Origin of the sequence: Massilia sp. BKSP1R2A-1 (genome assembly GCF_050586525.1) — a bacterium.
Lineage (GTDB): Bacteria > Pseudomonadota > Gammaproteobacteria > Burkholderiales > Burkholderiaceae_D > Telluria.
This window is the reverse complement of sequence record NZ_JBOBRE010000014.1, coordinates 109,958-162,052: the sequence shown is the minus strand read 5'-3', so window position 1 is coordinate 162,052 and position 52,095 is coordinate 109,958. Positions and strand designations below refer to the sequence as shown.

At 67.1% G+C, this 52,095-nt stretch carries 47 protein-coding genes (1 of these 47 running past the window's edge); 27 read left to right on the top strand and 20 right to left on the bottom strand.

Features of this window, described 5'->3' with window-relative positions; genetic code table 11:
• The coding region (locus ACQ7JA_RS20240) for a hypothetical protein (protein WP_430901034.1) at positions 1-897 on the bottom strand (897 nt) is incomplete at its 3' end.
• 333 nt (positions 898-1,230) lie between these two features.
• Here ACQ7JA_RS20240 and ACQ7JA_RS20235 point away from each other — a divergent pair.
• The 11 genes from ACQ7JA_RS20235 to ACQ7JA_RS20185 all read left to right on the top strand — a co-directional run bounded on the left by ACQ7JA_RS20235 (position 1,231) and on the right by ACQ7JA_RS20185 (position 14,348).
• Positions 1,231-2,844, top strand: coding sequence for an ABC-F family ATP-binding cassette domain-containing protein (locus ACQ7JA_RS20235; protein ID WP_430901032.1), 1,614 nt, complete (start codon positions 1,231-1,233; stop codon positions 2,842-2,844).
• A gap of 55 nt (positions 2,845-2,899) precedes the next feature.
• A complete protein-coding gene (gene waaF / locus ACQ7JA_RS20230) occupies positions 2,900-3,922 on the top strand; it encodes a lipopolysaccharide heptosyltransferase II (RefSeq protein WP_430901030.1) in 1,023 nt (340 codons plus the stop codon).
• A 23-nt stretch (positions 3,923-3,945) separates the two neighbouring features.
• On the top strand, positions 3,946-4,941 hold the full coding sequence (rfaD, locus tag ACQ7JA_RS20225) for an ADP-glyceromanno-heptose 6-epimerase (protein ID WP_430901028.1): 996 nt from the start codon (positions 3,946-3,948) through the stop codon (positions 4,939-4,941).
• A 217-nt stretch (positions 4,942-5,158) separates the two neighbouring features.
• Positions 5,159-5,884 carry a TorF family putative porin gene (locus ACQ7JA_RS20220; RefSeq protein ID WP_430901026.1) on the top strand — a complete coding sequence of 242 codons (726 nt, stop codon included), beginning with the start codon at positions 5,159-5,161 and terminating at the stop codon, positions 5,882-5,884.
• A 199-nt stretch (positions 5,885-6,083) separates the two neighbouring features.
• The gene (kdpF, locus tag ACQ7JA_RS20215) at positions 6,084-6,173 is read left to right on the top strand and encodes a K(+)-transporting ATPase subunit F (protein ID WP_430901024.1); all 90 of its coding nucleotides are present in this window, start codon (positions 6,084-6,086) and stop codon (positions 6,171-6,173) included.
• Positions 6,174-6,175: 2 nt separating this feature from the next.
• Positions 6,176-7,885 carry a potassium-transporting ATPase subunit KdpA gene (gene kdpA, locus ACQ7JA_RS20210; RefSeq protein WP_430901023.1) on the top strand — a complete coding sequence of 570 codons (1,710 nt, stop codon included), beginning with the start codon at positions 6,176-6,178 and terminating at the stop codon, positions 7,883-7,885.
• A gap of 2 nt (positions 7,886-7,887) precedes the next feature.
• On the top strand, positions 7,888-9,996 hold the full coding sequence (gene kdpB, locus ACQ7JA_RS20205; RefSeq protein ID WP_430901021.1) for a potassium-transporting ATPase subunit KdpB: 2,109 nt from the start codon (positions 7,888-7,890) through the stop codon (positions 9,994-9,996).
• A gap of 10 nt (positions 9,997-10,006) precedes the next feature.
• Positions 10,007-10,591: a potassium-transporting ATPase subunit KdpC gene (gene kdpC / locus ACQ7JA_RS20200; RefSeq protein WP_430901019.1), complete on the top strand. Its 585-nt coding sequence runs from the start codon at positions 10,007-10,009 to the stop codon at positions 10,589-10,591.
• Between the two features lie 3 nt (positions 10,592-10,594).
• A complete protein-coding gene (locus ACQ7JA_RS20195; protein ID WP_430901017.1) occupies positions 10,595-13,291 on the top strand; it encodes a DUF4118 domain-containing protein in 2,697 nt (898 codons plus the stop codon).
• The gene (gene kdpE, locus ACQ7JA_RS20190) at positions 13,284-13,979 is read left to right on the top strand and encodes a two-component system response regulator KdpE (protein WP_430901015.1); all 696 of its coding nucleotides are present in this window, start codon (positions 13,284-13,286) and stop codon (positions 13,977-13,979) included. The genes ACQ7JA_RS20195 and kdpE overlap by 8 nt, the downstream gene beginning before the upstream one ends.
• 90 nt (positions 13,980-14,069) lie before the next feature.
• On the top strand, positions 14,070-14,348 hold the full coding sequence (locus tag ACQ7JA_RS20185) for a hypothetical protein (RefSeq protein WP_430901013.1): 279 nt from the start codon (positions 14,070-14,072) through the stop codon (positions 14,346-14,348).
• Positions 14,349-14,352: 4 nt separating this feature from the next.
• On the opposite strand, the gene ACQ7JA_RS20180 is transcribed toward ACQ7JA_RS20185, so the two are convergent.
• Positions 14,353-14,745, bottom strand: a complete 393-nt coding sequence (locus tag ACQ7JA_RS20180) for a putative quinol monooxygenase (RefSeq protein WP_430901011.1) — start codon at positions 14,743-14,745, stop codon at positions 14,353-14,355.
• Between the two features lie 128 nt (positions 14,746-14,873).
• Between ACQ7JA_RS20180 and ACQ7JA_RS20175 the strand changes: the two genes are divergently transcribed.
• Positions 14,874-16,508 carry a M28 family peptidase gene (locus ACQ7JA_RS20175; protein WP_430901009.1) on the top strand — a complete coding sequence of 545 codons (1,635 nt, stop codon included), beginning with the start codon at positions 14,874-14,876 and terminating at the stop codon, positions 16,506-16,508.
• A 132-nt stretch (positions 16,509-16,640) separates the two neighbouring features.
• On the opposite strand, the gene ACQ7JA_RS20170 is transcribed toward ACQ7JA_RS20175, so the two are convergent.
• The 3 genes from ACQ7JA_RS20170 to ACQ7JA_RS20160 form a co-directional block, all read right to left on the bottom strand.
• Positions 16,641-19,190 (bottom strand): ATP-binding protein, encoded by a 2,550-nt coding sequence (locus ACQ7JA_RS20170; protein ID WP_430901007.1) that lies wholly within the window; start codon positions 19,188-19,190, stop codon positions 16,641-16,643.
• Positions 19,191-19,307: 117 nt separating this feature from the next.
• A complete protein-coding gene (locus ACQ7JA_RS20165) occupies positions 19,308-19,796 on the bottom strand; it encodes an urease accessory protein UreE (protein WP_430901005.1) in 489 nt (162 codons plus the stop codon).
• Complete coding sequence (locus ACQ7JA_RS20160) at positions 19,793-20,326, bottom strand: GNAT family N-acetyltransferase (protein WP_430901003.1); 534 nt, start codon at positions 20,324-20,326, stop codon at positions 19,793-19,795. Before ACQ7JA_RS20160 ends, ACQ7JA_RS20165 begins: the two co-directional genes overlap by 4 nt.
• Positions 20,327-20,566: 240 nt before the next feature.
• Between ACQ7JA_RS20160 and ACQ7JA_RS20155 the strand changes: the two genes are divergently transcribed.
• Both ACQ7JA_RS20155 and ACQ7JA_RS20150 read left to right on the top strand, forming a co-directional pair.
• On the top strand, positions 20,567-21,046 hold the full coding sequence (locus tag ACQ7JA_RS20155; RefSeq protein ID WP_430901001.1) for a chemotaxis protein CheW: 480 nt from the start codon (positions 20,567-20,569) through the stop codon (positions 21,044-21,046).
• Positions 21,047-21,091: 45 nt separating this feature from the next.
• Complete coding sequence (locus ACQ7JA_RS20150; RefSeq protein WP_430900999.1) at positions 21,092-22,705, top strand: methyl-accepting chemotaxis protein; 1,614 nt, start codon at positions 21,092-21,094, stop codon at positions 22,703-22,705.
• Positions 22,706-22,783: 78 nt separating this feature from the next.
• Here ACQ7JA_RS20150 and ACQ7JA_RS20145 read toward each other — a convergent pair whose 3' ends face one another.
• On the bottom strand, positions 22,784-23,800 hold the full coding sequence (locus ACQ7JA_RS20145) for a porin (protein ID WP_430900997.1): 1,017 nt from the start codon (positions 23,798-23,800) through the stop codon (positions 22,784-22,786).
• 340 nt (positions 23,801-24,140) lie between these two features.
• Between ACQ7JA_RS20145 and ACQ7JA_RS20140 the strand changes: the two genes are divergently transcribed.
• From ACQ7JA_RS20140 to ACQ7JA_RS20125, 4 genes are all read left to right on the top strand, one after another.
• Positions 24,141-25,190 carry an aldose epimerase family protein gene (locus ACQ7JA_RS20140; RefSeq protein ID WP_430900995.1) on the top strand — a complete coding sequence of 350 codons (1,050 nt, stop codon included), beginning with the start codon at positions 24,141-24,143 and terminating at the stop codon, positions 25,188-25,190.
• On the top strand, positions 25,190-26,074 hold the full coding sequence (locus tag ACQ7JA_RS20135) for an SMP-30/gluconolactonase/LRE family protein (RefSeq protein WP_430900993.1): 885 nt from the start codon (positions 25,190-25,192) through the stop codon (positions 26,072-26,074). Before ACQ7JA_RS20140 ends, ACQ7JA_RS20135 begins: the two co-directional genes overlap by 1 nt.
• Before the next feature lie 164 nt (positions 26,075-26,238).
• Complete coding sequence (locus ACQ7JA_RS20130) at positions 26,239-28,923, top strand: GAF domain-containing protein (protein WP_430900991.1); 2,685 nt, start codon at positions 26,239-26,241, stop codon at positions 28,921-28,923.
• A gap of 52 nt (positions 28,924-28,975) precedes the next feature.
• Entirely contained in the window at positions 28,976-29,665 is a 690-nt protein-coding gene (locus ACQ7JA_RS20125) for a fumarylacetoacetate hydrolase family protein (protein WP_430900989.1), read from the top strand.
• 122 nt (positions 29,666-29,787) lie between these two features.
• On the opposite strand, the gene ACQ7JA_RS20120 is transcribed toward ACQ7JA_RS20125, so the two are convergent.
• A complete protein-coding gene (locus ACQ7JA_RS20120; RefSeq protein ID WP_430900987.1) occupies positions 29,788-30,564 on the bottom strand; it encodes a hypothetical protein in 777 nt (258 codons plus the stop codon).
• Positions 30,565-30,701: 137 nt separating this feature from the next.
• Between ACQ7JA_RS20120 and ACQ7JA_RS20115 the strand changes: the two genes are divergently transcribed.
• Positions 30,702-31,559: a hypothetical protein gene (locus ACQ7JA_RS20115; protein WP_430900985.1), complete on the top strand. Its 858-nt coding sequence runs from the start codon at positions 30,702-30,704 to the stop codon at positions 31,557-31,559.
• Here the strand turns inward: ACQ7JA_RS20115 and ACQ7JA_RS20110 are convergent.
• Complete coding sequence (locus tag ACQ7JA_RS20110; protein WP_430900983.1) at positions 31,556-32,587, bottom strand: asparaginase; 1,032 nt, start codon at positions 32,585-32,587, stop codon at positions 31,556-31,558. The two genes, ACQ7JA_RS20115 and ACQ7JA_RS20110, sit on opposite strands and share 4 nt — an antisense overlap.
• A gap of 300 nt (positions 32,588-32,887) precedes the next feature.
• Here ACQ7JA_RS20110 and ACQ7JA_RS20105 point away from each other — a divergent pair, with 300 nt between their 5' ends.
• Positions 32,888-33,259, top strand: a complete 372-nt coding sequence (locus tag ACQ7JA_RS20105) for a hypothetical protein (RefSeq protein ID WP_430900981.1) — start codon at positions 32,888-32,890, stop codon at positions 33,257-33,259.
• Positions 33,260-33,265: 6 nt separating this feature from the next.
• Here ACQ7JA_RS20105 and ACQ7JA_RS20100 read toward each other — a convergent pair whose 3' ends face one another.
• Entirely contained in the window at positions 33,266-34,132 is an 867-nt protein-coding gene (locus ACQ7JA_RS20100; RefSeq protein WP_430900979.1) for a pirin family protein, read from the bottom strand.
• A gap of 119 nt (positions 34,133-34,251) precedes the next feature.
• On the opposite strand from ACQ7JA_RS20100, the gene ACQ7JA_RS20095 reads away from it, so the two are divergent.
• From ACQ7JA_RS20095 to ACQ7JA_RS20075, 5 genes are all read left to right on the top strand, one after another.
• Positions 34,252-35,793, top strand: coding sequence for a dipeptidase (locus tag ACQ7JA_RS20095; RefSeq protein WP_430900977.1), 1,542 nt, complete (start codon positions 34,252-34,254; stop codon positions 35,791-35,793).
• A gap of 390 nt (positions 35,794-36,183) precedes the next feature.
• Positions 36,184-37,278, top strand: a complete 1,095-nt coding sequence (gene galT / locus ACQ7JA_RS20090) for a galactose-1-phosphate uridylyltransferase (RefSeq protein ID WP_430900975.1) — start codon at positions 36,184-36,186, stop codon at positions 37,276-37,278.
• Positions 37,275-38,390, top strand: coding sequence for a M24 family metallopeptidase (locus tag ACQ7JA_RS20085; RefSeq protein ID WP_430900973.1), 1,116 nt, complete (start codon positions 37,275-37,277; stop codon positions 38,388-38,390). Before galT ends, ACQ7JA_RS20085 begins: the two co-directional genes overlap by 4 nt.
• The gene (gene galK, locus ACQ7JA_RS20080; protein ID WP_430900971.1) at positions 38,384-39,478 is read left to right on the top strand and encodes a galactokinase; all 1,095 of its coding nucleotides are present in this window, start codon (positions 38,384-38,386) and stop codon (positions 39,476-39,478) included. The genes ACQ7JA_RS20085 and galK overlap by 7 nt, the downstream gene beginning before the upstream one ends.
• A complete protein-coding gene (locus ACQ7JA_RS20075; RefSeq protein WP_430900969.1) occupies positions 39,475-41,301 on the top strand; it encodes a glycoside hydrolase family 2 protein in 1,827 nt (608 codons plus the stop codon). Before galK ends, ACQ7JA_RS20075 begins: the two co-directional genes overlap by 4 nt.
• A gap of 136 nt (positions 41,302-41,437) precedes the next feature.
• Here the strand turns inward: ACQ7JA_RS20075 and ACQ7JA_RS20070 are convergent, their stop codons facing one another.
• The 9 genes from ACQ7JA_RS20070 to ACQ7JA_RS20030 all read right to left on the bottom strand — a co-directional run bounded on the left by ACQ7JA_RS20070 (position 41,438) and on the right by ACQ7JA_RS20030 (position 48,107).
• Positions 41,438-42,061: a hypothetical protein gene (locus tag ACQ7JA_RS20070; RefSeq protein WP_430900967.1), complete on the bottom strand. Its 624-nt coding sequence runs from the start codon at positions 42,059-42,061 to the stop codon at positions 41,438-41,440.
• Between the two features lie 161 nt (positions 42,062-42,222).
• Positions 42,223-42,624, bottom strand: a complete 402-nt coding sequence (locus ACQ7JA_RS20065; RefSeq protein ID WP_430900965.1) for a VanZ family protein — start codon at positions 42,622-42,624, stop codon at positions 42,223-42,225.
• A 69-nt stretch (positions 42,625-42,693) separates the two neighbouring features.
• Positions 42,694-43,011 carry a hypothetical protein gene (locus ACQ7JA_RS20060; RefSeq protein WP_430900963.1) on the bottom strand — a complete coding sequence of 106 codons (318 nt, stop codon included), beginning with the start codon at positions 43,009-43,011 and terminating at the stop codon, positions 42,694-42,696.
• A gap of 588 nt (positions 43,012-43,599) precedes the next feature.
• Entirely contained in the window at positions 43,600-44,364 is a 765-nt protein-coding gene (locus ACQ7JA_RS20055) for an SDR family NAD(P)-dependent oxidoreductase (RefSeq protein ID WP_430900961.1), read from the bottom strand.
• Between the two features lie 83 nt (positions 44,365-44,447).
• The gene (locus tag ACQ7JA_RS20050; RefSeq protein WP_430900959.1) at positions 44,448-44,795 is read right to left on the bottom strand and encodes a hypothetical protein; all 348 of its coding nucleotides are present in this window, start codon (positions 44,793-44,795) and stop codon (positions 44,448-44,450) included.
• Positions 44,796-44,888: 93 nt separating this feature from the next.
• On the bottom strand, positions 44,889-46,034 hold the full coding sequence (locus tag ACQ7JA_RS20045; RefSeq protein WP_430900957.1) for a glycerophosphodiester phosphodiesterase: 1,146 nt from the start codon (positions 46,032-46,034) through the stop codon (positions 44,889-44,891).
• A gap of 91 nt (positions 46,035-46,125) precedes the next feature.
• Positions 46,126-46,635 carry a TPM domain-containing protein gene (locus ACQ7JA_RS20040; protein ID WP_430900955.1) on the bottom strand — a complete coding sequence of 170 codons (510 nt, stop codon included), beginning with the start codon at positions 46,633-46,635 and terminating at the stop codon, positions 46,126-46,128.
• A complete protein-coding gene (locus ACQ7JA_RS20035) occupies positions 46,635-47,492 on the bottom strand; it encodes a TPM domain-containing protein (protein WP_430900953.1) in 858 nt (285 codons plus the stop codon). Before ACQ7JA_RS20035 ends, ACQ7JA_RS20040 begins: the two co-directional genes overlap by 1 nt.
• 3 nt (positions 47,493-47,495) lie before the next feature.
• The gene (locus ACQ7JA_RS20030) at positions 47,496-48,107 is read right to left on the bottom strand and encodes a LemA family protein (RefSeq protein WP_430900951.1); all 612 of its coding nucleotides are present in this window, start codon (positions 48,105-48,107) and stop codon (positions 47,496-47,498) included.
• Between the two features lie 147 nt (positions 48,108-48,254).
• On the opposite strand from ACQ7JA_RS20030, the gene pyrF reads away from it, so the two are divergent.
• A complete protein-coding gene (gene pyrF / locus ACQ7JA_RS20025) occupies positions 48,255-49,079 on the top strand; it encodes an orotidine-5'-phosphate decarboxylase (protein WP_430900949.1) in 825 nt (274 codons plus the stop codon).
• Positions 49,080-49,203: 124 nt separating this feature from the next.
• Positions 49,204-49,359 carry a hypothetical protein gene (locus ACQ7JA_RS20020; protein ID WP_430900947.1) on the top strand — a complete coding sequence of 52 codons (156 nt, stop codon included), beginning with the start codon at positions 49,204-49,206 and terminating at the stop codon, positions 49,357-49,359.
• Positions 49,360-49,373: 14 nt separating this feature from the next.
• Here ACQ7JA_RS20020 and sbcB read toward each other — a convergent pair whose 3' ends face one another.
• Positions 49,374-50,822 carry an exodeoxyribonuclease I gene (gene sbcB / locus ACQ7JA_RS20015; RefSeq protein ID WP_430900945.1) on the bottom strand — a complete coding sequence of 483 codons (1,449 nt, stop codon included), beginning with the start codon at positions 50,820-50,822 and terminating at the stop codon, positions 49,374-49,376.
• 180 nt (positions 50,823-51,002) lie between these two features.
• On the bottom strand, positions 51,003-52,095 hold the 3' portion of the coding sequence (locus tag ACQ7JA_RS20010) for a sensor histidine kinase (RefSeq protein WP_430900943.1). Its footprint extends 629 nt past the window's final position; only the last 1,093 of its 1,722 coding nucleotides appear in the window; its start codon lies off the right edge, out of view; the stop codon is at positions 51,003-51,005.

Genomic DNA, 52,095 nt, shown 5'->3' with positions numbered 1-52,095 from the left:
ACCTGCCGAGATATTGGTCGAGCCGGTCCAGACCGCGATTGGCTCGCCTTCTTCGAGCAAGATGATGAACTTGTTGTGACGGATTCCTTCCGTGACCGTGCGGCCAGTCGCAATTTCCTGACGCAGCAGCCCAGCATCGCGCAGAGACGTTTCGTTTTCCTCCTTATATCCGCTTTCCGCGTCGTAGACGATTCTCACATCGGCCCCGGCATCTACAGCAGCGCGAAACGCTGTTGCAACTGGAGAGTAGTGAAATTCGTAGAACGCCGCGCGCAAACCGAATCGCTCGTCAGCCGCTTTGCCGATGAACGCGAGCAGTGCTTCATACAGACCACGCGATAGCCATTTCATTGGGGCGGAAGTAGGTGCATGCGGGTTCGGACGCTCGGTGCCAAACTTGCGTGCATACGCCTGAGATCCGATTACGCCTCGGTTTGAGAAAATGTCATGTCGCGGCTCGATACTTTGTTCATTTGCTTCTGCCTCGGTTTGCACCGCGATATAGACGCTGCCGTCCATATCCGCAGCGAGCAATTTAGGCTTTCCACGCATGGGGATGACGCGGTAGCCATACTTCACGCCTGGCTTTGCCGTGTAGTCAGCCCATTGGAACGTTTGAAGCGGATGCTCATCGAGCGGCACCAGAGCACCAGGCGGCAATCCTTCATCCTTGTAGCGGAAGCGCTTCATGCCGCGCATCATGTAGCGCTCTACCTGTTCGCCACCGGGAGAAAACTCTGTGCGTTCGATCGCAAACCCCGCCAGGTCGTACAACTGGTCGGGCAAGTCGTCTTCCAGGTCTTTCAAGTTGCTCGTGAAATCCCAGGCGAGGACAACGACATGCAAGCCGCAGATCGCCCTGACTTTCAATGATTCGTTGGAGTCAAAAAATCGCATGTCCTGCTCCTCTCAAGTCGGATATGCCCAACAGCCCATGGAATCGACGCGATGCCCTTACGGAATTTAAGTAATATCATTAAAGATGATTTAAATGAAATATAACTAAAGCATGTGTCAAAACAACGACAGCTCGACAGTGCATAGTCTTATTTCCTTAGCGGTCTCGATGGATGCTGTCCTGGTTCCGCTGAACCGCCCGTTTTGCTATCATTTCGGGACATTTACTTCCGGAGGGTTCGTCCAATGCGCCATTGATGCCGCCGTCTACTGACGGCCAGTTCTCCCATCTTCCCGCGAAAGCAGGGAGCACCCGGCATCCTTGGAGGTTTCATGACGCACCCATTTCTCGCGCTCGACAGCGCATTCTTCGATCTTCCCGGCGGCACGACGCTGCTCTCAAGCCTCACCGAGCAGTTCGACTCCCAACACACTGGCCTGGTCGGCCGCAACGGCATCGGCAAGAGCGTGCTCGCGCGCCTGCTGGCGGGTGAACTGCAGCCGACGGCCGGCCGCTGCATCCGCTCCGGCCCCGTGTTCTACCTCCCCCAGCAGGTCGACCGCCTCCCAGGCGAAACGGTCGCCTCGCTCGCCCGCGTCAAGCCCATCCTCGACGCACTCGCGCGCATCGATGCCGGCAGCGTCGACCCATTGGATTTCGATCTGGTCGCCGACCAATGGGACCTGCCCGCACGCCTGAAGCACGCGCTCGAACAGGCCGGCCTCGCTCACCTCGACGCCGCAACACCCGCCCAGCAACTCAGCGGCGGCGAAGCCATGCGCGTGGCGCTGCTGGGCGCCATGCTCTCCAGCGCCGACTTCCTGATCCTCGACGAACCCACCAACCACCTCGACGGCCGGTCGCGTCAGGCGCTGAGCGAACAACTCAGGCAATGGAAGCGCGGCCTGATCGTCGTCAGCCACGACCGCGCCCTGCTGGAGCAGATGGACCGCATCGTCGAACTCTCCTCGCACGGCCTGCGCAGCTACGGCGGCACCTACAGCTTCTACGCCGCCGCCCGCGCCGTAGAGCAGGACAGCGCCCAGCGCGACCTCGACCACGCCCGCCAGGCCCTGCAGCGCGAGGAACGCGCCATGCGCGAACAGCGCGAGCGCCAGCAGCGCCGCCAGGCGCAAGGAGCACGCGATGGCAAGACCGCCAACCAGGCAAAGATCCTGCTCGGACGCCAGAAGGAAAGAAGCGAAAACAGCGGCGGACGCCTGCAACAGCGGCTCGAGGAAACGCGCCAGCAGCACCGCGAACAGGTCCGCAGCGCCGCGGAGCAGCTGCGCGAGGAGGCGACGATCCGCCTGCAAGGCCCGCAGACCAGCGCGGCCGCCCAGCGCCGCGTGGTCCAGCTGGAAGACGTCGAGCTGCCTTTCGTACCACCAGCCCTGCGCCGGATCGACCTCGTCATCACCGGCCAGCAGCGCATCGGCATCACCGGCCCGAACGGCAGCGGCAAATCGACGCTGTTGAAAGTCATCGCCGGCCAGATTGAACCCTTGGCCGGACAGGCAAGCCGTGACCCCGCCTTCGCCTGGCTCGACCAGCGCCTGGCCACGCTCGACCCGGAAAGCAGCGCCATCGAGCAGCTCCTGGCCGCCAACCGCACGGTCGCACCGGACCGCCTGCGCACCTATCTCGCCCAGATCGGCCTCGACGCCCGCAAGGGCTCGCTCCCGACAAGCCTGCTGAGCGGCGGCGAACGCCTCAAGGCCGCGCTGGCCTGCGCCATCTACGCCGACCCGCCCGCGCGCCTGCTCCTGCTGGACGAGCCGGGCAACCACCTGGACCTGGCATCCGTCGAGGCCCTGGAGGCGATGCTGGCCCACTACGCGGGCGCGCTGGTGGTCGTGTCGCACGACGAAGTCTTCCTCGAACGCCTGAACCTGACCCATCGCTTGAAGGCAGGGGAGGGCGGATGGCGCCTGGAGGCTGCTTGAGGCGGCCCCGCGGTTGCTATAATCGCGGATCACCCGCCTGCTTCCAGAAGAACCCATGTTGCGCACCCTTGTCATTTCCCCAAACTGGATCGGCGACGCCGTGATGGCCCAGCCGCTGCTGCGCCGCCTGCGCGCGCTGCATCCCGACCGCCCGATCGACGTGCTCGCCCCGACCTGGGTGGCGCCGGTATGGCGCGCCATGCGCGAAGTGGACACGGTCATCGAGTCGCCTTTCAAGCACGGCTCGCTGCAGTGGAAGGAACGCAAGGAGTTCGCGAAGATGCTGAAAGCGCGCGGTTACGCAGACTCCTACGTGCTGCCGAACACGCTCAAGTTCGCCCTGATCCCCTGGCTGGCCGGTATCAAGCGCCGCGTCGGCTACAAGGGCGAGATGCGCTACGGCCTGGTCAACGTGATGCACCATGACGAGAAGGACGCGCCGCGTCCGATGGCCCAGTTCTACGCCGCGCTGGCCGACAAGCCGGTGCGCAGCCTGCCGCGCCCCGAAAAACTCCCCGAGCCGGAGATGACCGTCGATCCGAAGGAGGCCGACGCCGCCATCGCGCGCCTGAACCTGCCCGCAGGGACCTACGTCGCCTTCGCCCCGGGCGCCGAGTTCGGCCCCGCCAAGCGCTGGCCCGCCGCGTACTTCGCCGAGCTGGCGAAAACCATCCGCGCCAATCGCCCGGACGCGCAGATCCTGCTGCTCGGCTCCCCGAAAGACCGCGCCGTCTGCGACGAGATCACGGCCCTGGTACCGGAAGCGCACAACCTCGCCGGTTCCACCTCGCTGAGCGAAGCGATCGCCCTGATCTCGCGCGCCGCCGTGGTGGTCACCAACGACTCCGGCCTGATGCACATCGGCGCGGCGCTCCAGCGCCCCGTGGTGGCGATCTACGGCCCCACCGACCCGCGCCACACGCCGCCACTGTCCGAGCTGGCGAAGATCCTGTGGCTGCACATCGAGTGCTCGCCCTGCCAGCAGCGCGAGTGCCCGCTGGGCCACCAGAACTGCATGAAACAGATCCTGCCAAACGATGTCTGGCAACCGCTGCAGCCCATGCTGGCTGCTGCCTGAACGAACGAGAAAAGAGGTCCACAATGATTCTAGTTACTGGCGCAGCAGGCTTCATCGGAGCCAACCTGGTCCACGCGCTCTCCAGGCGCAAGCCATTCAGCGTGTTCGCCGTCGATAATATGTCGCGGCCGGACAAATTCCTGAACATCGTCGACGCCGAAGTGGCGGACTACGCGGACAAGGAAGACTTCCTGGTCCGCCTGAAGGCCGGCGAATTCGACGGAAAATTCAGTGCCGTCCTGCACCAGGGCGCCTGCTCCAACACCATGGAGACCGACGGCCGCTACATGATGCGGAATAACTACGAGTACACCATCGCGCTGTTCGAGTTCTGCCAGCGCGAGCGCATTCCCTTCATCTACGCCTCGTCGGCGGCCGTCTATGGCGGCGGCACCGTGTTCAAGGAAGCGCGCGAGCACGAGCGCCCGCTGAACGTCTACGGCTACTCGAAATTCCTGTTCGACCAGTACATGCGCCGCTACTGGCAGGACCATGGCATGCAGGCGGGTTCCCAGGTCGTCGGCCTGCGCTACTTCAACGTCTATGGTCCGCTGGAAGGCCACAAGGGCACGATGGCCTCGGTCCCCCTCCACCAGTTCCACCAGTTCCAGAAAGAGGGCAAGGTCAAGCTCTTCGGCGCGAATGACGGCTACGAGGCCGGCACCCAGATGCGCGACTTCATCTACGTCGAGGATGTCGTGAAGGTGAACCTGTTCTTCCTCGATAACCCGGACAAGCGCGGCATCTACAACCTCGGCACCGGCCGCGCCCAGCCCTTCAACGACCTGGCCGTCGCCACGGTCAACGCCCTGGTCAACGAGGGCAATCCGCCGCTGACGCTGGAACAGATCGTCGAGAAGGGCCTGCTCGAATACCTGCCGTTCCCCGACAAACTGAAGGGCAAATACCAGAGCTTCACCCAGGCCGACATCGGCGCGCTGCGCGCCGTGGGCTACACCGAGCCCTTCACGGACGTCGCTACCGGCGTCGCCAAGTACATGCAGTACCTGAAGGGCTGATCTCGTAGGGTGGGCAAGTTTCTTGCCCACGCGGTCAAATCACGTCACTTGGCCCGCTCCGTGGCTCTCAACCGTTCCTTGACCGCGTGGGCAGGAAGACCTGCCCACCCTACAAATGCTTTACAACTCCTTTACACCATCTCCACCAGCTTTTAGCCCGTTTTTACACCCGAAAATCTACGCTTTCACCTGCTCCAACAACAACACGCAGGACACCATGAAAGCACTGATCCACGCCGCCGCCCTGGCCGGCGCCATCCTCGCCACCAGCGCCCACGCGCAAACCACCTTCAACGCCGCCGTTACCAGCGACTACCGCTACCGCGGGATCTCGCAAACGCGCCTGCAACCCGCCCTGCAGGGCGGTCTTGACTACGTCCATCCGACCGGCTGGTATGCCGGCGCCTGGGCCTCGACCATCAAATGGATCGAAGATGCAGGCGGCGACGGCAAGGTCGAACTCGACCTCTACGCCGGCAAGCGCGGCGAGATCGCGCCGGGCCTCAGCTACGACGCCGGCATCCTGCGCTACCTCTACGCCGGCAATGAGCTGGGCAAGGTGAATGGCTTCGCCAACGCCGACACCACCGAGATCTACGGCCAGCTCGGCTACGGCCCGGCCTACATCAAGTATTCGCACGCCACCACGAACCTGTTCGGCTTCGTCGACAGCGAGAACAGCGGCTACCTCGACATCGGCGCCAGTATCGACGCCGGCCAGGGCTTCACAGTCCAGCTGCACGCCGGCCGCCAGCGCGTTGCGAACAACAGCGCCTCCAGCTACACCGACTGGAAGGTCGGCGCCAGCCGCCCCTTCGGCCCCGTCACCGCCACCCTGGCCGTAATCGGCAGCAATGCGCGTAAAAGCGCCTATGCCTCGCCCGCCAACGGCAAATTCCTCGGCAGGACCGCATTGCAGCTGACCGTCGGCGCCACCTTCTAGGGCAGCCGCGTTTACACGACGTTTACACGGCGCCGCGCGCTTTTTACGCCCCGTTTCGCGCGGCGCCTCTACCCTCGATCCAACAACAACAACGCTGAAAGCGATTGCGTATGGACTTCTTATTCCTCGGCGCCTTCCTCCTGTTCTTCGCCTTGACCTGGCTGCTGCTGGCCGGCTGCCACCGCTTGGGAGGCAAGCAATGAACACCTTTTATCTGGTCGGCGGCCTGGTCGCCGGCGGCTTGCTGGTCTACCTGCTGGTGGCCCTGTTCAGGGCGGAGGAGCTGTAACCATGATCTCCGACTTCCTGCCGCTGCTGGCGGTTTTCCTCCTGGCCCTGCTCCTGCTGGGCTACCCCCTGGGTCTCTACATGGCGCGCGTCGCCGACAGCGCCGCCGTTCCCGGCATGCGCTGGATGGGCAAGCTCGAAGCCTTGTTCTACCGCGCCGCCGGCGACGGTTCCACCGCCGCGCAAACCTGGAAAAGCTATGCGCTCGCCCTCGTCGCCTTTAACGCCGTCGGCGCCATCGCCGTCTATGCCTTGCAGCGCGTGCAGGCCTGGCTGCCGCTCAATCCCGAGGGGCTCCCCAACGTCAGCGCCGATTCCTCTTTCAACACCGCGGTCAGCTTCGTCGCCAACACCAACTGGCAGGGCTACAGCGGCGAGCAGACCATGAGCATCCTGACCCAGATGCTGGCGCTCGCGGGGCAGAATTTCTTCTCGGCCGCCACCGGCATCTCCGTCGCCTTCGCCCTGATCCGCGGCTTCGCCGCGCGCTCCAGCAATGCGATCGGGAACTTCTGGGTCGACCTGACCCGGTCTACCCTGTACGTGCTGCTGCCGCTGGCGATCGTGTTCGCGCTCTTCTTCGCCAGCCAGGGCGTGGTGCAGAATTTTGCAGGCCACGTCGACGCCCAGGTACTCGACAGCGCCGGCGCCGCCACCCAGTCGATTCCGATGGGGCCGGTCGCTTCGCAGGAAGCCATCAAGCTGCTGGGCACCAACGGCGGCGGCTACTTCAACGCCAACTCGGCCCATCCCTTCGAGAACCCGAACGCGCTGTCGAACTTCGTGCAGATGGTCGCGATCTTCCTGATTCCGGCAGGCCTGTGCTTCACCTTTGGGCGCATGGTCGGCGACATGCGCCAGGGCTGGGCGGTGCTCGCCACCATGACGATCCTGTTCGTCATCGCCGCCACCTTCGCCTACATGGCGGAGCAGCAGGCCAACCCGGTCCTGGGCGCGCTCGGCGTCGACCCGTCGAACGGCAATATGGAAGGCAAGGAGACCCGCTTCGGCATCGCGGCATCGAGCCTGTTCGCAGCCGTCACCACGGCCGCCTCCTGCGGCGCAGTCAATGCCATGCACGATTCCTTCATGCCCCTGGGCGGCATGGTGCCGATGGTGCTGATGCAGCTCGGCGAAGTCGTCTTCGGCGGCGTCGGCTCGGGCTTGTACGGCATGCTGGTGTTCGCCATCCTGGCCGTCTTCATCGCCGGCCTGATGATCGGACGTACCCCGGAATACCTGGGCAAGAAGATCGGCGCCTACGAAATGAAGATGGCCTCGCTCGTCATCCTGATCACACCCTGCCTGGTCCTGGCCGGCACGGCCATTGCGGTGGTCGCGGGGGCAGGGAAGGCGGGCGTCGCCAATCCGGGCGCCCATGGCTTCTCGGAGATCCTGTATGCGCTGAGCTCCGCCGCCAACAACAATGGCAGCGCCTTCGCCGGCCTGTCCGCCAACACCCCGTTCTACAACACCCTGCTGGCGGTCGCCATGTGGTTCGGCCGTTTCGGCGTGATCATTCCGGTGCTGGCGATTGCCGGGTCGCTGGCCGCACGCCAGCGCCTGGCCGCCAATGCCGGCACCATGCCCACCCACGGCCCCCTCTTCGTCGGCCTCCTGGCCGGCATCGTCCTGCTGGTCGGCATCCTCAACTACGTCCCGGCGCTGGCGCTCGGCCCCGTGGTCGAGCACCTCCAGCTGTTCGCCAAATGATCATGGAAGCACCCCTCATGGAAAACACCATCGCCCAGGCGCTGCCGGTGCGCCGTTCGCTGAATCTTCTTGACTCGAGGCTGGTCGGCCCGGCCATCGTCGACTCCTTCCGCAAGCTGCACCCGCGCACCCAGCTGCGCAGCCCCGTCATGTTCGTGGTCTACGCGGGCAGCATCCTGACCACCCTGCTGGCGATCGACGCCGCCGCAGGGCAGGGCGAGGCGCCGGCCGGCTTCATCGCCGCCACCGCCGCCTGGCTGTGGTTCACGGTGCTGTTCGCGAACTTTGCCGAAGCCCTGGCGGAAGGCCGCAGCAAGGCGCAAGCGGCCTCGCTGCGCAGCCTGAAGCAGACTGTCATGGCCAAGAAGCTGCCATCGCCGCACCACGGCGTCACCTGGTATCCCGTGAAGTCCGAAGAGCTGCGCAAGGGCATGCACTTCCTGGTCGAAGCGGGAGACGTGATTCCCGTGGACGGCGAAGTGCTCGAAGGCGTGGCCTCGGTCGACGAAAGCGCCATCACCGGCGAATCCGCGCCCGTGATCCGCGAATCGGGCGGCGACTTCAGCGCCGTCACCGGCGGCACCCGGGTGCTGTCCGACTGGCTGGTGGTGCGCGTCACGGCCGATCCGGGCGAGACCTTCCTCGACCGCATGATCGGCATGGTCGAAGGGGCGTCGCGCAAGAAGACGCCGAACGAGATCGCGCTCACCATCCTGCTGGTCGCGCTCACCGTCGTGTTCCTGGTGGTGACCGTAACCCTGCTGCCGTTTTCCCTCTTCTCGGTGGAAGCGGCGGGAGCGGGCCAGCCGGTGACCATCACGGTGCTGGTCGCGCTGCTGGTCTGCCTGATTCCCACCACCATCGGCGGCCTGCTCTCGGCCATCGGCGTGGCCGGCATGAGCCGCATGATGGGCGCCAATGTCATCGCCACGTCGGGCCGCGCGGTCGAGGCGGCGGGTGACGTCGACGTGCTCCTGATGGACAAGACCGGCACCATCACCTTCGGCAACCGCCAGGCGAGCGCCTTCCTGCCGGCGCCGGGTGTCACGGAACAGGAACTGGCCGACGTTGCGCAACTCGCTTCGCTGGCCGACGAGACGCCGGAAGGCCGCAGCATCGCCGTGCTGGCCAAGAGCCGCTTCAACATCCGCGAACGCGCGATGGAGCAGCTGGAGGCCACCTTCGTGCCCTTCACGGCCCAGACCCGCATGAGCGGCGCGGACATCGGCGGGCGCCGCCTGCGCAAGGGCGCCGCCAGCGCCATCCGCGCCCATGTCGAAGCGCTCGGCCAGCGCTATCCGGCCGAGGTGGAGGCGATCGCCGACGCCGCCGCGCGCCGCGGCAGCACGCCGCTGGTGGTGGCCGATGGGGGCCGCGTAATGGGCGTGGTCGAACTGAAGGACGTGGTCAAGGGCGGCATCCGCGAGCGCTTCGCCGAATTGCGCCGCATGGGCGTGAAGACCGTCATGATCACCGGCGACAATCGCCTCACCGCCGCCGCCATCGCGGCCGAGGCGGGCGTGGACGACTTCGTGGCCGAGGCCACGCCCGAGCAGAAGCTGGAGCTGATCCGCCGCTACCAGGCGGAGGGAAAACTGGTCGCGATGACCGGCGACGGCACCAACGATGCTCCCGCCCTGGCCCAGGCCGACGTGGCGGTGGCGATGGCCTCCGGCACCCAGGCCGCGAAGGAGGCCGGGAATATGGTCGACCTCGACTCGAACCCCACCAAGCTGCTGGAGATCGTCGAGATCGGCAAGCAGATGCTCATGACGCGCGGCGCGCTCACGACGTTCTCGATCGCCAACGACATCGCCAAGTACTTCGCCATCGTGCCGGCCGCTTTCGTGGGCACCTATCCGGCGCTGCAGGCGCTCAACGTCATGCAGCTGGGCAGTCCGGCATCGAGCATCATGTCGGCGGTGATCTTCAATGCCCTGATCATCGTCTTCCTGATCCCGCTGGCCCTGAAGGGCGTGCGCTACCGCGCGATCGGCGCGGCCAGCCTGCTGCGCCGGAACCTGCTGGTGTACGGCCTGGGCGGCATTGTGCTGCCCTTCGCCGGCATCAAGCTGATCGACATGGCGCTGACCGCGCTGAACCTTGTTTGAGGAACCGAGCATGCAATCTGTAATCCGTCCCGCGCTGGTCCTGTTCGGCGCATTGACCCTGGTCTGCGGGGTCGCCTATCCACTGCTGGTCACCGGCGTCGCCCAGGCCGCGTTCCCCGAGCAGGCCAACGGCAGCCTGGTGAAGCAGGACGAACGGGTGGTCGGCTCGCGCCTGATCGGCCAGCACTTCAGCGCCCCGCAGTACTTCTGGGGCCGGCCTTCGGCAACTGGCCCGATGCCCAACAACGGCGGCGGCTCGTCGGGCTCGAACCAGGGGCCGCTCAACCCGGCCCTGCACGATGCCGTCAAAGGCCGCATCCAGGCCTTGCGCGATGCCGACCCGGGCAACCGCGCGCCGATCCCGGTCGACCTCGTCACCGCCTCGGCCAGCGGCCTCGATCCCGAGATCAGCCTGGCCGGCGCACGCTGGCAAGCGGCGCGGGTGGCCAGGGCGCGCGGCCTGGCGACCGGCGACGTGGAGCAGCTGATCGAGGCGCAGGCCGAAGGCCGGGTGCTGGGCCTGTTTGGCGAGCCGCGCGTCAACGTGCTGGCCCTGAATCTGGCGCTGGACGCCCAAACGCGCGATACTCGCTGAACGATGCCGCCCAACGCTTCCCAACGACCCGACCCCGATGCCCTGCTGGCGCAGATGCGCGAGCAGGAGCGCAGCGCAGCGCGCGGCAAGCTGCGCATCTACTTCGGTGCTTCGGCCGGCGTCGGCAAGACCTACGCCATGCTGCAGGAGGCGCGCCGCCTGCTGGGCGAGGGCAGGCAGCCGCTGGTGGGCGTGGTCGAGACCCACGGGCGCCAGGAAACGGCGCAGCTTCTGGAGGGGCTGGAGGTGTTGCCGCGTCGCCAGGTCGAGCACCGCGGCGTACGCATCGGCGAATTCGACCTCGATGCCGCGCTCGCCCGGCGCCCGCAAGTAATCCTGGTCGACGAGCTGGCGCACTCGAACGCACCCGGTTCGCGCCATCCGAAGCGCTGGCAGGACGTCGAGGAACTGCTGGACGCCGGCATCGACGTGCTCACCACGGTGAACGTCCAGCACCTTGAGAGCCTGAACGACGTCGTTGGCGGCATCGCCGGCATCCGGGTCGCCGAGACGGTGCCGGATTCGGTGTTCGACGAGGCCTCCGAGGTAGTCATGGTCGACCTGCCGGCCGACACCCTGCTCGCGCGCCTGAAGCAGGGCAAGGTCTACCAGCCGGCCCAGGCCGAGCGGGCGGCCGGCAATTTCTTCAGGAAGGGCAACCTGATCGCGCTGCGCGAACTGGCGTTGCGGCGCACCGCCGACCGCATCGAGGACGACGTCCGCGCCTGGCGCATCGAGCAGTCGGTCGACGCGATCTGGAAGACCGGGGCCGGGCTGCTGGTCTGCGTCGGGCCGGTCGGCGGCGAGCACCTGGTGAGGAGCGCCGCGCGCATGGCCTCGCAGCTGGGCACCGGGTGGCACGCCTTGTACGTCGAGACCCCTGCGCTGGCGCGCCTGCCGGGCCCGGAGCGCGAGCGCATGCTCGCCACGCTCAAGCTGGCCGGCGACCTCGGCGCGCAGACTGCCACCGCCTCGAGCGAGGACGTGGCCCGGGCCGCGATCGAGTATGCGCACAGCCACAACCTGTCGAAGATCGCGCTGGGCCGCGTTGACGCACGCTGGCCCTGGCAGCGCCAGGTCGCTCGGCGCCTGAGGCGACTGGCCCCGAGCCTCGACCTGATCGAGATCGGGGCGCCGGCGGTCAAGGGGCCGTCCCCGCCGCCCGCGCGCCAGACCGCTGCGCCACGCAAGCTGCGTCCGCTGCGCCACCTGGTCGCCGCGGGAGCCAGCCTGCTCACCGCCGCCGCCGCTTCGCCCCTGCTGGCCTGGCTCGACCTGGCCAACATCGCGATGCTGTTCCTGCTGGTGGTGGTGCTGGTCGCGGTGCGCTTCGGCCGTGCGCCATCCGTCACCGCGACCTGCGTCGGCGTGGCCTGCTTCGACTTCTTCTTCGTGCCGCCGCGCTTCACCATGGCCGTGTCGGATTTGCAGTACCTGATCACCTTCGCCGTGATGCTCGCGGTCGGCCTCATCACCGGCCACCTGACCGCCGGCCTGCGCTTCCAGGCGCGCGTTGCGGCCCAGCGCGAGGGGCGCGTGCGCGCGCTCTACGAATTCGCGCGCGAACTGTCCGGTGTCCTGATGCCGGAGCAGGTGGTGGAAAGCACCCAGGCCGTGGTCCAGAATTCCTTCGGCGCCCGGGCCTTGCTACTCACTCCCGATCCGGACGGCAAACTGGCTGTGCCGGCGGACGCCTTGCCCGGCCTGGACGCGGGCATTGCCCAATGGGCCTTCGACCATGCGCAAAGCGCAGGCCTGGGCACCGACACCTTGCCGGCCAGCGCCTTGTTCTACCTGCCGCTGGTGGCGCCGATGCGTACCCGCGGTGTGCTGGCCATCGGACCGGACCCAAGCCGCTGGGTCCTGCTCCCGGAACAGCGCCGCCAGCTCGACGCCCTGGCCGCGCTGGCCGCGATCGCGCTCGAGCGCGTGCACTACGTCGAGGTGGCGCAGTCGGCCCTGGTGGACATGGAGTCCGAGCGCCTGCGCAACTCGCTGCTTGCAGCGCTGTCGCACGACCTGCGCACGCCGCTTACCGCGCTGGTCGGCCTGTCCGAGTCGCTGCTGCGCGCCGATCCGCCGCTGGGCGAAGGTCCGTCCGGTGTCGCGCAGGCCCTGCACGAGGAAGCGCTGCGCATGAGCACCCTGGTGACCAACCTGCTCGACATGGCGCGGATCGAAAGCGGACAGGTGCGCTTCAATCTCGAGTGGCAGGCGCTGGAAGAGGTGGTCGGCGGCGCCTTGCGCGCGAGCCGGGCCGCGCTGCGCCGTCATCAGGTCGCGGTGCGGCTGCCGCCGAACATCCCGCTGCTGCGCTTCGACGCCGTGCTGGTCGAGCGCGTGCTGTGCAACCTGCTCGAGAATGCCGCAAAATACACACCGGGCGGCTCGCGCATCGAAGTATCGGCGGCGCTGCGCGGCGACACAGTGGACGTCATGGTCTACGATAACGGGCCCGGCCTGCCGGCCGGCAGCGAAGAGCGCATCTTCGACAAGTTTGCCCGCGGCGAGCGCGAATCGGCGCTGCCGGGCGTGGGCCTGGGACTGGCGATCTGCCGGGCCATCGTCGAAGCGCATGGCGGAACCATCCGCGCCTGCACCTCGCCCCTCGGCGGCGCCGGTTTCGTGTTCTCGCTGCCGGCCGGCAGCCCGCCCGAGACACCCGAACCAGAACTACCAACGGACCCACCGCATGAATGACAAACCGACCGCCTTGCTGGTCGAAGACGAACCGCAGATCCGCCGCTTCGTACGCGCCGCGCTGGAACAGGAGGGCTGGCAGGTGCACGAGGCCACCAGCATCGAACGCGGCCTGATCGACGCCGGCACGCGCCGCCCCGACCTGGTCGTCCTCGACCTCGGCCTGCCGGACGGCGACGGCATCGATTTCATCGTGGACGTGCGCAAGTGGTCGGCGGTGCCGATCATCGTGCTCTCGGCGCGGACCATGGAAAGCGAGAAGATCCGCGCCCTCGATGCCGGCGCCGACGACTACCTCAGCAAGCCCTTCGGCACGGGCGAACTGCTGGCGCGGGTGCGCGCCACCCTGCGGCGCCAGCGCCAGCCGGCCGAGCGGCTCGACGGCAGCGTGCGCTTCGGCAGCGTCGCTGTCTACCCTCAGGAGCGCAGCGTCACGCGCGACGGCAGGCACGTGCACCTGACGCCCACCGAATACCGTCTGCTGTCGGTCCTGGTCGGCAATGCCGGCCGCGTGATGACCAATCCGCAGCTGCTGCGGGCCGTGTGGGGGCCGGGCCATGCCGAGAGCGGCCACTACCTGCGCATCTACATGGGCCACCTGCGCCACAAGCTCGAGGACGATCCGGCCCAGCCGCGCCACCTGCTGACCGAGACCGGCGTCGGCTACCGGCTCTGGCTCGGCCAGTAAGGCGCAATCCATTCACGCGCCCCCTGTAACGACCCTCGCGTAGACTGGTCCGACGTTCAATTCTGAAAACGTTGCCGTGGTCACCCAGGCATGAGCGAGAACTTGACAGGACACCTGTCACCCGACGACCCCGGGCCGTCGGCCATCACCCGCGCCATGCTGGCCATGCGGAGCGAGGTGCTGCAAGCCTGGATGGACCAGGTGCGCGGCGCCGTGCCGCCGGCGCGGGAACTGCCGCTGACCATCCTCGGGAACACGCTGCCGGCCTATTTCGATACCATGGCGACCCTGCTCACGCCCGGCTACACCGCACGCGTGGTCAACGCCACGGACGCGCGGCCCCTCAACGGCGCGCCCACGGCCGCTTGAGGTCTCAGCGCGGGCTTGCCAGCCCCTGGCCACCTACCGGTTCGGTCTCGAAGCGCTCGCCGAAGCCGGCGATCAGCGGCCTGCCTTTCGCGATCGCGGCCTGCACCGCGGGCAGGGACAGCGAGGCCTTGTGGCTGGCCTGGCTATCCCAGGCTTCCGTGATCCAGAGCGCATCCGCATCGAGCGTGTCCTTCGCGATCACGTAGCTCAGGCAGCCCGGCATGGCGGCCGTGCCCTCGAGCAGGATGGCGATGAGGGCGTCGCGCTGGCCCGGCTGGGCGCGCATCTTTCCGATCAAACCGTACATGGGCGGGCTGTCCTTCTTTTCTGGATGGGCGTGGGCGGCAAGGGGCAGGGCGGCAAGCAGCGAAATGGTGGTGCGGCGCGAGATGCGCATGGTGTCCCTTTTGCGACATTGGACAAGTATGACGCGCTCCGCCCAAGCAGGCAATTGCAGCCGCATGAGGTATGGTTGGTGCGTTATCATGCTCGTTTGCCAATCCGCTTTTTTCGAACGGAGCCCCGATGCGACTTTCCCCGCTTGCCCTTGCCGTCTTCCTGAGCCTGTCCCTGTCCGGCGCCGCCCTGGCCCAGGCCCCGGCGGTCTCCGAGCCCGTGCTGCGCGCCCACCTGTCCCTGCTGGCCGACGACCTCTTCGAAGGCCGCGGGACCGGTCAGCGCGGTGGAGACCTCACCGTGCGCTACCTCGAGACCCAGGCCGCCCTCATCGGCCTCAAGCCCGCTTTCGGGAACAGCTACCGCCAGAAGGTCGAGATCGAGGGCACCCGCCTGCTGCCGGGCAGCAGCGTGAGTTTTGAAGCGGGCGGCAAGCGCATCGAGCCGGTCCTCGGAAAAGACATCGTGTTCGGCACCTCCAGCGGGCGCACCAGCCTGGCCTTCGAGGCGCCGCTGCTGTTCGTGGGTTACGGCGTGTCGGCGCCGGACGAAAAATGGGACGACTACAAGGACGTGGACGTCAAGGGCAAGATCCTGGTCATGATGGTCAACGACCCGCAGCCGACCAGCGAGGAACCGAACCGCTTCGCCGGCAAGGCCTATACCTGGTACGGCCGCTGGCTCTACAAGTTCGAGGAAGCGGTGCGCAAGGGCGCCGCCGGGGCGCTGCTGATCCACACGACCCCTTCCTCGTCCTATCCCTGGAGCGTGCCGGCCAACGGCTTCTCGCACGAGCGCTTCCGCCTGGCCGGTCCCGGCAACCCGGTCGAAGGCTGGCTGCACGAGGACATGGCGCGCACCCTGTTCGCCGCAGGCGGCTTCGACCTCGACGCGCTGCGCGCCCGCGCCGAGCGCCGTGACTTCCGTCCGGTGGAACTGAAGGTGAATGCGCGCGTCGACCTCAAGTCCGGCATCCGCCAGGTCGCGCAGTACAACGTGGCGGGCGTGGTGCCGGGTTCGGATCCGAAGCTCAAGGACCAGGCGGTGGTCTATTCCTCGCACTGGGACCACCTGGGCATGGACGACGAAGCGCGCGCCGGCAGCACCGGGCAGAAGGACCGCATCTACAACGGCGCCATCGACAACGCGTCCGGCACCGCGGCCCTGCTGGCGATGGCGGCGGAGGCGGTCAAGAAGCCGGCCCGCCGCACCCAGGTCTTCCTGTGGCCGGCCGCCGAGGAAGCGGGCCTGCTGGGCAGCGCCGCCTACGTGAAGAACCCGGCGGTGCCGCTGGCGAAAACGGCGGCCGACCTGAATCTCGACAGCCTGAACTTCGCCGGCCGCACGCGCGACATCGGCGTGCCGGGCGCCGAGCGCAGCACCCTGTACGAGACCGCAGCGACGGTGGCGAAGAGCATGGGCCTGAAGCTGGCCCCTGGCATTCCCGACCTGTCGGGCTCCTACTTCCGCGCCGACCACTTCAACTTCGCCAAGGCCGGCGTGCCGGCCTTTAACGTGGGCTCGGCCGTGTTCTCGGGCGACGGCCACTTCGAGTTCGCCCACGACCACGCGGCATCGAGCGCGAAGCTGGTCGGCTTCAAGAAGGACTACCACCAGGTGAGCGACGAGTACCGCGCCGACTGGGACCTGTCGGGCATGGTGCAGCAGGCCCAGTTCACCCTGAACCTGGGCTATGCGGTGGCGAACGCGCCGGGCATGCCGGCCTGGAAGAAGGGCGACCCGTTCGGCAGCGTCAAGCGCTAGGGGTTCGTAGGGTGGTCGGCTTCGCCGACCGCGCGTTCGACTCCACGGTGAGCAGAGACGCTTTGGCCGTTCACGCACTGTTTGAACGCGCGGTCGGCAGAGCGTAATCCGGTCCACTGGACCGGATCACCCCTACGCCGCGCGGCGCGCCGCCAGCACGGCTGGCGCGCCCTGCAGGATCGCCTCCAGTGCCGCCATGTCCACCGGCTTGACCAGGTGATGGTCGAAGCCCGCCTGCGCGCTGGCCAGACGGTCCTGTTCCTGGCCATAGCCGGTCACCGCCACCAGCAGGGCGCCGCGGGTGCCCGGCAGCTGCCGCAGGCGGCGCGCCAGTTCGTGCCCGTCCATGCCGGGCAGGCCGATGTCGAGCAGGCAGACCTCGGGCGCGAAGCCGGGGGCGAGGGCCAGCGCGCTTTCCGGCTCGTAGCGGACTTCGACCGCATGGTTCTGCGCACCCACGTACATGGCCAGGATCTGGGCCGCATCCACGTTGTCGTCCACCACCAGCACCCGCAGGCCGCCGGCTGCAAGACCGTCCAGCCTGGAGGCGGTTTCCTGCGGCGCTACCTCGTCCGCCAAGCGCGGCAGGCGCACGGTGAAGATCGCGCCCATGCCGTGGCCGGCGCTGGCCACGCCGACGCTGCCGCCGTGCAGCTCGACCAGGCTGCGCACCAGCGCCAGGCCGATGCCCAGTCCCCCCAGTGAACGGTCGGGTGTGCGCTCGCCCTGCACGAACATGTCGAAGGCCCGCTCCAGTTCCGCCGGCAGCATGCCGATGCCGTTGTCGCGCACTTCGAGCACCAGCTGGTCGGCCTCCAGGCTCAGCGCAACCTCGATCCGACCGCCCGGCTCGGTGAACTTGGCGGCGTTGTGCAGCAGGTTGCCGACTACCTGGACCAGGCGCTTGCGGTCGCCCAGCACCCAGGCCGGCTGCGGCAGCGGCTTCAGCTCGAGGGTGTGGCGCTTGTCGCGCACCAGCGACTGCACCTGCTCGGCGGCGTCGCGCACCACGGCGTTCAGGTCGGTGCGCTCCTTCGCCAGCACCACCAGGCCGCGGGTGACGCGCGAGACGTCGAGCAGGTCGTCCACCAGGCCCGCCATGTGGCGCGCCTGGCGCGCGATGATGGCGCTGATGTGCTGGACGCGCGCCGGGTCCAGGCTGGCCTGGCCGAGCAGCTGGGCGCCGGAGGCGATCGGCGCCAACGGATTGCGCAGCTCGTGCGCGAGCATGGCCAGGAATTCGTTCTTGCGCTGGTCGGCCTGGCGCAGCGCTTCCTCGGCGCGTACCCGTTCGGTCACGTCCTGCATGGAGCCGCGCAGGGCGACCACGGCGCCGTCCGGGCCGTGCACGCTCTCGCAGCGGTAGTCGAGCCAGATGCGGTGGCCGTCGGCATGCAGGGCGTTCAGCTGCAGCTTGCCGCTACCCCCGACACGCGCCAGCTCGCCGGTCAGGCGCCGTACCTGTTCCCACGATTCGTCCGTCAGCAGGGCGCCTCGCTGCTGGGCGAAGGGCGGCAGCGCCCGGCCGAAAATGTGCGGCACCGAGTCCGAGACCTCGATGGATTGTTCCCCGAGGCGCCAGTGCCAGGTGCCGAAGCGCGCCAGCATATGGGTTTCGCGCAGCGCCGATTCCTTGGCCGCGAGTTCCAGCGAACGCCGTTCGAGGAGCAGCGCGGCATCGTGGATGGCGGCCGCCACGTCGGCGGTTTCCCGGACATAGAATTCGTCGGTGGTGTCCGGGCGGACGCCGCGGCCGAGGGCGAGGGCGGGGCCGCTCAGGGCCTGGACCGAGCGCGCCAGCCGGCCGCCGATCAGCCAGGCCAGGCACAGGCCGACCGCGAACAGGACGACGGCCACGCCGGCCATCAGCGCCAGCTGCTCGGCCAGCTCGGCGCGCAGCTTGGCGCGCGGCAGGCCGATCGCCACACCCCATCCGCTGCCCGAGACGCGCGAAAAGTGGGTGAGAACCTCGACATTTTCCTGGGTGCGCGAATCGATCACGCCTTCGGGCGCACGCAGGATGCCCGCATACAGGGGAGGCGCCACGCGCCTGCCGATGTTTTTCTCGGGATTGACGTTGCGCATGAAGATGATGCCGTCGCGGTCGAAGATGCTGGACGTCGCCCCTTCCGGAATCGACTCCGGCGTCAGGATGCCGACGAAATACTCCGGACGCAGGCGGATGCTGAGCACGTAACGCAGCTCGCCATGCTCCCGTACCGGCACGTCCACGCTGACGGTCGGGCGGCCCGACACCGGGCCCGTGAACACGTTCGATATCGCCGGTTCGCCGCTCGCGAATACTTTGTCGAGGGAGTTGCTGCGGTCGACCGGCAGGGGCGTGCCCCAGGGGACGGAGGTGTTGACCAGCTGCTGGCCGCTGCGGTCGCGCAGCACCAGGTTCATGCCGACGCCGGACAGCGCCAGCGCATCGCTGGCCTGGCGATGCACGCGTGGGAAATCGGCGGCTTCGATCGCGTTCAGGATCGACAGGGACTGGCCGATGGCGCGGGCCTTGTCCAGCCGGTTGTCGACGTTGTTGACCAGTGCGCGCACCGTCTGCAGGGTCTTGCGTTCGACCTGGGCGCGCCCTTTCTGGTACTGGTTGACGAACAGCAGCGCTGCGCCGACCACGCCGGGAAGCAGGGTCGCCAGGACCAGCCAGAGGAGGTAGGCCCGCAAGGGTCTGCGGGCAATCGAAGTTGAAGTCACGTAATCATGGGGGCCAGGGTCGGTTGCACGATTCTACGTGACATTGCACCAGAGTACTGTCTTTACAGTGTAGCGAAACAAGGTCTTTCAGGCGCCGTCGATGTCCAGCTCGGCTGCGCCGTTGCGGCGCAATGCGCCGCCGTGGTGGGCCGGCTCCGCCTCCGGCTCGAAGGGCGCCAGCTCTTCATGCACGCTCGCCCCCAGGGCGGCGACCAGGGAGCGCAGCGCGGGCGCGGCGCGGATGCGCAGGCCCCAGGGGCAGACCTCGGCGGCGATGCGGCGCCGGCCGAGCAGCAGGGCGCAGCGCGCCAGCACGGCAGGGTCGGAAGAGCGCAGCGCATAGGTCGGCTCGGGGGCCGCCACGATGCGCACCACGCGGCCATCGTCGCCGCGCAGCAGGTCGCCGTGGCGCAGCCGGCTGCCCTGCGGCATGGCCAGCGTGACGGCCTCGCCCGAGGCCAGCAGCGCGCGCAGGCGCGCCCGCCCGCGCCGTTCCCACGGCAGGGCCAGCACGCCGTGCACCCGGGCCGCGTGGCCGATGCGGTCGGTCAGGGTCAGGAGCGAAGGGGCGCTCATGGACGGCGGCTGCGCGGGAACAGCGTCTTGTACCAGATCGCGGCGGTCCGCCAGTGGCCGTTCGGGCTGCAGGCGAAGTCGGGCAGCTCGCCGACCCGGATGTAGCCTGCGCGGTCGACCAGGCGCTCGGCGCCCGAACCGGACTCCGTGTCCAGGAACAGCAGGCCGCGGCGCAGTCCCAGCGCCTCGATCTCGGCCGCCTGCAGCAGGGCCGTGCCGACCCCGCGCCGGCGCGCGGTGCAGTGCACCAGCAGCTTTTCCAGGGCGGCGCGGTTGCCGGCGTTCGGCTCCTGCGGGAAGGCGAGCTGCACGGTCCCAACCAGCATGCCGTCCTGCTCGGCCCCCAGCAGCACGCGGCTGCCGCGCGTGACCTCGTGCCCGACGCCTTCCCAGTAGGCGGCGAGCTGGATGTCGTCGAGCCCGGCCAGGAAGCCGAGCGAAAAGCCATCGGCGACCGCATCCAGCAGCAGGGTGGCCAGCTGGGGCCGCAGCTCGCGGATCGCGCGGGCGTCGAGTCGGTGGATGATCATGGCCTCTCCTTCGAATATGCCGAAACTGATCATGCACGATGCGTGCCAGCTCTTCCGTATGGACAGCCTGGCATGGACTGCGGGTCAAACGTTGTACCTGCGCCATATTTCGCACCGGGAAAGGGAAATATTTTCGTCCTCTTGCATCTTCTCTATCGCATCCGCACCAACTTGGACGTAATGTATTGTTGCGCTACAGCAATTCAAGAATCCAAGTTCAAAACAGTTAGGGAAAACACCATGGACGCAGCCAAGACGACCGAAGAAAACGAAGTGCTGTCCTTCCGCCTCGGAAAGGAAGAGTACGCAATCAGCATCCTGAAAGTGCAGGAGATCCGTGGCTACGAGGAGCCGACCCTGCTGCCGAGCGCGCCCGCCTGCATCAAGGGCATCCAGAACCTGCGCGGCTCGATCGTGCCGATCGTGGACATGCGCATCCTGTTCAAGCTGGGCGAGCCGACCTATGACCAGTTCACCGTCGTGATCGTCCTGAACATCAAGAACCACGTGATCGGCATGGTGGTCGACAGCGTCTCCGACGTCGTCACCCTCGAACCCGAGCAGGTGCGTCCGGCGCCCGAGATGGGCTCTACCTCGGACGGCGACTACATCACCGGCCTGGGCACGATCGACGAACGCATGCTGATCCTGCTCGACATCGACCGCCTGATGAGCTCCGAGCAGCTGGGCCTGATCGCGGCCATGAAGCAGGCTGCCTGAATTTGACCAACCCGCGGGCGGGCTGCTCGCAGAAGAAAGAAGACCATGAACCTTGCAAACCTGAACATAGGCAAGCGGCTCGGACTGGGCTTTGCCACGATCTGCACCATGCTGGTCTTTATGATCGGAATGAGCAACATGATGCTGGGCCGCGTCAACGACGGCACCAGCGAAATCGTGAACAATCGCATGCCGCGCATCGAGTCCACCACGCGCCTGATGGTGGAAGTCAACGACATCGCGGTCGCGCTCCGCAACATCATGCTGAGCGAGGAGCATGCCGACCGCCAGAAGCAGCACGAGGAAGTGCTGGCTTCGCGCAAGGAGATCGACCGCCTGATCGAGGAGATGGACCGCACCCTGCAGCATCCGCGCGCCCGCGCGCTGCTGACCGAAATGAATGGCCACGTCGACCGCTACGCGGCCGGCCAGGACCAGCTGATCAAGCACGTCAACGACGGCCTCCACGAGGAAGCGCGCCAGTACCTCGCCGAGGAACTGCGTCCGCTGCTGGTCAAGCTCAAGAAGGCCGTGAACGACCAGGCAGAGCTGCAAAAGTCGATCGCCATGGAAAAGGCCGCGGAAGCCCAGCGTACCTACGAGAACACCTCACGCCTGATGTGGGCGCTCGGCGCCCTGGCGCTGGCGCTGGCAGGCGCGGTCGCCTGGCTGATCACCCGCTCGATCACGGCGCCGGTGCAGCGCGCGCTGGACGTGGCGAACACGGTCGCCGCGGGCGACCTCACCAGCCGCATCGACGTCACCACCCGCGACGAGGTCGGCCAGCTGCTGCAGGCCCTCAAGACCATGAACGAAAACCTGGCGCGCACCGTCGGCACGGTCCGCAGCGGCACCGACACCATCAACGTGGCCGCTTCGGAAGTGGCGGCCGGCAGCCAGGACCTGTCGAGCCGTACCGAGCAGCAGGCATCCTCGCTGGAAGAAACCGCGTCCTCGATGGAAGAACTGACCTCGACCGTCAAGCAGAACGCCGACAACGCCCGCCAGGCCAATGTGCTGGCCGAGGCAGCCTCGCAGGTCGCGCAGCGGGGCGGCGCCGTGATCAGCCAGGTCGTGGGCACCATGGCCGACATCGACGCCTCTTCCAGCAAGATCAGCGACATCATCAGCGTCATCGACGGGATCGCCTTCCAGACCAACATTCTGGCGCTGAACGCGGCCGTGGAAGCGGCGCGCGCCGGCGAGCAGGGCCGCGGCTTTGCCGTGGTGGCGAGCGAAGTGCGCAACCTCGCCCAGCGTTCCGCGGCGGCGGCAAAGGAAATCAAGGGCCTGATCAACGACTCGTCGAGCAAGGTGGCGGATGGCAGCCGCCTGGTGGCCGAAGCCGGCGCCACCATGCAGGAAATCGTCGACAGCGTGCGCCGCGTGAACGACATCATGGGCGAGATCAGCTCGGCGAGCGCGGAGCAGACCGCGGGCATCGAGCAGATCAACCAGGCGGTGGTCGAGATGGACAACGTGACGCAGCAGAACGCGGCGCTGGTCGAGGAAGCGGCGGCGGCCGCCGAAGCGATGAAGGAGCAGGCCGCCAAGCTGACCGCGGCGATGGCGGTGTTCCGGGTCGACGCAGGCCAGGTTCGCCAGGCAGCGCCGGCGATCACGTCGTCGCTGCGCGCCGGGCAGGCGCTGCTGGCCTAAAGCGCGGGGCGCAGGCAGGCCCCATGAAACAAAAACGGCGAGCCGCAAGGCTCGCCGTTTTTGTTTGCGCCGTGTCGCTTAGAAGGAGTGACGCACGCCCACGTTGAACACCGACGGATCGGCGCCGAGCGCGGTGGTCGGCGGCGCGAAGGTGCCGCCTGCCGACGCGACGCCGAAGACGCCGCGGCCGTTGTTGCGCACTTTTGCGTAGCTGCTGTACAGATTGGTGCGCTTGGACAGGGTGTAGCTGTAGGCCAGCGAGAAGCCGTTGCCCTTGGCGCCGGTTTCCAGCTTCTGCTGGTGCAGCGAAGCGTAGAACTTGTTCGGCCCCATGGTGTAGACGCCGCCCACGGTCGTGAACTTGTACTCGTTGTTGGCGCCGGCCGGATCGGCTTCCAGGAAAGCGGCCCGGAAGTCGAAGGCGCCGGCGGTGAAGCCCGCGCCGAATGCGATTTCCTTGTTGTTCGGGCCGATCTGGGCTTCGGTCTCCTGGTAGCCTGCGCCCAGGTAGACCGGACCGTTCTTGTACTCGACGGCGCCGCCCCACAGGTCGTTCGACGGATCGACGTTGCGCTCGCCGGCGCTGTAGGCGGCCAGCACGGTGAAGCCGTTCAGGCTGTCGCTCTTGTAGTTGACCGAGTTCGACAGGCGGCGGGTCAGGCGGTTGGTGCCGAAGCTGGTGAGGGTCGAGCCGTAGAAGCCGTGGCCCAGCGGGTCGGCCGATTGCGCGACGGCGGCGATCGGGCCGTACTCGCGGCCGATCGTGATGGTGCCGAAGGAGCCCTGCAGGCCGACCACGGCGCGGCGCTGGAAGGTGCCGGCCGCGTCCTGGGCGCCGTTGTCGAGGGCGACGCCGGCTTCGATGTTGAAGAGCGCCTTCAGGCCGTTGCCGAGGTCCTCGGTGCCGCGGAAACCGATGCGGCTGGTCGACTGGGTGCCGGAGCTGATCACGGTGCGGTGGCCTTCGCCCGGTGCATCGGTGTTTTCGACGCCGATCGAGGCGTCGGCGATGCCGTAGATCGTGACGCTGGTCTGTGCGTGGGCCGCCAGTGGCAGGAGGGACAACAGGGCAAGGGCCAGGCTAGTTTTCTTCATTGATGGTCTCCATTGGTGTATGTGCGTCCGCATGGACGTGGTGCGGGAGTGGTAAATGGTCACAAATGCAGTTTTGTCAGACAGTCACGTTACCAGCACCATGGAAATGATGCCAATAAACATTTGCAATTTCCTTACACGTTTTTTGAGAAGCATGTGCGTGTGGTTAAAAAGCTGCACGATCTTGAACAAGTCCTACGTGTAAACACGTAGGGCTGTTGCGTTTATGTAACAAAACCGGAGGCATGCTGCCTCGCGCGGGTCATCGAAGGCACGTGCTAGCATCTTGTCATCCTGATCACCACGGCCCCCCGGCCGGCTCACGCAAGGACCACAGCAAGTGCAACCCGATATCACGCAAGCGCCTTTCGGCCAGCTGCCGGATGGCAGCGCCATCACCCAGTTCACGCTCGCCAACGCCAATGGCCTGGTGGCGAAGATCATCGACTTCGGCGGCGTCATCACGGAACTGCATGCGCCCGACCGCGACGGCCGCCCGGCGGACGTCGTGCTCGGGTTCGGCACGCTCGAACCCTACCGGAGCGACAGTCCGTATTTCGGCGCCTTGATTGGACGCTACGGCAACCGCATCGCGAAGGGCCGCTTCACGCTCGACGGCCAGGACTTCCAGCTGCCCACCAACAACGGCAACAATCACCTGCACGGCGGCGACCGCGGTTTCGACAAGGTGAAGTGGGACGCCGCCATCGAGGGCGACAGCCTGCGCCTGTCCTACCGCAGCCGCGACGGCGAGCAGGGTTATCCCGGCAACCTGGACGCGACCGTCACCTACACGCTCACGGACGACGACGAGCTGGTGGTGCGCTTCCACGCCGTGTGCGACCGCGCGACGCCGGTGAACCTGACCCAGCACAGCTACTTCAACCTGGCCGGCGGCGGCGACATCCTCGGCCACGTGCTGCAGATCGACGCCGACGCCTTTGTGGCCATCGACGCCGAGTCGATCCCCACGGGAGAGCTGGCCCCGGTGGCCGGCACGCCCTTCGACTTCCGCAGCCCGCGGCCGATCGGCAGCCGCATCGGGGAAGCCGACGAGCAGCTGCGCAACGGCCAGGGCTACGACCACAACTTCGTGCTCAACAAGCCGGCGGCGCAAGCGATGACGCGTGCGGCGCGCGTGGTGGACCCGGGATCCGGCCGGGTGCTGGAACTGTTCACCGAGGAGCCGGGCGTGCAGTTCTACAGCGGGAACTTCCTCGACGGTACGCTGCAGGGCAAGGACGGCCCTTACCGGCACCGCAGCGGCTTCTGCCTCGAGCCCCAGCACTTTCCCGATTCGCCCAACCAGCCGGCTTTCCCGAACGTGATCCTGCGGCCGGGCGAGCAATACCGGACCGAGTCGCGCTTCCGCTTCTCGGTCGAACCCTGATGGAGGCCTTCCTCGACACCCGCCACGAACTGGGCGAATGCGTGCTGTGGTGCGAGCGCAGCGGTCGCCTGCTGTGGACCGACATTCCGGCCGCCCGGCTGTGGGCGCATACGCCTGCCACCGGCGAGACCCGCAGCTGGCCGATGCCGGAACGCCTCTGCTCCTTCGCCCTGACCGGCAGCGACGACCGCCTGCTGCTCGGGCTGGCGTCAAGCCTGGCCTTCTTCACCTTCTCGACCGGCGCCGTCAAGCGCATCTGCGAAGTCGAGGCCCATCTGCCGTCCACCCGCCTGAACGACGGGCGCTGCGACCGGCAAGGGCGCTTCGTGTTCGGCATGTTCAACCAGGACGATCCCAAGCCGGCGCTGGGCGGCTTCTACCGCCTCAACCTCGACCTCTCGCTGGAGCGCCTGCCGGTCGGGACGGCGGCGATCGCCAACAGCATCTGCTTCAGCCCGGACGGGCGGCGCATGTACTTCGCCGACTCGGCCACGCGCGCGATCCGCCAGGCGCCCTACAACCCCTGCAGCGGCGAAGTGGGGGAGCCGCGCATCTTTGTCGCGCCCGAGGCGGCGCCCGGCGAGCCGGATGGCTCCTGCATCGACGCGGAAGGTTATCTGTGGAGCACGCGCTGGGGCGCGGGGCAGGTGATCCGTTTCGCGCCCGACGGCAGCATCGACCGTGTCGTCGCGCTCGACGCCCCGCAGCCGAGCTGCCCGGCGTTCGGCGGACCGGGCCTGTCGACCCTGTTCGTCACCACGGCGCACCAGGGAATGACGCAGAACGACCGCGCGGCCGCGCCCCTGTCGGGCGCCCTGTTCCGGCGCGAGCTCGGCGTGCGCGGCTTGCCGGAAGCGCGCTTTCTCAGCGCCGGCGCGTACTGACGCACGGCAACAGTGCATACTGGGCTGTATCGGGCGCGGCCTCTTGTGATTGATCGCTATAATTTTTCGCTTACAAAAAGTTAGCGGCAATACAATAAATGGCGGCGACAGGCTTTCCCACACCTGCGACCGGATGCCGTGCGGAATCGAATTGGGGCATCCTGATGAACATCCAACGCAGTTTTTCCTGCCTGCCGGCGGCCGAGGCCGAGCTTCCCTGTCCGGTCTTTCCCTCGGTGAAGCCCGATAACTGGCCCGAGGGCATGCAGGCCATCGCCGACCTGATCGTCGCTTCGCACTTCCCCATGTTCATCGCCTGGGGCCCCGAGCTGCGCCTGTTCTACAACGACGCCTATGCCGAGCTGCTGGGCGACAAGCACCCGGAAGCGATGGGCCAGCCTTTCCCGCTGGTGCGGCCGGACCTGTGGCCCCAGCTCCAGCCCCATATCCTCGAGGCGATGGCCGGCAATCCGGTGCATCTGGAAAACTCGCTGACTAGCCTGATCCGCAACGGCCGCATCGAGCGTCGCTATTTCTCGGCCTCGATCACCCCGGTGCGCCACAACGGCGACGTCATCGGCATCTATTTCGTCCTGTCCGACACCACCTCGCGCGTGCTGGCCGAGCACCGCCACGCTTTCCACCTGAAACTCACCGATACCCTGCGCGGCCTGGTGGACACCGGCGCCATCATGGAAGCGGCGAGCAGCCTGACCGGCGAGCACCTCGGGGTGGCGCGGGTCGGCTACGGGGAAGTCGACATGCCGGGCCGTAGCATCAGCGTCGACCGTGACTGGACCGACGGCAGCGTCGCCAGCCTGGCCGGCGAATCGCGTCCGCTGGAGAGCTTCGGGCCGGGCATCATTGCCCAGCTGCGCGCCGGCCGCACCCTGCGCCTCGACGACATCGCCCTGGATGCGCGCGCCGCGCCCTATGCGAGCGGCTATGCCAGCATCGGGGCGCGTTCGATGGTGATCGTGCCGCTGATCGAAGCGGGCCAGATGGCCGCCATCTTCTACCTGCACGAGCCGCTTCCGCGCCATTGGACCGACCAGGAAGTGGCGCTGGCCGAGGACGTGGCGCGCCACACCCGCGAAGTGGTGCGCCGCGCGCGCGTGGAGGAGTCGCTGCGCGACGAGAAGCGCGTGCTCGAAATGGTCAACCGCACCGGCCAGGCGCTGGCTTCGACGCTCGACCTGGAGACCCTGCTGCAGGCGATCACCGATGCCGGCGCCGAGCTGGCCGGGGCGCGCTTCGGCGCCTTCTTCTATCATGGCGAAGACGAGCAGGGGCAGACGCTGCAGCTCTATACCCTGTCCGGCGCCGCGCGCGAAGAAGTCGAGCGCCTCGGCATGCCGCACGCCACGGACGTGTTCCACCCAACCTTCGAGAACGAGGGACCGGTGAGGAGCGAGGACATCAGGCGCGACCCGCGCTACGCGGCCCTTGCACACGGCCACCTGGCGGTGCGCAGCTACCTGGCGGTGCCGGTGGTGTCGCGTTCCGGGACGGTGCTGGGCGGCCTGCTGTTCGGCCATCCGGAACCCGGCGTCTTCACCGAGCGCACCGAGCGCATCGTCGCCGGCGTGGCGGCGCAGGCGGCGATCGCGATGGACAATGCGCGCCTCTACGAAGTCGCGCAGAAGTCGGCGCGCGAGCGCGATGCGCTGCTGCAGAGCGAGCGCGCGGCGCGCGTGCAGGCCGAGCGCCTGAGCCACACCAAGGACGAGTTCCTGGCGATGCTGGCGCACGAGCTGCGCAACCCGCTGGCGCCGATCAGCAGCTCGGCGAGCCTGCTGTCGATGCAGTTCAAGGACGAGCCGCGCATCCGCCAGACCAGCACCATCATCAGCCGCCAGGTGCGCCACATGAGCCGGCTGATCGACGACCTGCTGGACGTCTCGCGCGTCACCCGGGGCCTCGTCAAGCTCAAGCTCGGCGTGGTGGACTTCCGCGACATCGTCTCGGGCGCGCTGGACCAGGCGCGCCCGCTGCTGCAGGAGAAGGAGCACGCCGTCGAGCTGCAGCTGCCGGACAGCCCGGTCCACGTGCGCGGCGACCAGACCCGCCTGGTGCAGAGCGTGGCCAACATCCTGAACAACGCCGCCAAGTACACCCAGAAGGCAGGCCGCATCACGCTGCGCCTGGAAAGCAGCGATGGCCGCATGGTGCTGACGGTATCGGACAACGGTTCCGGCATGCCGGCCGAGCTGGTGCCGAACGTGTTCGACCTCTTCACGCAAGGCGCCCGCACGCTGGCGCGTTCGCAGGGCGGCCTCGGCCTGGGGCTCACCCTGGTCAAGCGCCTGGTCGAGCTGCACCAGGGCGAGGTGGGCGCGGCCAGCGATGGCGTGGGGCAGGGCAGCAGCTTTACCGTGACGCTGCCCTGCGCGGAAGCGCCCTGCGACGGCATGCCTGGCCCCGCGGGACAGGTGGAGGAGGACGGCGCCGTGCTGGCGCGTCCGCTGCGCCTGGTGCTGGTGGACGACAACGCCGACGCGGCCGACAGCCTGTCCACGCTGCTGAACGTGCAGGGCTACCACACGGCGGTCGAGTACGACGCCCGCTCGGGCCTGCGCCGCGCCCGCGCCGAGCGGCCCGACGCCATGCTGGTCGACATCGGCCTGCCCGACATCGACGGCTATCAGCTGGCGCAGCAGCTGCGCGCCATGCCCGAAACCAGCGGCACGGTGCTGGTGGCCATCACCGGCTACGGCCAGGCGCGCGACCGCGAGCGCGCCATCGAGGCGGGCTTTGCCCACCACCTGGTCAAGCCGGTGGACATGACGGCGCTCGGGCGGGTGCTGGATGCGGTCGCGGCCGGCGCCGCGAGGCAGCAGGCCGGCTAGAACGCTCCAGCGCGGTTATCATGGACGCTTGTCGTTCCATGAAAGGTTCCGCATGTCTTCCTACGTCATCCAGGCGCCCGTCCAGCCTTCGCTGGGTGTGGCGAACTCCGATCAGCGCTTCCCGATCCGCCGCGTGTTCTGCGTCGGCCGCAACTACGGCGCCCACGCCCGCGAGATGGGGAGCGACCCGAACCGCGAACCTCCCTTCTTCTTCACCAAGCCGGCCGACGCCGTGGTGCCGGCCAGTGGCGCCGTGCCTTATCCGCCCGCCACGCAGGACCTGCACCACGAGGTCGAGCTGGTGGTGGCGCTGGGCGCGGGCGGGACGGACGTCGACCCGGCCAAGGCCCTGGAGCTGGTGTGGGGCTACGGCGTGGGCCTGGACCTGACCCGGCGCGACCTGCAGGCGGTGGCCAAGGACAGCGGCCGGCCCTGGGACATGGCCAAAGGCTTCGACGCCTCGGCGCCGTGCAGCGATCTCGTGCCGGCTTCTCGGCTTGGACATCCGCAGGATGCGCGTATCTGGCTGGAGGTGAATGGCGCAGTGAAGCAGGAGGGCAATCTGAACGAGATGATCTGGCCGATTCCGGATGTGATTGCCTCCCTGTCGCGCCTCGTCACGCTGGCGCCGGGGGACCTGATCTATACGGGCACGCCGGCCGGTGTCGCGGCCCTGAAGCCGGGCGACCAGCTGCGCGGTGGTGTCGATGGCGTGGCCGAGTTCGCGTTGTCTATCGCGTAGGGTGGGCGGGTCTCCCGCCCACGCGTTCAAATGCACGGTGAAATCGCGTTTATCGTCCGTTTGGACGCTGGTTGAACGCGCGGGCGGCGAAGCGTGCTCCGGTCCACTGGACCGAACCACCCCTACAACTTCGACATCTGTTCCAGGAGCGCCTCGCGCGCCGCATCGATCTGCGCGCCATTCGTCTTGGCTGACAGCGTGCTCCTGTCCTTCCGCCCCAAAAAATACGCCACCCGCTCCGCATTCGCCCCCGACGGATGCGGCAGCCCATGCAGGATCCGCTCGCGCCGGATCACCCCTTCCTCCGCCAGCCAGTCGAGGCCGGCGCTGACGCTCCCGCCCATCGGAATGTAGAGCGCATCCGGCAGCTGCCGTGCCTCTTCCGCGAAGTAGCGCAGCATCTGCTCGCGCAGGAAGGCATTCCTGGTCATGGGCGGCGAGCCGCTGTAGTTCCTGTCGTCGACGAAAATCGGATGCCGCAAGATCCCGCTCACCTGCACCAGGCCGGCGTGCTCGCCGAACAGGGTGGCGCAGCTGGCGATGCCGAGCCAGCGCTGCACGCCGATCGCGTCCAGCAGGGCCACGAAGTTGGGCCGGATCGCGCCGCTGAAGGCGCCCGCGAGCCGGGAAGCACGCAGCACCGCGGCGTCGTCCAGGCCGAGCGCCAGCTGGCCTTGCGCCTCGCGCATCGCATTCTTCCATTGCACGAAGCCCGGCGTGATGCCGACCACCACCACGCGGGCATGCTCGTGGATCGATTCGAAGGGAATGTAGTGGGCGCTGTAGCAGCCCTCGCGGCCGAGCAGGAAGGCGGCGGGAATCTGAGCGGGCGTGGCGACCGTGGCCAGGTCGAGGCTGCGGATCGCCTCGCGGTAGCGGCTGAAAAGCACCTCGGGCATCATGGTTCCTGTCAGGATGAAAACCGCCATGGTAGCGCGCGGACCGAACACCTGCGCGGACGCGAAAACTGGTACGCTGTCCCTATAAAGAACGGCTGCGGATTTACCTTGCGTCGGCCGTGGAAGGGGAGGACGCCATGGCTGACGTGGCTTTGATCACGGTGCACGGGATGGGGGAAACCCCGGAAGACTATGCCGACGCTCTGATGGGGCGCCTGCGCGGACTGCTGGGGGCGACCTCCGGCAAGGTGGTGATGCGCTCGGCCTACTACCAGAAGATCCTGCAGGACAACGAGGACGAGGTCTGGCGCAGGATGCATGGCCGGGCGCCGCTGCGCTACGGCGACCTGCGCAAGTTCGTGCTCTACGGTTTCGGCGACGCGGCAGGGCTGGAGAACCGCAAGGAGATTCCCGGCTCGGTCTACGAAGAGGCGCAGGGCGAGATCGCCAAGGCGCTGCTGTCGGCGCACGCGGCCCGGCCCGGCATGCCCGTGGTCTTCGTCGCCCAGTCGCTCGGCTGCCAGGTCCTGTCGAGCTATATCTACGACGCGCAGAAAGCGATGGCGGGGCGTCCGGTCGGCGCCGGCATCTGGCGCAACATCGACGCCTGGGCCGAGGCGCATTTCACGCGCCCGCTGACGGCCAGCGAAAAGACCTTCCTCTCCGCCGGCACCTGTGCCGGCCTGGTGACGACGGGCTGCAACATTCCGATCTTCGTGGCCGCGCACAAGGAGATGCACATCATCCCGATCGCGCCGCCGACGCAGCTGTTCAAGTGGATCAACTTCTACGATCCCGACGACGTGCTGGGCTGGCCGCTGCAGCCGCTCTCGAGCGGCTACCGGGTGCTGGTGGAAGACCGCGCCATCAATGCCAGCGGCGGCGTGGCCAGCCTGCTGCTGCGCAGCTGGAACCCCTTCGCCCACAACAGCTACTGGGAAGATACTGCCGTGGTCGAGGCCATCGCCGCCATGCTGCGGCGCCTGGCGGCCTAGACGGGCGTCAGCGTAAACAGCGGCCGGATATCGCCCGCCTCCGTCCCGCGCGCATTGCGGATCAGGGGCTGGCGATACGCTTCGATTGCGGCGCGTTGTCCGGCGTCCAGCCTGGCGAGCAGGCCGAGCTGGTCGAGGGTCGCGTACACGGCCGGGTGCAGGGCGCGGCTGTTGCCGTCGGCGATCTTGATCGCGATGCCGATCCCGGCGGAGCGCACCCCGATCGCCTGCACCGCGTCGGCGCCGATCTTGGCCACCCAGTCGCCGCCGCCCGCCGTCATCCAGTGCAGGTCGGTGCGCGCGGTGCCCGAGACCATGTCCGGGCGGCCCGTCATCGCGTCGAACAGCATGCCCAGCGCGCCGCCCAGTGCGGGATCGGCGCCGCCCTGGCCCAGGCGTGCATACAGGTGGGCCAGCTTCGACAGTGGCATCGCATAGTTGGGCGCCGAGCAGCCGTCGATCCCCGTGGGCATGGCCTCTGCCGGCATGCCGACGGTGTCGGCGAGGGTGGAGCGGATCGCCTGCTGCAGCGGGTGCCGGCGCTCCACATAGCCGCCGGTCGCCGTGCCGTGCAGGCGGCACCAGGCCAGGAAGCCGCTGTGCTTGCCCGAGCAGTTGTGGTGCAGCGGCGTCCAGGTCGCATCGTTCGGCGCCTGCCGGCCTGTGAACTCGTAGAACAGCGGAGTGGCGCAGCCGCACTCGAGGTGGGCGGGATCGAGGCCGATCTTGTTCAGGATCGAGGAGACCCCGGCCAGGTGCTTGTCCTCGCCGGAATGGCTGGCGCACAGCAGCGCCAGTTCGTCCTGCGACAGGCCGAAGCGCGCCGGGCCGTCCGACAGCAGGAAGGGCAGGGCCTGGAAGGGCTTGAGCGCGGAGCGCGTGAACGTCGGGTAGTGCGGATCGCCCGCCGAATACAGGAGGCGGCCGTGGATGTCGACGACGGCCACCGAGCCGGCGTGTACGTTTTCGACGACCTTGCCGGTGTCGGGATAGCCGCGCGTGGTGGCGACGAGAGGGATGGCTTGCATGGCGTGAAGGGCAGGGGAAAAACCCTACTGTAAGCCAACTGCACGCATTGCCGACGCACGGTCCGCGGCCATGCAGACGTGTATATGCACCTCCCGAATAGTCCGGGATTCGTGCAGTCCATCGTGCGTTTTCTGCAGTTCAGCGCCCGGCGATTGCCGTGTAATGACGCGCCGCTAGACTGCCTCCATCGCCAGGAACATACCCACGACGCTGGCGAAACGAAACCATCGGGACTACGCGGCGTCTGCAACGCCGCGCCGGTTCACTTCTTCGATTTCGACCCGAAAGGAAGCATCACCATGCGCACCAAACTCCTGCTGGCCGCCAGCGCCGCCCTCTTGTCCCTGAACGCCGGCGCCCACGACATCGGCAACGGCCGCGTGAACGTCGTCGGCGCCCAGCCGAAACACGTCCCCCTGCAAGCCATGGCCTTCGATCGCGTCCAGGGCGACTACGAGCTCGCGGACGGCCGCGTGCTGAGCGTGACTGGCAAGGGCAAGGGCAAGCAGCGCAAGCTGTACGCCGACCTGGGTGACGGCCCGGTCGAGATGGTCCACGTCGGCAAGAACCGCTTTGTCGGCGCGGGCAAGGACGTACGCATCAGCTTCGATACGGGCAGCAACAGGAGCCCCGACTCGGTGCGCGTGACCGCCGCCCCGACGCGTGGCTGAACGGTTTCAGCCCAGGGCCGCGCCGAAGCGCCCGGCCTGGTAATCGACGATGGCCTGCGTGATTTCTTCGCGCGTGGTCATCACGAAGGGGCCATGCGCGACCACCGGTTCCCGGATCGGCGCGGCATGGCCCAGCACGACGAAGGCGTCGCGCTCCGCACGGATCGCCACCGCGTCGCCCGTCTCGTCGAGCTCCACCAGATGCATGGGGCTGACCAGGTCGGCGTGGTTGCCCACCTGGACCACGCCGCGCGCCACGTAGAGGAAGACGCTGCGATCCTCGAGCCCGTCGATGCGGAAGGTTCCGCCGGCCCGCATGCGCAGCGTGCTCATGAAGACTCCGGTGAGCGAGCGCACCGGCCCGCTGTTTCCCTCATACTCTCCCGCGATCAGGTCGAGCGCCACCTTGCCGCCGTCCAGGCTCAGCTCAGGAATGTCGGCGCGCTGCAGGCCCGTATAGGCCGGCTCGCTCATCTTCAGGCGCGCGGGCAGGTTGAGCCACAGCTGCAGGATCTCGACCGGGCCGCCGTGGTCCAGGAAGGCGCGCGGCGACACCTCCGCATGCACGATGCCGCGCCCGGCCGTCATCCACTGGATGCCGCCGGCGCCGATGATGCTTTCATGGCCGGCATTGTCGCGGTGGGCCAGCTCGCCCTCCAGGATGAAGGTGACGGTCTCGAAGCCGCGGTGCGGATGCGGGCCGAAGGGCAGGCCGCGGTTGTGCGGCGGGTAGGTCTGCGGGCCGTGGTGGTTGAGGAAGAGGAAGGGATCGAGTTGCTCGAGGTGCGGGCCGGGCAGCGGCCGCTGCGTGATCAGGTCGCCGATGTCCTCGCGCATCGCGGGATGCAGCCGGTGAACGCTTCTGTCGGTCATGGCGAACGCTCCATTTTTCCTTGGTCGGAATGGCGTCAACGATACCGCGATGGCCGCCTGCCGGGCGCACGGCCCTGTGCTAGACTTGTTGCGCTTTTGCAAACTGGAGACGGCCACCCATGATTCGGAAAACCCTGCTTGCCAGCCTGCTGCTGGCCACCTTCGCCGGCGCCGCGCCGGCATCCAGCCAGGCTGCCGCGCCGGCCGCGGTGCGCAATGCGCCCAGCGACGTCGCCGTCAAGACCGCCAAGCATGCGGTCACGACCTACCGCAAGGACATCGTCGACACCCTGGCCAAACTGGTGAGCTTCAACACGGTGGCGGACAAGGACGTCCCGTCGGACAAGAACCCGGTCCACATCGCCTTCAAGGAAGCCCTGAAGGCGGAAGCTGCGCGCCTGGGCCTGGACTATGCGGACCATGGCTGGACCGTGATCATCGGCCTGGGACAGGGCAGCGAACGCGTGGGCGTCATCACCCACGGCGACGTGCAGCCTGTCGATGCCAGCAAGTGGAAGAAGTCGCCCTTCGTGCTGGACCGCACCAGCGAACCCGGCAAGCTGCTGGCGCGCGGCGCCGAGGACGACAAGGGCCCGATCGCCACCGCGCTGTACGCGATGAAGTCGATCCGCGACCGCCAGGTGCCGCTGTCCAAGCGCATCGAGCTGTACGTCTACATGGGCGAGGAGTCGGACTGGCAGCCGCTGGTCGAATTCCTCAAGACCCACCAGCCGCCGCAGATGAACATCACGCTCGACGCCGAATATCCGGCGGTGACGGCCGAGAAGGGCTACGGCACCGTGGCCGTGACCGTGCCGAAAGCGGGTGCGGTCGCCGCGCCGGCGGGCGAGCCGCACGTGGCGGCCTTCGGCGGCGGCTTCTTCGGCAGCCAGATTCCGGAAGATGCGACGGCCACCATCGCCAACGCGACCCCGGAACTGGAAAAGCAGATCCGCGCGCGCGGCGCCAAACAGGAAGGCATGCAGTACAGCTTCGCCTGGGAAGGCAGCAGCCTGAACATCAAGGCCAAGGGCGTCTCGGCCCACTCATCGAAACCGGAAGACGGCGTGAATGCCGTCAGCATGCTGGCCGATGCGCTGGCCGTGCGGCCCTGGGCCAACACGACCGCCGGCGGCGTGGTGAATTTCCTGAACGAGATGGTCGGCACCGGCATCTACGGCGAGAAGTTCGGCAATATCGCCTATCGCGACGGCTTCATGGGCCCGATGACCTTCGCGCCCACCGTGATCAGGCAACGTGACGACGGCATCGAGGTGTCGATCAATATGCGCCGCCCGCAGGGCAAGACCATCGCCCAGCTGACCGACGAGGTGAACGCCGCGCTGGCCCAGTGGCAGAGCCGCCAGCTGCAACTGGCGAACGTGAAGGTGCAGATCAGCGACCCATGGGTGCAGAAGAACGCGCCGCAGCTGCCGACCCTGATGGGTGTGTTCTCCTACTTCACCGGCATGAAGGACCCGCAGCCGGTCGCCGTGGGCGGCGGCACCAACTCGCGCCTGTTCCCGAGCGCGGTCAGCTTCGGTCCTGCGATGCCGGGCAAGGTCTACACGGGCCACTCGGAGCACGAGTTCATCACCGAGAAGCAGCTGCTGCTGAACCTGCAGATGTACACGGCGGTGCTGGTCGAATTGGCCAAATAAACGGACTCGCTCCCGCATCGACAAAGCCCCGGCCTGGACCGGGGCATTTTTTTGCGTCTGTCCACCAAGCCTCGCTCATGCCGGGCTTGTAGGCTATCGGCTCGCCGCTTTGTACAAAAATCTCTCATCATGCTGTAAGACCAGGCCTACAGGAGAGGCCTTCCTGCTATGGCTTAATCAGGGTTTCCCTTGGTGGGACAAGGACCTATGCTGCAAGTGCGACTCCCTGCTTCAGGCACGGTATTGACGGCCGGAAAATGCGTCAATGCTAGGGAGAAAATGTGGTGAAAACAGCATGTTAGGATCTTTTTTCGTACCGCGACGACCCCGGTTTTGCCGGTGTCGGCTCGCGCGCATTCGCTCAACCATGCCCGACATTTTTTGGATGCCATGCACAGCAAAGATCTCAAGAAGCCGGACGGACGCAACATCACCCTGTACAGCAACCAGCCGATTCCGGAAGGCCTCACCGCGCCCAGCCCGTTTCCCGATCCCCAGCACGCCAATCCGCACCTGCGCTGGCATCCGCTGCGCGGCGAATGGGTGACCTACGCGGCCTTCCGCCAGAACCGGACCTACCAGCCGCCGCCGCAATACAACCCGCTCGCGCCGATCAGCGACCCCCAGCACCCGACCGAGATGCCGGCCGGCGACTACGAGATCGCCGTGTTCGACAACCGCTTCCCCTCGCTGGCGCTGGAGTCGCATGACCCGCCCACGGTGACGGTGCCGACCGCACCGGCCAACGGCCACTGCGAAGTGGTGGTGTTCACCCAGGACCCGAATTCCTCGCTGGCTTCGCTGCCGCTGTCGCGCGTCGAGCTGCTGCTCTCGGTCTGGGGCGACCGCACCACGCGTATCGGCGCACACCCGAACATCCATTACGTGCTGCCGTTCGAAAACCGCGGCGCCGAAGTCGGCGTGACCCTGCACCACCCGCACGGGCAGATCTATTCCTATCCCTTCGTGCCGGCCGTGCCGGCGCGCCAGTTGGCGCAGGAACGCGAATACTTCCTGCAGCACGGCACCAGCCTGCTGTGCGATATGGCGCGCGACGAGGCCGCCGACGGCAAGCGCGTGCTCTACCAGGACGACTACGCGATCGCCTTCGTGCCGGCCTGTGCGCGCTACCCCTACGAAGTCTGGGTGATGCCGACCGCGCCCTGCAAGGATTTCGCCGCGCTCACGCCGCCGCAGCGCGAAGGCCTGGCGCGCGCATTGAAGACCGTGCTGCTCAAGTTCGAAACGCTGTGGAACCGGCCTTTCCCTTACCTGATGGCCTGGTACCAGGCGCCTACCGACGGCGCCGAGCATCCGGAGACCCAGCTGCATGCGCAGTTCTATCCGCCTTACCGCACCAAGGACCGCCTGAAGTACCTGGCCGGCACCGAGCTGGCGGCCGGCATGTTCGCGATGGACGTGCTGCCCGAGACCACGGCCTACGAGCTGCAGCAGGTCGAAGTGACGCTGGAGGACCGCGCATGACGGCAGCGTTGTCGGACACGCGGCAATCGCGCGCGGCCGAGGTCGCGGACAAGCTGGCGCTGCTGCGTGCCCACCTGCAGGCGGCCGGCGCCGGGGCTATCCGCCTGCGCGGCATCGACTGGTTCGCCTGGGTCACGGCGGGCGGCTCGAGCGCCGTTCTGCACGCCACCGACGCCGGCGTGGCCGAGGTGCTGGTGACGCCGGAGGAAGCCTGCATCCTCACCGACGAGATCGAGGCCGAGCGCCTGCGCACCGAGGAGATCCCGGAAGGCTTTACTTTCCACGTCGAGCCCTGGGCCGAGCCCGAGCTGCGCGAACGCTATGTGCAGGGCGCGGCCAGCGGCCGGGCCATCCTGTCCGACCGCCCGTCCAATGGCGAGCAGCCCTTGCCGCATGCCCTGAAGGTGCGGCGGCTGGTGCTTGGTCCCGCCGAACAGGAGCGCTACCGCGTGCTGGGACGCGAGGCCGCCGAGGCGATGAGCGAGGTGATGCGCCGCGTGCGGCCCGAGTGGACCGAGCACCAGCTGGCCGGCGCCGGCGCCGAGGCCCTGTGGCGGCGCGGCATCCATCCGGCCCTGGTGCTGGCCGCGGGCGAACGCCGCCTGGCGTCCTACCGCCATCCGACACCGTCGAGCGCGCCGGTGGGCAGCCACGCGATGCTGGTCTTCTGCGCACGCCGCCACGGACTGTATGCCAACCTGACGCGCTTCGTCACCTTTGGCGCCGCACCCATGGACGAGCAGCGCGCCCTGATGGAGGTCGAGGCCACGGGACTGGCCGACGTCATGCCCGGCAAGTCGCTGTCGGCCGTCTATCACACACTGGCCGCGGCATACAAGCATGCGGACCGCGAGGATGCGATCCGCGAGCACCACCAGGGCGGCATCACCGGCTACCGGGCGCGCGAGATCGTGGCCAGCCCGAGCACCGCGACCCAGTTGGAAGAGGGCATGGCCTTCGCCTTCAATCCGAGCTTCGCTGGCGTCAAGATCGAAGACACGTTCCTGCTCGGGCCCGACGGCCTCGAGAATCTCACGTTCGACCCCGGCTGGCCGGCGGTGGACGTACATGGCCGCATGCGGCCCCTTTGGCTGGAGGCGCAATCATGCTGAACACCGACACCTTCTTTGGCGGCGCGCCGGAAGTGAACGCGTCGGCGCCGGGGCGCGTCAACCTGCTCGGCGAGCACACCGACTACAACGACGGCTACATGCTGCCGGTCGCCACGCCCCAGCGCACCCTGGTGGCCATGAGCCGCAGCGGCGACGACCACTTCCACTTCTACTCGCCGACCTTCGACAACACCGTGACCTTTGCCGCCGACGGCAGCCCGCCGCAGGGCTTCGGCAGCTATATCGAGGGCTGCATCCGCCTGCTGCAGGCCGACGGCGCGCAGGTGCCGCCGCTGCGCGTCTACATCACCACCGATCTGCCGGTGGGTTCGGGCCTGTCGTCCTCGGCCGCGCTGGAAGTGGCGACCCTGCGCGCCCTGCGCGCGCTGCTCGGCTACGAACTCGACGACGTCAAGCTGGCCCGTATCGCCCAGCGCGCCGAGATCGAGTACGCCCACGTGAACTGCGGGATCATGGACCAGATGGCGTCCAGCCTGTGCGACGAGAACAATATGCTGTTCATCGATGCGCGCACGCTCGAGCACCGCCTGGTGCAGATGCCGGCCGGGACCGAGCTGATCGTGATCGACTCGGGCGTGGCGCGCACGCTGGCGGCCAGCAAGTACAACGAGCGCCGCGCCGAATGCGAGGAAGCCTCGCGCAAGCTGGGTGTGCGGGCGCTGCGCGACGTCGAGGATCCCGCTTCGGTGGAAACCCTGCCTTCGCCGATGCGCGAGCGCGCCCGCCACGTGGTGCTGGAAAACCTGCGCGTGCTGGAAGCGGCGGGCGGCGTGAGCGCGGAGCGCTTCGGCGAGCTGATGAACGCTTCGCACTTCAGCCTGCGCGACGATTATGAAGTGTCGATCCCCGAACTCGACGAGCTGTGCGCCCACCTGCGCGAGCAGCCCGGCGTGCTCGGGGCACGCCTGACGGGCGCCGGCTTCGGCGGCGCCTGCGTGGCGCTGTGCCGGGCAGGACAGGCACGGCAAGCGGCCGCTGGCGCGCTGACGGCCTATAACAAGAATGGACGACAGGGCCGGATCCTTATCCCGGTTCCGGTTCCGACTGACGAGAAAGGACAACAATGAATCAGTTTGAATATCCCCGTCCCCAACTGGTGCGCGACAACTGGATCAACCTCAACGGCACATGGCGCTTCTGCTTTGACGACGAGCTGAAGTACACCATGCCGGAGGGCGTCGGCGAATGGACCCACGAGATCACCGTGCCCTTCGCCCCCGAGACGGAAATGAGCGGCATCCAGGACACGGGTTTCCACCGCGCCGTCTGGTACGAGCGCGAATTCGACCTTGCCCCCGGCGGCAAGCGCACCATCCTGCACTTCGGCGCGGTCGACTACGCGGCGCGGGTATGGGTCAACGGCCAGCTGGTGGCGGAGCACGAGGGCGGCCACACGCCCTTCCAGGCCGACATCAGCGGCGCCATGAACGAGGACGGCAGGCAGGTCATCACGGTGTTCGTCGAGGACGACCCCGCCGATCTCGCCAAGCCGCGCGGCAAGCAGGACTGGCTGCTGGAACCGCACTCGATCTGGTATCCGCGCACCACCGGCATCTGGCAGACCGTGTGGGTCGAGCAGGTCGAGGACACCTACATCGCCTCGCTGCGCTGGACCCCGATTTTTGAAACCTACGAGATCGGTTGCGAGGTGTTTGCGGCCGGCCATACCCAACAAGAACTGTTCGTCGAGGTCAAGATCTGGCACGGCGAGCAGCTGCTGGCGGACGACTACTACAAGCTGCTGCAGGGCGAGGCGAACCGCAAGATCGCGCTGTCCGACCCCGGCATCGACGATTCGCGCAACGAGATCCTGTGGAGCCCGGAACGTCCGACCCTGCTGGACGCCGAGGTGACCCTGCGCTGCGGCGACCGTGTGCTCGACCGCATCCGCTCGTACACGGCGCTGCGCTCGGTGTCGATCAACCGCGACCGCTTCATGCTCAACGGCCGTCCCTACCAGCTGCGCCTGGTGCTGGACCAGGGCTACTGGCCGGAATCCTTCATGACCGCGCCCTCGGACGAGCACCTGAGGCGCGACGTCGAGCTGGTAAAACTGATGGGCTTCAACGGGGTGCGCAAGCACCAGAAGATCGAGGATCCGCGCTTCCTGTACTGGGCCGACCGGCTGGGCCTGCTGGTATGGGAAGAAATGCCCTCGGCCTACCGCTTCAGCTCGCGCGCCATCAGCCGCATGGTGAGCGAGTGGACCGAAGCCATCCAGCGCGACTACAGCCACCCCTGCATCATCGTCTGGGTGGCCTTCAACGAATCCTGGGGCGTGCCGAACCTGACGCTCACGCAGGCCCACCGCAACGCGGTCGAGGCCCTGTACCACCTGACCCGTACGCTGGACTCGACGCGGCCGGTGATCGGTAACGACGGCTGGGAAGCCTCGGCCACCGACATCCTCGGCATCCACGACTATGACTGCGATCCGGAAAAGCTGCAGGCGCGCTACGCGGTGACGGACCCGGTGCGCACCCTGTTCGATCAACGGCGCCCTGGCGGCCGCATCCTGACCCTGGACGGCTTCCCGCACCGCGGCCAGCCGATCGTGCTGACCGAGTTCGGCGGCATCGCCTACGATCCGAAGCAGAACCCGGATGCCGACAAGACGACCTGGGGCTACTCGCGGGCGCACTCGGCGGAGAGCTACCTGTCGCTGTACCGCGAGCTCTTGAGGGTGGTTAACGAAACCTTCATGTTCAGCGGCTTCTGCTACACGCAGTTCACCGATACCTTCCAGGAAGCGAACGGGCTGCTCAATGCCGACCGTACGCCGAAGCTGCCGCTGGACGTCATCAGCGCCGCCACGCGCAATGTGGCCCAACAGCGGAAGGACATCGAGACGGAGGGCGACGGTTTGCCGGGCGGAACCGGCATGCCTTGAGGCCGACAACGAGGACGGACCGGCGGCAATTTGCCGTCAAAGGCGCGCACCAGCAGGTGCGCGTTTTTTTTCGGGTGTGCCTGGCAATATCGGCGGTGGAGAAACCGGCGGGGCAGGGGAGATTTCCGGCCCCGCCTCAGCGCTGGATGGCGCCGCTCGTCACGTTCACCCGGTCGCCGCTGCGGAAGTCGGGCGTCGTGTCCTGTGTGATGACCTGGCTGCTGCCGTCGTCCATGCGCACGGTGATGCGGTAGCTGTTCGAGCCGGTCATGCCGGCTGCACCGCTGGACCCGGTGGCGCCCGCGCTGCCGGAACTGCCCGAGCTGCCCGCGCTGGCGCGCGGAATCACCTCGATGGCCAGCACGGTGCTGTTGGGCGAGGCGGCGCCGGCGGTGGAGGTACCGGTCTGCGCGCTGCCGGTGCTGCCGGACTGCTCCCAGCCGGACGAGCCGCTGCTTCCTGAGCTGCCCGAGCTGCCCGACGTGCCAGAGCTGCCGGAGGTGCCTGTGCCCATGCTGCTGCCGCCGCTGCTCGAGCTGCCGCTGCTGCCGGTGGGGTTGCCGGACGGATCGGTGGCGCTGCCCGAACCGTAGCTGCTGGAACCGCCGGTGCCGGTTGCGCCGCTCGTGCCGGTCGACCCGCCCGACGAGCTGCCGCTCGAGGACTCGCCGCTGTCGCCGCGCATGCCGGCGCACCCGGTCAGGCCCAGCGCCACAGCCAGCAAGCCCGCCAGGATCATGCTCTGGTGTTTTTGCTTCATGATCAACTCCTTATGGTGGATGTTCATTCGGATGCGTGACGATGCAAGCTGCCACTTGGATTGAGAGGCAGGAAGCACGCCAGCGTTCCAGCTGACTCGGGTTGGAGATGAGATGAATCAAGCGGGCCGTGGCGGACCCGATTTTTCTCGGTGCGAAATGGTCAGTGCCGGCGCGCAGCTTCGGCAGGTGGCACGATCAGGGCCAGTGTTGTGCTGGTCAGGAGCGCCGCGGTGACGTCGATCGTCCAGTCGGCGATGTCGCCCGTGCGATACGGCAAAAAGCTCTGCAGGAGCTCGTCGCCGGCGCCCATCAGCGCGATTGCCAGCACCGCCTTGGCGCCGCGCACCGGCCCGCTTCCCGCACTGCCGAGGAACCACAGCAGGGTGAGGAAGGCGTAGGTGAGGCCGTGCAGCACCACGCCGGGCGCGAATTCGCCGACTTCCGCGCGCGCGCCGGGAATCGAGCCGGCGACGAGCACGCCGGCATACAGCAGCAGCGCCAGCCGGATGCGGGCGGGGCGCAGGCGGGAATCGAGCAGGAGCAGCGACAGGAAGGCGGGCATGAACTCAAGGCTTGGGAAAGTGCCAACGATATCATGCCAGCCGGCCAGGCGGCCACACGGCTTCCCGGCTCAGATCGTCAGCGCCGGCGCGCCGTCCCGGTAGTGGGCGTCGAAGCAGCTCTCGCAGTCGGCGCAGAAAAGGTGCGCCATCCGCACGCTGTCCTGCCGCAGCACGAGTTTCAGGTGAGTCTGTTGGCACTTGGGGCAGATTTCGCGCACGCTGCCGAAGGTCAGCAGCGTCAGCGGCACGCTGGCATCGTCGGGCTGGTCGATGACGGCGTCGGGATTCAGTTCGCTCAGCACCAGGTTGCCGTCCACCTGGTGGCGGCGGCAGGCGGTGCTGGATTCGGGTGGATGCGCATAGGTCTCGGATGCATGCAAACTCATAAGCCAGGCTCCCGTTATCGTGTTGTAGGCCACCCTGTGGAAGAGCGAAACGCAGGGCGCGAGCTTCATCATAGCCAAATCCGGCGCAGCTTCAAGCTCTGCCGCGCGATTTTTGTGGGCATGTTGCCAATGCGAAGAACGATACGAAGAAAAAAATGCCCGTCAGCGAACTGACGGGCACAACCCAAGATCGGGCCAAGAGACATATTCGGTTGGTGTGTTGCACCCTGGGTGCAGCACACCTGCTGCAACCACGCATATCGGTTGCGTGTATCGCAGGTGAGTCAAAGTATATGGGGCGATTGTGACCACGCCATGACGCGTATCAAGCGTGTGGATGAATTCGCGAACCGAGCGGGAGATTCGTAATCTGAACAATATCGCGCAGGACGCGCGGACCGGGCCGTTTTGAGCGGGAAAAAAAAGCCCGCTCAGGGCGGGCTTAAAACTATTTTCTTGGAGGAGAATAGTGGAGACAGGTGCCATTATGTTGCGCCGCGAAATATATGTCCAATTGCAAATACAGATACCAGACATTGATTTTTCGCATAACTTAGGCGCGGCTGTCTCTTTCTCGCAAATCCCACGTCATTCACGCACGGGCACCGTGTAGTTCAGGGCCATGCGGCCGCCGTCGGCATACAGCGTCTGTGCGGTCATGTAGGAAGCATCGTCGCTTGCCAGGAAAGCGGCGATCGACGCGATCTCTTCCGGCTCGCCGCAACGGCCGATCGGCGTGCGCGACAGGATCGTGTGGCGCGCTTCCGGGCTGCCGAGCACGGCCTGCTTCGCCAGTTCGGTCAGGATCGTGCCCGGGCCGATGGCATTCACGCGGATGCCATGCTGGGCCAGGCTGATCGCGCTCACGCGGGTGAGCTGGTTCACGCCGCCCTTGGAAACGACATAGGGCACCTGGTTGGCGATCGTCAGCTCGGCGTTGACGCTCGACATATTGATGATGCAACCCTGCTGTCGCTTCACCATGTCGCGGGCGACGGCCTGGCTGCACAGGAACATCGACTTCAGGTTGATGCGCAGGACGCGGTCGAAGTCCTCTTCCTCCAGGTCGAGGAAATCCGCCGCATGGGTGACGCCGGCATTGTTGACGAGGATGTCGACCTGGCCGAAGGCGGCAAGCGTGGCGGCGACCATCGCGTCGACATCGGCCTTGATGCCGACGTCGGCATGGTGGAAGCGGGCGGCATCGCCCAGTGCGACGGCGGCGTCCGCGCCTTCCGGGCGGATGTCGACGAGCATGACGCGCGCGCCTTCCTGCACCAGGCGCCGGGCGCAGGCCAGGCCGATGCCCTGGCTGGCGCCGGTGACGATCGCGGTTTTGTTGGCTAGTCTCATGGCGGGCTTTCAGATTGGGAATCTGCCATTGTAACCAGCCGTGAGGCTCGGGTGCGGCTTCGGGCCAGGGAGCGCGTCCTGTTTCACCAATGCCCGCGGCCACGCCGCCGACTCAGGCAGACGAGTACGGCGACTGACACCAGCAGCCAGAAACCGACGGCGAGCCACAGCCGGGGCCACAAAATTTGATCCATGCCGATGAGAATGGACAAGGGATCCCTAGCCACCGAGCCGACCGGCGATGTGGCGTGGCCGTCTGCGAGGAAGGGCAGTGGGAATCCGTAGGCGGGGACCGTGCAGTACATCGGGGTGCCCAGATTACCGCAGGGCGCAATGGCCCGTCCCGGAACGATGAGCGAAATGTAGGTGAGGGCGGAGGCCAGCGTGGCGACCGTGACGATTGTCCGGATGTGCGAAAGCCGTTTGCGCAAGGTCGTCTCCATCGTGAGGGATGCAGGCGCCCGGGGTGGGCGCTCTGGCGTGAAGACGGGAGCGGCCAGCGCTCCCGCTTCACCCCGACAATCTTACTTCTTCGTGAAGGCATTCACGGCCGCCCGGCCCACCGCCGGATCGTCCGTGAAGAAGCCATCGATGCCCGCATTGAGGTAGGCGATGATCTCGGCCTGTGCATTGCCGCGCTGGCTGAGCGAGGTTGCCGGCGCCGCGCGCAGGCTGACGGGCAGGAAGGGGTTCTCGGGACGCAGGGTCCAGGTATGCACCTTCAGGCCGGCCGCGCGGGCGTTGGCGATGAAGGCCGTCGGCGCGCCCAGCTCATTGGCGCTGGTGCGCGGGATGATGATCTCCTTGTAGGGCGAGACCACGTCCGCATAGGCCGCGATTTCCTTCAGGCCGGCCGCGGTGACAAGGTCGGCGTAGGTGCGTCCGGTCTTGGCCGCGACGAAGTCGTAGGGCGCATTGGCCGGGTTGTCGAGCAGTTGCACCAGGCGGAAGTCGCTCATGCCGCGCAGCTCCTTCAGGTTGGCCGTCTCGAAGGATTGAATGAACACGGCGGCGTCCTTGCCGCGGTAGCCGTTGGCCAGCAGGGTGTCGACCAGGCGCCGTTCCAGCGGCAGGTTGATCGACTTGAAGTAAGTCGGGTGCTTGGTCTCGGGATAGATGCCGATGACCTTGTTGCGCGACTGGCTTTCGCGCTTGACCAGGTCGATGATCTCCTGCAGCGTGGGAATCTCGAACTGGTCGTTGTAGGCCACGTTGGCTGGGCGGTTGGCCGGGATGCGCTCGCGGGCGCGCAGCGTCTTCAGCTCGGCCAGCGTGAAGTCTTCGGTGAACCAGCCGGTGATGGCCACGCCGTCGATGGTCCTGGTCGCCTTGCGCGAGGCGAACTGCGTCAGCGTCGCCACGTTCGTGGTGCCCGAGATTTCGTTCTCGTGACGCGCCACCAGTACGCCGTCCTTGGTTGCCACCAGGTCGGGCTCGACGATGTCGGCGCCGTCCTCGATGGCCTTCTGGTAGGCGGCCAGCGTGTGCTCGGGACGCACGGCGGAGGCGCCGCGGTGGGCCGTCACGGTCGGCACGGGAGGCCAGGCGGCGCCGGGGTTCTGCAGGTCGGGGCCGTCGTTGTCGCCGCCGCAGGCGCTCAGGACGAGGCTGGCGGCGGCGAGGGCGAACAGCGAGACGAAACGGGAGGAAATCGGAAGAACGCGTCGCAACACAGTGAACTCCAGTTGTTAAAGTGCTGCGAATGTAACAACTGGATATGACCGTCCTGTGACGATCGTAAGGGCCGTGCGCGGACGCGTTTCAGAGCATCAGCGGCCTGTCCGGCAACTCGTTGGGCCGCGCGCCGTTCGCAGGGAAGTGCTCGCGCAGCAGGGCGTTGACCTGCCCGATGGCCGTCAGGGTCGCCTCGTGGAACTGGCCATTGCGGAAACCGTCCGTCATCGTGCGGCACACGGCCTGCCAGGTGGCGCTGTCGATCTTGCGGTCGATGCCGCGGTCCGCGACGATGTCGACCTTGTGCTCGGCCAGGTTGATGTAGATGAGCACACCGCAATTGTCTTCGGTATCCCACACGCCGTAGTCGGCGAACAGGGCCAGCGCGCGCTGGCGGTTCGTCACGCCATCCCAGGCATCGTCGAAGGACAGGCCTTTTTCGACGATCAGGCGCACCTCGCCGCGGTGGGTCTGCTCGCCGGCCGTGATCGCTTCACCGATCGCGCTCAGGGTCGCTTCCGGGAAGGCCCGCTTGGCCTCGGCGCTGCTGCTCGTGAGGTGGCGCCAGGCGCGCCCCATGCGTTGTCCAATACCCATTACCAGTCTCCCGAGGCGCCGCCGCCGTCGAAGCTGCCGCCGCCACCCGAAAATCCGCCGCCGCCCCATCCGCTGCCACCGCTGAATCCGCCACCGCCGCCACGGCCGATATTGCCGAGGACATTGCCGATGATGATGCCGGTCGCGACATCGCCCAGGCCGCTACTGCGGCCGCGGCCCCAGTGGTTCGGCGACAGCCGGCTGCGGCGCGGCCGGAAGATCGAACGCAGCAGGGTAAAGCCGATGACGATCGCCAGGATGCCGAACAGCGAGAAGCCGCCGCCGCCGGAGTCCGCCTGGCGCTGCGGCGCCTGTTGCTGGGCCGGGGCAGGGAAGCTTTCCTTGTTCAGCAAGGTCGCGATGGCGCCGACACCGGCGACCAGGCCTTCGTAATAATGGTTCTGGCGGAAGTGCGGTGCGATCACATCCTGCAGGATGCGCTTCGATTGCGCATCGGTCAGCACCCCTTGCACGCCGCGCCCGGCCTCGATGCGCAGGCGGCGCAGCGAATTCGGGTTGTCGCGCGCGACCATCAGGAGCACGCCGTCGTCGACGCCCTTGCGGCCCAGCTTCCAGGCATCGGTCACGCGGATGCTGTACTGCTCGATCGCTTCCGGCTCGGTCGACTTGACCAGCAGGACGGCGATCTGGCTGCCGGTGCGCGCCTCGTAGTCGGCCAGCACCGCCGTGAGGCGTTCGCGCTGGCCGGCGTCGAGCATGCCGGCTTCGTCGACAACGCGCCCGCTCAGCGCCGGCACCGGCTTGAGCTGGGCGAACGCAGGGCTCGCCACCAGCAAGGCCAGCATGCATGCCAGCAAGGCAGCCCACAGCGCGCGCATCCGGCCTACGGTCGCCATGGCTTATTTGCCGAAGTCGACCGACGGCGCAGTCGAAATCGCCTTTTCGTTCTCGACCGTGAACGAGGGCTTGGTCTCGTAGCCGAACACCATCGCGGTCAGGTTGTTCGGGAATTTGCGCACGGTCACGTTGTAGTCCTGTACCGCAGCGATATAGCGCTGGCGCGCCACCGTAATCCGGTTTTCCGTGCCTTCCAGCTGCGACTGCAGGTCGCGGAAGTTCTCGTTGGCCTTTAGGTCGGGATATTTCTCGGACACGGCCATCAGGCGCGACAGCGCGCCGGACAATTCTCCTTGCACCTGCTGGAACTTGTTGAAGGCTTCCGGATTGTTCAGCACTTCCGGCGTGATCTGGAAACTGGTCGCCGCGGCGCGGGCACGGGTGACGGCCTCGAGCGTTTCCCGCTCGTGCGAGGCATAGCCCTTGACGGTGTTCACCAGGTTCGGAATCAGGTCGGCGCGGCGCTGGTACTGGTTGACCACTTCGCTCCAGGCGGCCTTGGTCGCCTCGTCCTTGGTCTGGAATTCGTTGTAGCCGCAGCCGGACAGCAGGGAGCCGGCAACGAGGGCGGTGGCCAGGAGGCGGGTCCAGCGTGAGAAGAGGGATGATGTCATGATCGTTTTGTCCATGGCAAGTTGTCGAATGATCAAAATATACAGTATGTAAAGATAATACGGCGCATCATCGCGGTGCAGGGCCGGAGCGGAAGCCCGGCGGGTACAATATGGGGTTTGCACTATTCGACTCACAAGAGGCCCCACGTGACTTTCATCGACAAGCTTTCCGCGGCATGGACCCGCAACGATTCGCTCCTTTGCGTGGGACTCGATCCGGACCTGGCGCGCTTCCCGGCGCATCTGCAAGGCCAGCCGGACGCCATCGCCCAGTTCTGCAAGGCCATCATCGATGCCACCGCCGACCTTGCCTGCGCCTTCAAGCCGCAGATCGCCTATTTCGCGGCCCTGGGCGCCGAGGACCAGCTCGAAGAAATCTGCGCCTACCTGCGCAGCAACTACCCGCACATCCCGATCGTGCTCGACGCCAAGCGCGGCGACATCGGCGCCACCGCCCACCAGTACGCGCGCGAAGCCTTCGAGCGCTACGGCGCGGACGCTGTCACGGTCAGCCCCTACATGGGATTCGATTCGGTCGAACCCTACCTGGCGTGGGCGGACCGCGGCGTGATCGTGCTGTGCCGCACCTCGAACGCGGGCGGCTCCGACCTGCAGTTCCTCGACGTGGGCGGTCGCCCGCTGTACCAGCATGTGGCGCAACTGGTCGCCGAGAAATGGAACCGCAACGGCCAGCTGGCGCTGGTGGTCGGCGCCACCTTCCCGGAAGAGATCGCGCAGGTGCGCAAGCTGGTCGGCGAGATGCCGCTCCTGATCCCGGGCGTCGGCGCACAGGGTGGGGATGTCGAGGCGACGGTGAAGGCGGGCCGTACCGCGGGCGGCGCCGGGATGATGATCAATTCCTCGCGTGCAATCCTGTATGCGGCGCCGCAGGACGGCGAAGATTTCGCGGCGGCGGCACGCCGCGTGGCGCGCGAGACGCGCGACGCGATCAACGCGGCGCGCCGGGCTTAAGCCGCCGAGCCTGCCTTGCCGGTCGCCCAGGTGCGGCCGGCCTCACACGCATACGCGGACTGACGTCCTTGCATGGCGGGCCAAGTTCTGTACACTGGGACTTCGACCCCATGTGGAGAATGCCATGTTCGGCTTGCTGGCATGTTCGATCGTTGCGGTTGCCGTGCTCGGCTGGATGCTCCATACCAATGCGCGCGACCGCAGGGCGCTCGAAAAAGAACTGGAAGAGGTGTTCAGGGAGAGTGCCGAGGGCGCTCGCGCAGGCAAGCGCCGCCATTGAGGACGGCGCGGCCATCAATACCTGTTCGGCGCAATCCCTTCGGCGTAGTCGTATAGCGCGCCAAGAATCTCCTCGGCCCGCTCGTCCGCGCTTTCCGACAGCGCATCGATTTCCATGAACAGCTGGTCCACCGTGCGCGCGCCCGCCAGGCCGTCGAACAGGCGCGCCGCGCGATGCTCTTCCCAGCGTTGCATGTCTGGCTCCGACAAGGTCTGCGGGAAATTGCGGGCGCGGTAGCGGAAGAACAGTTCCCCCAGGCGCTCGTCCTCGAAGGAGGGGCGCATGCCGGCCAGCGCGGCAGGAGACTCGTGGCGCAGCGACTCCAGCTTGCGCCGGTCGCCGTTGCCGACGAAGCCGCCGTACAGGTCTTCGTCGACGTCCACTTCCTCGGTTGCAACCGGCTTCTTGAATACTTCGGCCCAGATTGCCGTCATATTGCGACCGCCGGCGGCCAGCGCCGCATGGACGCGTCCGCGTTCCAGGTCGATGTCCCAGCGCGTCGCCATGGCCGGCTGCAGCGTCTTCAGGTTCCCGACCAGCATCGGCGATTTGTTCAGGTGCACGCTCTTGATCGGCAGGCGCGTGACACCTTCCGGCAGCTCGCTGCTGCGCGTGAACATGCGCATGCGGATGGTGTCGACGTCAAGGTCGAACAGTTCCGAGGGATCGTGGCGGCAGTCCCACACCAGGATCTCGTTTTTGTTGGTCGGATGCTGGGCCAGCGGCCAGACCAGGCCCAGGCAACCGTATTCGACCGGGAACATGCCGGACACGTGCAGGAAAGGCTGGCGCTGCGCGGGCTCCAGGTGCAGGCCCATCTCGGCCGCCACCCGGTCCTTGCGGCGCAGCTCGAGGCAGAAGTCGAACAGCTTGGGCTGCTTCTGGCGGATCAGGCGCGCCAGGGCGATGGTCGCGCGCACGTCCGACAGCGCGTCGTGCGCCGAGTCGTGCGAGAGGCCATTGGCGGCAGTCAGGTGCTCCAGGCGGAAGCTGGGCTTGCCGTCCTCGCGGCGCGGCCATTCGATGCCGTCCGGCCGCAGCGCATAGGTCATGCGCACCACGTCGAGCAGATCCCAGCGGCCGCAGCCGTTCTGCCACTCGCGCGCATACGGGTCGATCAGGTTGCGCCAGAACAGGAAGCGCGTCACCTCGTCGTCGAAGCGGATGGTGTTGTAGCCGACGCCGATCGTGTTGGGCTCGCTGAAGGCGGCTTCGATGGTCCGCGCGAATTCGTGCTCGGGCACGCCGTGCTGCAGGCAGTGCTGGGGCGTGATGCCGGTGATCAGGCAGGACTGCGGGTCGGGCAGGAAATCCGGCGCGGGCTGGCAGTACAGCATGATCGGGTCACCGATCTCGTTCAGTTCGGCGTCGGTGCGGATGGCCGCGAACTGCGCGGGCCGGTCGCGGCGCGGTGTTGCGCCGAAGGTTTCATAGTCGTGCCAGAGGAAGGTATGCGTGCTCATGTATTCTTATGGTATCGCCACGATGGGGGCGGGCAGGCGCCATGGTGGCACAGAATGCACCTGACGTCAGCCGCCCCGGTCGCAAGACCTGCATTTTGCCAGGCCTGAAGCGGCACACATGCGGGGTCACATGCGGGGTCAGGTCTGACATTCGGACACGGCCTCGACGCTAGCAAACTTCTAAGGCTGAGCTCGTGTCTCAATGTCAGACCTGACACCAAGGGTGTGGGGCTGGACATCCCGCAGCAAGGGCAGCCGGACCGTGAACGTGCTGCCCTGTCCGGCGCCCCCGCTGTCGGCTTCGACGGCGCCGCCGTGCAGTTCGACCAGTTTCTTGACGAGCGCCAGCCCCAGTCCGAGTCCGCCCTGTGCGCGGTCGGGCGTGCGCTGGGCCTGGGTGAAGAGGTCGAACACGACCGGCAGCAGGTCCGGGCCGATGCCGATGCCGTTGTCCTGTACCCGCAGGACCGCGCTTCCCTCCTGCTGTTGCAGGGAGACGTGCAGTGCGCCGCCGTCCGGGGTGTACTTCGCCGCATTGTTGAGAAGGTTGGCCGCGACCTGGATCAGCCTGGTCCGGTCGCCGCATACGGGTGTGGCTTGTGCGGCGATGTCCACGGTCAGCCGGTGTCCTTTGGCATCGATCACGGGAGCGATCTGCTCGACAGCTTCGCGCAGGACGCCGCCCAGTTCGACCTCGACCCTGTTGATCGTCGCCAGGCCGCGCGACACGCGCGAGACGTCCAGCAGGTCGTCGACCAGATGCGTCATGTGCGTCACCTGGCGGGAAATCACCTCGCTGGCCTGTTTGATGCGGGGCTCGCTTGCAAACAGCATGCGCAGCAGTTGCGCGGCGCTGCTGATCGGCGCAAGCGGATTGCGCAGCTCGTGCGCGAGCATCGCCAGGAACTCGTCCTTGCGCTGGTGCTCCTGGTGGAGGTGCTCCTGCTGCCGGTGCAGGCGGTCGAGCATGCCGTTGATCGCGCGGGCGAGGGTGATCGTTTCGCTGCTGCCGGCCAGCTCGGCCCGTTGTCCGTCGATGCCTTCCTGGCCGATCCTGCCCGCGAACTGCTCGAGCTTGCGCAGGTCCTGGGTCAGCCCCAGCGAAAAACGCGTCCCCAGCAGGAACACCAGCACCGCGATCAGCACGGCGATGCCGCCGATCAGGCTGTACTGGGTCCATGGCGTTGCCAGCAGGTGGCCGAGTTCGGACGTGTCCACGCGCAACTTCAAGCCCAGGTCTGCGAACAGCGGCGGGGCCTTGACCGGGACTTCC

Coding starts and splice junctions, on each gene's coding strand:
- ACQ7JA_RS20110 (WP_430900983.1), bottom strand. CDS start 32,587: ATGCAAGCCATCCCTCTCGTCGCCACCACGCGCGGCTATCCCGACACC.
- ACQ7JA_RS20115 (WP_430900985.1), top strand. CDS start 30,702: ATGGCTGACGTGGCTTTGATCACGGTGCACGGGATGGGGGAAACCCCG.
- kdpB (WP_430901021.1), top strand. CDS start 7,888: ATGGAAGCACCCCTCATGGAAAACACCATCGCCCAGGCGCTGCCGGTG.
- ACQ7JA_RS20180 (WP_430901011.1), bottom strand. CDS start 14,745: ATGCGCATCTCGCGCCGCACCACCATTTCGCTGCTTGCCGCCCTGCCC.
- ACQ7JA_RS20135 (WP_430900993.1), top strand. CDS start 25,190: ATGGAGGCCTTCCTCGACACCCGCCACGAACTGGGCGAATGCGTGCTG.
- ACQ7JA_RS20070 (WP_430900967.1), bottom strand. CDS start 42,061: ATGAAGCAAAAACACCAGAGCATGATCCTGGCGGGCTTGCTGGCTGTG.
- galK (WP_430900971.1), top strand. CDS start 38,384: ATGCTGAACACCGACACCTTCTTTGGCGGCGCGCCGGAAGTGAACGCG.
- ACQ7JA_RS20235 (WP_430901032.1), top strand. CDS start 1,231: ATGACGCACCCATTTCTCGCGCTCGACAGCGCATTCTTCGATCTTCCC.
- ACQ7JA_RS20160 (WP_430901003.1), bottom strand. CDS start 20,326: ATGATCATCCACCGACTCGACGCCCGCGCGATCCGCGAGCTGCGGCCC.
- ACQ7JA_RS20085 (WP_430900973.1), top strand. CDS start 37,275: ATGACGGCAGCGTTGTCGGACACGCGGCAATCGCGCGCGGCCGAGGTC.
- ACQ7JA_RS20060 (WP_430900963.1), bottom strand. CDS start 43,011: ATGAGTTTGCATGCATCCGAGACCTATGCGCATCCACCCGAATCCAGC.
- waaF (WP_430901030.1), top strand. CDS start 2,900: ATGTTGCGCACCCTTGTCATTTCCCCAAACTGGATCGGCGACGCCGTG.
- ACQ7JA_RS20175 (WP_430901009.1), top strand. CDS start 14,874: ATGCGACTTTCCCCGCTTGCCCTTGCCGTCTTCCTGAGCCTGTCCCTG.
- ACQ7JA_RS20035 (WP_430900953.1), bottom strand. CDS start 47,492: ATGGCGACCGTAGGCCGGATGCGCGCGCTGTGGGCTGCCTTGCTGGCA.
- ACQ7JA_RS20150 (WP_430900999.1), top strand. CDS start 21,092: ATGAACCTTGCAAACCTGAACATAGGCAAGCGGCTCGGACTGGGCTTT.
- ACQ7JA_RS20075 (WP_430900969.1), top strand. CDS start 39,475: ATGAATCAGTTTGAATATCCCCGTCCCCAACTGGTGCGCGACAACTGG.
- sbcB (WP_430900945.1), bottom strand. CDS start 50,822: ATGAGCACGCATACCTTCCTCTGGCACGACTATGAAACCTTCGGCGCA.
- ACQ7JA_RS20125 (WP_430900989.1), top strand. CDS start 28,976: ATGTCTTCCTACGTCATCCAGGCGCCCGTCCAGCCTTCGCTGGGTGTG.
- ACQ7JA_RS20165 (WP_430901005.1), bottom strand. CDS start 19,796: ATGAGCGCCCCTTCGCTCCTGACCCTGACCGACCGCATCGGCCACGCG.
- kdpF (WP_430901024.1), top strand. CDS start 6,084: ATGAACACCTTTTATCTGGTCGGCGGCCTGGTCGCCGGCGGCTTGCTG.
- ACQ7JA_RS20020 (WP_430900947.1), top strand. CDS start 49,204: ATGTTCGGCTTGCTGGCATGTTCGATCGTTGCGGTTGCCGTGCTCGGC.
- ACQ7JA_RS20220 (WP_430901026.1), top strand. CDS start 5,159: ATGAAAGCACTGATCCACGCCGCCGCCCTGGCCGGCGCCATCCTCGCC.
- ACQ7JA_RS20195 (WP_430901017.1), top strand. CDS start 10,595: ATGCCGCCCAACGCTTCCCAACGACCCGACCCCGATGCCCTGCTGGCG.
- ACQ7JA_RS20185 (WP_430901013.1), top strand. CDS start 14,070: ATGAGCGAGAACTTGACAGGACACCTGTCACCCGACGACCCCGGGCCG.
- galT (WP_430900975.1), top strand. CDS start 36,184: ATGCACAGCAAAGATCTCAAGAAGCCGGACGGACGCAACATCACCCTG.
- ACQ7JA_RS20120 (WP_430900987.1), bottom strand. CDS start 30,564: ATGCCCGAGGTGCTTTTCAGCCGCTACCGCGAGGCGATCCGCAGCCTC.
- ACQ7JA_RS20040 (WP_430900955.1), bottom strand. CDS start 46,635: ATGGGTATTGGACAACGCATGGGGCGCGCCTGGCGCCACCTCACGAGC.
- ACQ7JA_RS20030 (WP_430900951.1), bottom strand. CDS start 48,107: ATGACATCATCCCTCTTCTCACGCTGGACCCGCCTCCTGGCCACCGCC.
- kdpE (WP_430901015.1), top strand. CDS start 13,284: ATGAATGACAAACCGACCGCCTTGCTGGTCGAAGACGAACCGCAGATC.
- rfaD (WP_430901028.1), top strand. CDS start 3,946: ATGATTCTAGTTACTGGCGCAGCAGGCTTCATCGGAGCCAACCTGGTC.
- ACQ7JA_RS20155 (WP_430901001.1), top strand. CDS start 20,567: ATGGACGCAGCCAAGACGACCGAAGAAAACGAAGTGCTGTCCTTCCGC.
- kdpA (WP_430901023.1), top strand. CDS start 6,176: ATGATCTCCGACTTCCTGCCGCTGCTGGCGGTTTTCCTCCTGGCCCTG.
- ACQ7JA_RS20145 (WP_430900997.1), bottom strand. CDS start 23,800: ATGAAGAAAACTAGCCTGGCCCTTGCCCTGTTGTCCCTCCTGCCACTG.
- ACQ7JA_RS20100 (WP_430900979.1), bottom strand. CDS start 34,132: ATGACCGACAGAAGCGTTCACCGGCTGCATCCCGCGATGCGCGAGGAC.
- kdpC (WP_430901019.1), top strand. CDS start 10,007: ATGCAATCTGTAATCCGTCCCGCGCTGGTCCTGTTCGGCGCATTGACC.
- ACQ7JA_RS20055 (WP_430900961.1), bottom strand. CDS start 44,364: ATGAGACTAGCCAACAAAACCGCGATCGTCACCGGCGCCAGCCAGGGC.
- ACQ7JA_RS20105 (WP_430900981.1), top strand. CDS start 32,888: ATGCGCACCAAACTCCTGCTGGCCGCCAGCGCCGCCCTCTTGTCCCTG.
- ACQ7JA_RS20095 (WP_430900977.1), top strand. CDS start 34,252: ATGATTCGGAAAACCCTGCTTGCCAGCCTGCTGCTGGCCACCTTCGCC.
- ACQ7JA_RS20065 (WP_430900965.1), bottom strand. CDS start 42,624: ATGCCCGCCTTCCTGTCGCTGCTCCTGCTCGATTCCCGCCTGCGCCCC.
- ACQ7JA_RS20130 (WP_430900991.1), top strand. CDS start 26,239: ATGAACATCCAACGCAGTTTTTCCTGCCTGCCGGCGGCCGAGGCCGAG.